Genomic DNA, 57,671 nt, shown 5'->3' with positions numbered 1-57,671 from the left:
AGCCAATTGCTTTGGTTACATCAACATTTATAAATGTACGTGCTGTTGAATAGCTTGGTAGCTCAAAATCGGTACCAAAAAAGCCGTTTCGAGAGTCTACATAAACTAAACCTGCGCCAAACTTAATTGCTTTGCCATATAACTCGGCTGATTTAACAAGCTGTAAACTAAGTTGATGCTTAGGAATATTTAATAAAGAACTACCCGCTTCAACGGTATAGCCAAAGTTAGCATCAAAAAATGAGTTTTCAATAGTTGCATCAACATACGCATACGATAGCCATAGGCTTACATCATCCGTTAGCTCACCGTTTATATCAATTTCTATGCCTTTGCTTTTTGCTTCGCCGATTGCGGCAAAAGTAAAGGCAGTAGGATCGTCAACCACCAGCATGTTGTCTTGTTCCACTTTAAACATCGCAATGGTGCCAAATAAAGCGCCATCGTTTAAAGTAAATTTAACCCCCAACTCTGTTGAAGTAGATTGATTTGGTTCAAACCCATCGCCATTTGTATCAGTGCCCGATAAAGGCCTAAAGTTTTCGCCATAAGCAGCATAAACAGATACAAACTCGCTCGCCTCATACACAACACCCAACTGGGGGCTAACACGTGACTCATTTTGTTTTGATTGCGTATCAGCTAAACGATTATTGAGTGTTTGTTCGTAATCATCAAAACGTACACCAACGCGAATATCAAGCTTATCGGTTAGGCTTATTTGGTCTTGTATAAATACACCTAACGACTCTTGAACTTCTAACTTATCGGTATTGGCCGTCGGCGTAGGTAACTCATACGCCCCATATACAGGATTAAAAACATTTATATACTGATCGCCACGAACACGAAGAACAAATTGATCATTTTCGAACTTATCAGAATCAACACCTACTATTAAGCGGTGTTCTAATCCTGCAACCTCTAAATTACCCGTCACTTCTGCTCTAAACACCTGATATTTTGCATCGTAATCACGGAAACGTCTAAAGCGATTTACCTCTGCATCAACTACACCCGCAAAACCGGTTTCGGTAGCAAACCCTTCAAGCGACGTATCACGGTAGTTAGCGCCCAGTAATACGCTCCAATTATCATTAAAGTCATGAATAAACTCCAATTGATGACCCAGTACGTCAGCCTCTATTGGACCATCACCTGGCTCACCTAAAAAGCGACTTTCAGGAATAAGCCCAAGCTCGCCATCTATTGCTAATACGCCTCTATCAAAAGGAACTTCTTGGTCGCTGTATTCAAGCTCATATATTAATTGGCTGTTGTCATTAATGTTCCATGTAATTGAAGGGCTAAAGCCCTTTTTTGTTGTTTCTATCGTATCTCGAAAACTTTTGGCATCTTCATAAAAACCAACCAGCCTAATTGCTACGTCGTCATTAAGGGGGGTTGTGTAATCTACATCAGCGCGGTAGGTATCAAAGCTTCCTACGCTTAGCTTTAGCTCGCCGCTCGTATCAAACGTTGGGCGTTTAGTTACTAAGTTTACCGTACCGCCAGGTTCACCACGGCCAAATAAAGCAGCACGTGGACCTTTTAACACCTCAACCGATTCAATACCCGACAAATCACGTGAGCCACCAAAGCCACGCCCGGCATTAAACCCATTAACAAGGTAGTTACTTGGTAAGTTTTCATCGCCGACAAAGCCACGTAGCGCAAAGCTATTCCAAAGTCCGCCAAAGTTATTTTGACGCGCTACCGACGCCGATAAATCAAGCGCTTGATTTAAATTTATCGCACCCGCGTTTTCAAGTGCTTCTAAATCTATTTTTAATTCTGACTGCGGCGTTTCTAAAGGGCTAAAATTTCCTTGATAAGCTTGGCGTGTTCCAGTAACAGCAAGCCTTTCAATAACACTCATATTTACACTATCAACTTGCTCACTTTTATCAGCTGCTATTACCTGACTGCTAAATAAACTCACTAAACATGTGCTTAAATAAGTAAGTTTCAGCCCTTTTTTATTAGTATTCATTATAAACCTTGTTAATTAGTTGACTCATAAATTTTATTTTAACTGAACGCCTATGACCTCAGGCTCATCCTTTTCATTCAGTATTGTTTTACTAAAACTAGGCATGTTGTTAAGCGCAGCTTTAGTGGGCTCACCTTTAATAAATAACCAAGGGTAGTAAAATTCCCTTAGGCATTTATGAAACCCTCGTATTTGATGCTCGTATCTAAATGCCGCTATTGCATCTGTTTTGGCTTTTCGCGTTAAGCTGCGTTGTAACAATAATGCAGGCGAAAACCACGATACCATTCCAGCTAACTGATACTTTTTGCGTGCTGCATCGCGGTACGCATGCGAAAGTTCAGCCGCTTTTTCATCCCCTACTTGTTGAAAGGCGTAATACCATTTCCACTCAAACTCGCTTTGCATATCAACATGATCTTTCCACTGTGGATTTGACGCTACAAAAGCATCCATTGTAATTTGTTTTGGTAAGTCCCATGCATCGTTAACCGCCTCTCGCTGGGTAAGTACAATTTCGCCACCTTTAGGTGAATGCACTATTTTGTTAATCGCTAAATCACCTAAAATAGGAATAATAAAAGCAACTAGCACCCATATACCTATTAAAGCGGAGGCAACACGCGGCGCACTACTTGCTTGCTTGCCCATCCAAATACAAAGTGCAGCCCAAAAAACTAGATAGGCAACACACATAGTTGTTATCAATAAAACATCATAAATTGAACTACCAGCTACATAAGCGCCACCATAGAATGGCAACATTAAACACACGAGTAATAAAATAAACCTCACCAATATGCGTGCGCCCCATAAAGCAAAGTAAGAGCTCGACGTTGTGACTAATAAATCGTAACGACCACTGGTACGTTCGTTGGCAAATAAATCATGGAACAGCAAAATCACTATCAGCGGTGCCAAAGCACTTAACACAAACGCAAAATCAATTTTACCTGCTTGGGCAAGCTCAGGGTTTTGCGCATCGCTTTCGTAAATTTGTCCCTCCAGAGCGAGTAAGTTTACGCGGTGTTTCCATGGGTAAATATCGCGTTCACCCAAAGCAGCAAACGCTAAATTTGAAGGCGCTGAATACGTTAAATGAAAAGTATAATAAGCCAACATACCTGCATCAGTTTGCTGCGTTTGCACATTTAATCGTTCGGTTAGATCAGCTGATTTTAAACGTTCAATAGTTTCGCGTTGCTGACTTACTTCACTCAACCCACTGATAACGGCAAAGGCAGACACAGCAAATGTACAAAGTAAAAGCACCACTAAATATTTTTGACGAAGTAAAAAGCCAAATTCTCGCTTGAGGTGTAAAAATAAATAGCTCATAACAAACGTTTCCCTACAAACTTAATACCGCCGGCCAACACTGCAATCCACAGTAATAGCTGTAAAAATGCAGATGTACTTCGCTGGGCTCGCACCAACGCACTATCGCTATGAAAGGTAAAGTTTTGCAGTATTTTCCAATTATCAGCGCTAACACGTGCTTTTTTAGTGGCTGCGGCATCAGCATTGCGGTTCATGTCGTCTTGGTAATCAAGTTCTTCAATATGAACTTTGTTAAGCCCTTGCACAAAATCAAAACGTAGCTGCTCGGTTTCGCGTAAAAAGCGATGATGCGTTTCTATACTTGTACCAACCACAATCATAGAGAGCGAGCGAATCGCTACCATTGGCGAAACCCAACCAAAATAACGCGATACCTGCGTTTGCTTAAGCTCAGCTTGCATACGTTGCTGGGCAAATTGATTAAGTACTTCAGTTTGCTTAGCCTCTGATTCGCTTGCCACTAACCCTCTAAAGTTTACCGGCAGCTCGTCAATGCTATTTACATTGTACTTTTTAAGAAGTGATTGTTTAAATTGCTCAAAGGCAGGGTCGTTAGTGTTATGGCCATCGCCTAGCTTTCTAAGCTCGGCTTTTACAGCAAAATCTGTTTCTATTTTACCGGCAGATGGCACAACTGTAGCTGCTGTCGTACTCGCTACGCGTGGCATAACAATACACAGTAAAATCCATACAAAGGCAAGTGCGGTAAAACTGCCACTGTTTTTACTAAACACACTAGAGGCCAGTAAAATAAGTAATACCCACACAGTTAAATATAAAGCGTAGCCAACAACAAAACTTACAACTGCCAGTAAGCTTTCACCTGTACCAAGTGTGAATAAAGCCGATACCGTAAGCGGAGTCAAAATTAAACCCACAACAGAAAGTAGCGCTAATCCTTTACCTGCAATTAGCGTTACACCCGATGTACCTTGCGATAACAAATACGAAAGCGTTTGCGATTCGCGCTCTCGGCTAATACCGCTGTAACCAATTAAAATCAGTAATAACGGCGCTAATGTTTGCACTATAAAGGCAGGCGTTAAACTGCCTAATTTAGTTAATGCAGTCCCTTGGCGACTATCTGCAAACATTGCGCTATTTTGTCTGTGCCCTTCTAAAAATATAGAGTTGCCTGTGTAAGCGTCAATACCGGGGTCGAGCGTACTAAGCGGCGCAGGCGTTCTAAACGCATAATGCCCGTAATGCACCATTCGGTGAGGATGTCGGTCGGGTTGATCAACAAAGCTTTTATCGCTTGTTGTTTGTAATTCATGGCGAGCATGGCTAAGTTCTAGCATGGTAATTGCGGTAACCACTACCGACGAAAGCGTTAGCAATAAACCAATAGCCAGCACAGTCATTGCTAGTTTTGAGCGTAGCCAATAGCGCCATTCATCTTTGGCAACTATAACCACTTTTGAAAAGTTATTTATGCTCATTACGCGCCTCTTTGCGCAAAGGCTGCGTGAACTTGTTCGGTATCAATGCGGCCGTTTTCGGGTGCATCGAATTCGCCCACCAGCTCACCTGCTCTTAGTAAACCAATTCGGTTTGCTACTTGGCATGCGCCATATACATCGTGTGTAACCATTAAAATAGTGGCACCCGTTAATGCAAGCTCACGTACTAGCTGGTTAAACTCATCAATAGCAACAGGATCAAGGCCCGATGTAGGCTCATCAAGTAAAAATATCGGTGCTTCACGCAGTATCGCAAGTGCAATCGCTGTTTTTTGCCTCATGCCTTTTGAATAAGTTTGCATGTTGCGATCCCATGCATCTTGTTGCAATGCAACACGATTAAAAGCCACGTTAATTTGCTCAAACGATTTTGTAATATCAGCGAGTGATAAAAAATATTCAACATTTTCACGAGCAGTTAAATGGGGATATAACGTAGCCGACTCTGGCAAATACGCGGTTTTACCTCGTACAAAATCAAGCGCTTTACTCACCTCTTTACCCACGACTTTTACAGAGCCTTTAGTAGGCTTATTAAAACCCAATAACGTTTTTAAGGTGCTAGATTTACCCGCACCATTTCCTCCTAGTAGCGCATAAACCTCACCTGCCGCCACGCTGAAACTTAAGTTTTTTAAAATGATGTTGTTTTTAATGCTAAAACTTAACGAGTCTACTTCAATAACTGCTTCGTTTTTAGTGGCTTGGGTCGTATTTGATGCTTCATTACGTGTTTGTTCCACACGCTGAGGTTCTATTGGTGATGTTTGATTAATTGCTGTTGATGTTGTCACATTCAAACTCTATTAAGGGGAAATTAGAATACCGTGAATGTTATACCATATCAAACAACAGTTGCAACACTATAACATATTAATAATTAACAATAGATACATCGTGCTGGGTTTAATTAACGAAAAGTTGTTCTATCCAAAATTACCATTTAGTGGAACAACTAAGCACGATAAAGAATAAAAATTGTAAAAAGCAGCAACTAATCAAAGTGATAAAACATATTTAAAGACCAATCTATAAAGAATAGTGAACAATAAACTTTTCAATTGTTAGAATGCCCACCTATTTTATTATCAAGAGATACAATGGCAAATTTCAATACTCATCTTAATACTGCCGTAATCATCACAGGCTTATGCTCTGCCACCTTATTATCTGCAGGCCATATTGATTTAAAGGGCGCACTCTGGTTATGGTTTTTAGGCTCAATTGGCGGCTTATTACCCGACATAGATTCAGATAACTCCACGTCACTCGATACTATTTTTAACTTATTTGCACTCAGCGCTGTATTACTGGTACTGCATTACATAACCACCAAGCTCATTATTGAAATTAGCTTTGTTGAGTTAATCGTAGTGCCCTTATTGGTTTACGGATTTATGAAATACATTATTAGACCTATTTTTGAATGGATCACAGTACACAGAGGTAGTTGCCACTCTTTACTATTTATACTGTTATGCGCGCTATTAACAACTCAAGTAACATGGAAACTGAATGATCAATCAACCACACAAGCAGCTGTCTTTGCCTGGTTAACGGGTGGGTTTATTTTACTTGGCGGGTTAATTCATTTATTACTGGATGAAATTTACAGTGTGGATTTAAGTAATGTCACCATTAAACGCTCTTTTGGAACCGCTTTAAAAATAGCTGACTTTGATAATAAACTAATTACGCTAGCTTCAGTTATTGCCATTGCAGGTTTAATCTATGTTGCCCCTCCCACAGAACAAACTATTACTGCGTTAAGTGACTGGTCTCATTTTAGGCTTTTATCTTAACGCCATAAGTAATAAGCCGTTTAACCATATACTCAAAATGTGTGCCCTCTTGGTAATTAAATGTTGATTTACTAAGAGGGTATGAGGCACTGCGCTTTTAGACCACACATTGCTTGAATTAAAACGATTTTGCCAATTAAATTTAGATTCAAAAAGTCATAGCTTTAGGCTATTTTTTATTAATTAATACTTTTATAGGTTTACGTGAAATAATTAACTCGTTTTACCTGTCTTTTACCCAAGTATGAGAGCTATTACAGCTTTTAAAAGCATTAAATATAAAATTATAAGAGGTCCAAATGGAATTTACGAATAAACGCACCATCCTAATTACAGCATCTTTATTGTTGGTGTTAGCGATATCACAGGCTATTTTTTCTGCCCTTTACAGTGCTCAAATTAGCTTTTCAAGACAGTTCGCTTGGGGGCTAGAAGCACTCGTTTTTACTTTACTTGTTGCCTTTGCGGGTTCTGCCATGGTGCAAGCAAAAAATTCTCAGCTGGGATGGTCAGCTATCGCGTTTAGCGCAGTACTTAACATAGTTCAGGTAAGCATTGGCCTAACTTTGTTTTCTACATTTGGAAAAGTTGCGGGTACCGTAGAAGGCGCACAACCTTTAATTGGTGGCGTGGTTTCTTTGTCTTTCATGATTTACTACGCAGCCAAAGTATTATTGGGATTAGCAGCACTTGTTTTTGGACTGTCTTTTATTGCTAAAGGTGGCAAAGCGATTGGAGGCCTTACAGCCTTAGCTGGCGGAGTTGCAATGTTAGCCAATGGTATTTTAATAACCTTTGGCCGTGATGGATTTCTCCCATCAGGTGTTGCTGGCGCTTCGGGCATGATTGCAACGTTACTTTTGGCAATCTGTTTAATAAGCCTTTACCGTAAACAAGACTAAGGCTAATACCTTATTAGTAAGGTAGTTACTTAAATAAGTTATAAACATCGGCGTGTATTAGAGTGCTAATTCGCCGATGTTTTACGTTTAATGTGACAGCCATCTTATTTTTTAAGACTAATTCACAAAGTGGGTATGAGGCGCTGCGCTTTTAGAGGGGATAATAGCTTGAATCAAAACCTTTAAACCAGTTTATGCTTTGATGTATAAAGTAAAGATTTGACAGCAATTACTTTTGTTAGCTTTTGTTTGATAATAAACTAACACCATTTGCAATATGAGTAAAAGCCGAATGAGACAATGTAAATATTTGTTCGGCATATTGCGGGGTGATAGTACATGCGATGCTAGCAGCAACACTATAAGCAGTTTGTTTCCAAGCTGTTTTAGTGCCCCCATCTAGTTTTTTATTCAATAGTTGAAACGCCGCCTTAATGTAATCCAACTCTTCTTTATGAAGACCGGCTAATTCTGTCAGCTGTTTTTCTACATAATCTAACTTTTGCTTTAGTTCAACTATTTCAACTTGTTCAAATTTTCCTTCTCCATCATCAACTCCTGAAACAGTAGAATCAAGCATATCAACATATGCAAAATGTGATATGGGAGTTCTATATACTTGGATTTGAGATCTCCTCAAGCTATCTTCAATTTTTAATAATTTCAATTCATAAGAATAATCAAAAATAACTACGCTTCTGTGACCTTTTTTTAGCACTACATCTAAGGAATCAAATCCATCATGACTTGCAATGATAATTGCGGTTCCTGATTCATAACTAAGCTCAAGATTGAGGGTTAACTCCCCATCAAAAAACTCTTTGTAATCACCAAAATTAATAAATTCTTTTTCTTTATTTTCCAACTTGGACTCCAATACAATAAATAAGAAAGTTAACGCTTTGCCAAGGGTAAAATGCGAACGTTGTTGGGCGAAGCCCAGAACTGGACTAAACTAGACAGCGGACTAAACTAGACCGGACTAAACTAGACAGCCACTTTAATTGAAAAAACAAAACTATGCCAAAGACCGGACTAAACTAGACAGCCACTTTAATTGAAAAAACAAAACTATGCCAAAAAATTCGCTCTTCAGGTTAAGAATTTATCTTTTATAACTGGGTCACTTTATTTCATCCGTTAAATAAGTCATTAGCCCTATTAAACCTAAATTACACGCATGAAAATAACTGCATAATGCAGTTGTGATTTATTACTGAATAGTTTTACTGAGTAGCTTAAGCTTTATGCAAGTAGCTTTTCGCAATTGCTAATATTTGATCGCCGTTTACGCTTTAAATTTTCACAGTAACTTGCTTGTGAGGCTGGCCTGCCTACTGCGCCATGAAATACGCGCGTAAATTGGGTTGTAAGCTTTAACCAGTTTTCTGGGGATATATTTAACCTTTCAAGCAAAGGAAGGTTCATATTATCAATATACCCGCGTTTATCCTCTCGTATTATTCGTCCTGTTAATTCAACAAGCTCAAGGTACGATTTAAGCTCAAACGGCAGCCCTTTTGGCATTGTTTGACGAGGCTTGCCTGCAAAGCGCAGTAGTGGTTTTGGTTGCTTACCTTCTTTTGCGTGTGTTATGCGTTGCTTGATGCTGGTATGGTTTGACTCTTCGGGCGTTTCTGCCATTTTTGCTCTAATTGGGTTTAAATCAACATAGGCCATACAGGCAGCAAGGGCTGCTTCATCTAATAATGCTTGAGACGTAAAGCGCCCCTCCCAAAAGCGGCCTGTGCAATTATCTTCTTTATTTGCTCTGCGGGCAATGTCTTCATTTAATAATCGCATAAACCAGCTGATACTGGATAGGCGCTCGCGGTAGTCATTTACTGTTTGATTGAAAAAGATGAGTTCGGCTTTACTTAGCTTTTCACCCTGTATGTATTTTTGCGTAAGTACAATACCTTTACAGAGCTTATGCCAGCGAATGATAATCGCTTTATCGTTTAATCGATTCGCTTTTTTATCATCAACATACAGTACTAAGTGGGTGTGATTACTCATAACAGCGTAAGCACATACATCAATACAAAATACCTTCGCTAATTCAAGCAGCTTATCTTCAACCCAGCCTCGTCGATGCTCGTAAGATTGACCAGTAAAACGGTCTTCTCCACATAAAAATGCACGACGAACACAGCGTGAAATACAGTGATAGTATTTTGTATCAACCAAACTTACTTGACGCTTTCTTGCAATTGCCATAAGACACCCTGCTCGTTTTTTGCACTAACTAAAACGTAGTCCTAAATTTTGAAAAGAGCAAAATTTAGGATGGGTGTCATTGTTAATCTTTGGTTTTACCCGAATTCATTTTGCAAGTGCACCACTGACCATAACCCACCAATAAATATGACATTCTGAAGTATTTGCTAATGTAGTAAGTGCGACCAAACTCATTATCGAGGGAATTCAGAATGTCTTATGAACATCTTAACAGTTTCGAACGAAAAGCTATCTACTATCGATTCAACAGTGGCGAAAGCTGCCGATCCATTGGTAAACTATTAAATCGACACCATACAACTATCATGCGTGAAGTTAAGCGAAATAAGCCACCCTACTATGATTATTTCGATGAGGCAGCGCACGAAAAAGCGATGGCAAGAAGGAAGGTCTCTAGGCATGCAAGAAAAAGAAACAATAAGGCACTGTACGAGCTTGTGCTGAGTAAGATAGCAATGGGATGGTCTCCAGATGCTATAGCAGGTCGGCTTAAGAAGGATAACCCGTCAGATGAATTAATGCATGTCAGTCATGAAACAATCTATCAATGGGTGATTAAGGATTTTAAAGCAGGTGGAGAGCTATACAAAGACTTAGCTAAGAGGCATAAAAAAAGACGTAAACAACGTAAATATGGCGATTTACGTGGGCAAATTAAGAATAGAGTAAGTATTAGCGAACGACCAAAAATAGTCGAAGACAGAAGCCGAATAGGTGACTGGGAAGGTGACTTAATTGAAGGCAAAAAGGGCTCTGGTTTTTTGTAACCCATGTTGACCGTAGCTCTCGATATTTAATTGCGCAAAAAATAGAGACTAAGCAAGCTGAGTCATTCAATACGGCTACAGTAGAGATGTTTAAAGAGATTCCAGAGCATAAACAGTTAACTCTGACCTTGGATAATGGAAAAGAATTTTCGAAATTTAAAGCTTTGGAAGAAGAACTAGATTTTATTATTTACTTTGCTGATCCTTATTGTTCGTGGCAACGAGGAACAAATGAACATACAAACGGTCTGATCAGGCGTTATTTCCCAAAGAAAACTGATTTTTCAACTATAACTAATGAACAACTCCAAGAGGTTGTAATGAAAATTAATACTCGCCCAAGGAAAATACTAAATTATCAGACAGCTGAAGAAGTCTTTATTAATTAGTGATTTAAGGTTTGGTGCACTTGGAACCTGAATTCGGGTTACCGTCGGGCTGCGTAGCAACTTCAAAGTAAATAGTGTCGCCAACTTTTGGCTTGCGGCTCATGTGTTTGAGCGCTGATATGTGTATAAAGGTGTCGTGTTCTAGGGTGTCTGATTTAATAAAACCAAAACCTTTGTCGGTTTTCCACGACTTTAACAATCCTTTGTTCATTTATCCACCTGTTCTGCTTAAGCTGCGATTTACGTAAATTCCATTTAGTTAACACTTGTTATTATATGTTCCAGAATTAAAACCATGCAACTAAATATTCATGTTACGTTAATTTAAGCACTCAAAAAAAGCAGCTTAATACTTAAGCTCGTATGTTAAATGTCTAACTATTTTGCTATGGAAAAAATTATATAATTTTATGCATTACTAGAATTTAAAAAGAGGCCAAGAGCTAGAGCTTTTGGCTTCTTTTCGGTTAAGACTGGATATAGATTAATTTTTGTTACATCTTGGGCAAGGAGGAATAACGGTACCGTCTCTTACAAAGGTATTACCTAGGTTTAGACTTGCTACGTAATTACCATCGTATACTGTAGCTTGAACAGAGTAGAGGCCAGCACCTGCATGAGGTAAAATAGATATCTGCTTTATTGAAGACAATTCGCTTACATTTATGGATTTGCTGGTAGTTGTGTTGAAGTTATCGCTAGTTATATTGACTTGAACTCTTACCAATTTGTTCTGATTTTTTGCTGCTTCTGAGTATTTATCCACTTTATAGTTTGTATTAACGACTATTTGGCCATTACTAGCATTATATGAGGTATCTCCTGAAATTATTTGAGGGGGCTTTTGAACCCACACACTTTCAGCTGAGCACATCCCGTTAGCTCTATTAACCCACACTAACCCAGCTCCGTATGATTTACTAAAGCTCATATTTCTGTATGCATTTGCTTCAATACTAGATTTGTCAGTTCCTACATATCCAAATTCTGAATTGTTGAACCTGATATTAGCGAATGTATCAAACAAATTAGCTTTAACTCTGAAACTTTGGTTTTGAAGTACAAACTTAGGGCTTTCAATTCTCACATAATCGTAAGAATCAATAATCTCTTTTAAGCTTTCAACTAATTGTTTCCAAGAATTTAATTCTGCTTGATCATAATTTCTATCGTTATCATTATAAATATCATAACCAGCTTCCACGCCATTACCAATATCATCAGATGTTAATTCGAAGCTTTCAGCTCTACCATAGGTACAATTGTCGGGTAAATCAAAGACCCCTGCATTAGAAGATACGCTATATAATGATGAAAGTATAAATATAGAGGGTAGTAATTTTTTCTTACTTAACATAAGTAATTCCGTTTATAATTAATACAAAGAGACTTATAAAATACACGAAACGGGAACGAACGAAACAAATAATTAACAAATACCTTGTAACAAAATATTTCTAAAAGTTTAAGCGATAATCTATTTAGATGTAACAATTATTAAGAACGTCCACTTTTGCACAAGCCTTTCCTCCTTATGAATTAACTTAAACATGCTATGCATCGAAATTTAAAATTGCGGCCAAATGTCCTTTAATTCATGTCAACCATTGCGCGTCCAACCATTAGCATAATAGCTTGTTTACACTCGGTTTTTTTATTAGTTATTTCTATCTGAATGAAGCTTTTCTAATGTGATTTTTCATTCGTTATTTGCTTAATTTATCTATACAATCCACTCCTTATTTTTACGTACAGATTTTAAGTTATTATCTCATGCTACTAACCTTTGTTTATATTATTGGTATTACCGCAGAAGCCATGACCGGTGCACTTAGCACTTAGCGCTGGGCGAATGAAAATGGATTGGTTTGGCGTAGTGCTAGTAGCCAGTGCGACCGCAATTGGTGGTAGCAGCGTACGAGATATATTACTAGGCAATTACCCGCTTACATGGGTACAACACCCTGAGTATCTATTAATTACATGTATTGCCGGTATTGTCACTACGTGGCTGGCTAAATGGGTGGTTAAATTTAAAGGCATATTTATGCGCCTAGACGCGCTGGGTTTAGCTGCCTTTAGTATTATTGGCTGCCAAGTGGGTCTAAATATGGGATTACATTACGGTATTTGTGTAGTGGCCGCCGTTGTTACTGGCGTATTTGGTGGGTTACTGCGCAATTTAATATGTCGCCAAACACCGTTAGTATTACACAATGAGCTATATGCAAGCGTATCTTTAATTGTAGCGTGCTTATACCTAGCATTGCACCATTACAATATTGACGACAACATAAGCATTATTGTGAGCTTGGTTGCAGGTTACTTAATACGTACGCTTTAAATGGCGCTTACCTACCTTTAGTTTATTAGAACCCGCTAAGTAACTTAAATAAATTAAATGAGACAGGCTTGACGTGGTCAACTAAATTCAGTCACCCTAGTTAAGAAACCATATCTAATGTTTCGATTCGTTCTTCAAAGTCATTTGGGCTTTGATAATTTAAGTACGAATGTAAGCGACGACTGTTGTACCACATACAGATGTAATTCATTACATCCTGTTGAGCCTCATAACGCGTTGGGTAGTTTTTCCAATGCACGCGCTCTTGCTTCAAACTACCGAAGAAGCTTTCTGCAACAGCATTATCCCAGCAACAGCCTTTCTTACTCATGCTACCAATGAAGTCATTTGACTTGAGCAATTTACGATATTGGTGGCTTGCATATTGAACCCCTTGATCTGAATGGATAATTAACCCTGTTTTGGGCTGGCGTTGCCACATCGCCATAGTCAGTGCGTCACAGACAAGCTGCGCTTTCATTCGTGAGCCCATGCTCCAACCAACGACTTTGCGCGAATATAAATCAATCACTACCGCCAGATACAACCAACCTTCTGCAGTCCAAACATAAGTGATATCTTGTACCCAGGCTTGATCAGCTGCTTCAACGTTGAAGTTTTGCTCAAGTACATTGGGATAAATAGGCTTATTATGCTCACTATTCGTTGTCACTTTGTATCTCTTTTTATAACGCACCCAGACATTTGCCTCTTTCATTAGCTGTGCTGTTTTGTAACGACTCACCGGAAAACCGAGTGCATTTAAGACTTTCTGAATACGCCTTTCACCGTAAGTATTATCACTGAAGTGCGCTATGTCCTTGACACAATCAATCATTTCTTGATGTGTTGGATCCTCTGATTTAGTTGAGAATCGCTTTTGATAACTATAGTAATTGTTACTTTTTACACCCAGTATTCGGCACATTGTCGCCACAGGCCAGGTCTTCTTGTATTGGGTTATGAACGAATATTTCACTTCGTTTCTTTGGCAAAGAAGACCGTCGCTTTTTTTAATATTTCACGCTCCATTTCTAGGCGTTTCACTTGCGCTTTTAGCTCTCTGATCTCTTCTTGCTCAGGGGTTAAATTACCGTTCCCTCTAAAAGCATGCCCATTATCATTTTCAGCTTCTTTTATCCAGCGACCAAGCATGTTGGGATTTACCCCTAAATTTCTAGAGGCTTCTGCTTGTGAGTAGTTTTGCTCAACAACTAATGCGATAGCATCAAGTTTAAATTCTTTGGAATACTTTTTACGTTTTGTCATTATCGATCTCCAGTTAAGTTGATTATCTCTTAACTGGGGTAGTCGAATCCATTAAACCACGTCAGCTTGAATCTGCTAGGCAATCACACCTGTCTCCCCTTTTATTACTCTTTAATGCTCTCTATCACTATTTAATACTCACTACATCGCTTAACGCGGTTTTAGAGCCACGGTTACTGTGAGCCATTACACTAAAACTGCCGTCTGTTTCGAGCACTACGGCGGCTACATCTTCAATGGCTAATATGCCTGCACCACGAATAGCAGCGCGAATTTCTGATTTAGTTACCCGCTGCGATTTAAGTGCAGCAGTGCAGTATTCACCATCACTCATTAAAAACGTGGGCTCTGCTTTTATAAGCGCTGCAAATTTTGACGAGCGCACACTAAGCCACGTAATAATATATTGCAGCCCTATTAACACAACAAACGCCAATATGCCCTCAGCTAACGGAACACTTTTTGAAATAATAACAGACGCCAATATAGAGCCCAGCGCAATGGTGACTATAAAGTCGAACACGTTCCACTTTGAAAGCGTACGTTTACCCGATATACGTAGCCAAAACACCAGTGCAATATAACCCAGTACACCTATTGTAAGTACACGTAATAACCCCTGAATATCATCGTAAAACATAGTGGCTCCTTGTATTTAAAATTACTTATAGCGTTTAGTTAAACCGTACACGCATACAAATTAAAGCTATATGAATAAAAGGGTAAGTAATGAGTTAAAGCAGTTTAAATTTAACTTATGGTTGATTATGATAGCTTAAGCATTATATCTCTATTTTCGCTTCTTAATTTATACAAAGGATTACCATGTCTAGCTATAACGAATCTCCAGAGCAAATTGAACAAGCCACTAAAGGCTATGTGATGCAGCAAACTATGTTGCGTATTAAAGATCCCAAACCGTCGCTCGAATTTTATCAAAATGTATTAGGTATGAAGCTGTTAGGTAAGTATGACTTTCCTGAAATGAAGTTTACATTGTACTTTTTAGGCTACGAGCCAGAGCAGCCAGAAGGTGATGATAAAACCAAAGCTAAATGGGTATTTGGTCGCCCTGCACTCATTGAGCTTACCCATAACTGGGGCACAGAAAACGACGACAGCTTTGAGGGATACCACAGCGGTAACCAAGAACCTAAAGGCTTTGGCCATATTGGTATTAGCGTACCGGATGTTTACGAAGCCTGTGAGCGCTTTGCAAAATACGATGTTGAGTTTGTAAAAAAACCAGATGATGGCTCAATGAAAGGCTTAGCATTTATTAAAGACCCTGACGGCTACTGGATTGAAATACTATCTGCCGAAGGTATTACTGAAATTATTCTTTCTCAGTAATTATTATTTCTCGATACAAAAATATTACACATAAAAAAGCCTGCTAATGCAGGCTTAGGGTTATGTAGTAAGTAACATTTAAACGTTACTTACGTAGTGCGTCTATTCGCGCATCAAGCGGTGGGTGCGATGAAAACAATTCAGCAACACCTTTGCCACTTGCAATACCAAAGGCCATCATTGAGCCTTCTAATTGCGAAGGATGGTTTTGCTTTAATCGCTCAAGGGCTGATCGCATTTTATCAGCACCAACTAGTTTTGCTGCGCCGCTGTCGGCTGCAAATTCACGTTTACGGCTGTAACTTGCAACCACTATGCTTGCTAGCACGCCAAATAATACTTGGAATAACATATCGAATAAGAAGTATGTCCAGCTACTGCCGCCCTCTTCTTCATCGCTATTAATAAAGTTATCTACAATGCCTGCCAGTACTTTTGCGGCAAATATTACAAAGGTATTTACCACGCCTTGTATTAGCGTAAGCGTTACCATGTCGCCGTTAGCCACGTGCGATACTTCGTGGGCAAGTACGGCTTCGGCCTGATCTTTGGTCATGTTGTGCATTAAGCCTGTGCTTACTGCCACTAACGAGTTGTTTTTACTTGGGCCCGTTGCAAATGCGTTCATTTCTGGGCTGTCGTAAATAGCCACTTCTGGCATTTTAATGCCTGCTTTTTTTGCTTGCGCAGATACCGTTTGTACAAGCCAATGTTCGGTTTCGTTTCGAGGCTGCGTAATCACATGCGCACCTGTTGATTTTTTAGCGATCCATTTCGACATAAATAACGAAATAAACGATCCACCAAAACCAAATACTGTGGCTATAAGTAAAATTCCGCCAAGGCTACGATGGCTTAAGCCCAGCGCACTCATTATTATTGAAAGCACTACACCTAATACCAACATAACCGCTAGGTTAGTTAATAAAAACAAAAATATACGTTTCATATTGTCCTCACAAAAATAGGTTTGATCACCGAACATAAAATTAAATTAGGTTAAAGCAATCACTGCGCCATGACACACTATGTCATAACGTTAGCGCTATTCTGTGACAAACTATGTCATAACACAAGTGTTATTTATGTGTTTATTGATAATTTTTTTAAGAAGGGTTTTACATCAAATTTAAGACTAAAGTTTCTTTATTGATCAGCTTATTACAAGCTGTTATTAAGCTCTGCCATATCAATCGGAAAACCACGCTCGTGTGCCAATATGCGTGCAACTTCGTCAATTTTTTCGCTGCTATTATGTTTAAGGTACGACCATTGGTGGGTACTGCGGTGATGATTTACAGCAGGATCGCTACTTATTATTCCCAATTTTATAAACTCACCCACTATTTGATCTGCCGCTATTAACGTTGACGATGCTTTAACATTTTCGGCCCGTGCGTAGCTAATATGCGAATATAAGCTTACATCGGCTACGCGCAAGGTGTCGTCATCACCCGGGATTTGTTGTCCGCCATACAGGGCATTATTTTGTGTGCTAGCAGTTTTAAACGCAGGGACAAACTCGGCTACATAATCAATTGCTGTTTGGGTACGTGTTTGCAATGCTGCTTCATCCCAGCCATCTTTAATATAGTGCAGGTACTTATTGGGAAGTTTAGGTTGTGGGCTCATTGGCGTTGCATCAGCTAACCCATCATTAAACAATGTAATGTTGTTAGTCATGCCATGTATTTGAAAATACCCGTTAGGGTAAGGCGTTAGCTGCGCCATACCTTCTGGCGTACCACGGTTACCATAAATAATTATTTCGGGTATTTGCCCACCAGCACCTTGCCAATGAGTAATGTAAGAGGCTTTAAATTCAACCATGCGTTTTACATCTACCCCAACCAGGTCGTCAATAATACCGGTTTGAAAACCACACGCATTAATTAGGTAATCTACCTCAATGGTTTGTGAATCGGCTTGTGTATCAGGTTGTTCATCAAGGCTTGGCTCTGATTGGTATTCAATGTGCCATTTAAGTGTTTGCTTATCATTATTGGTATTTATAACTGGCGATACGTTTTTAACACTGGTGCTTGTTAAAACATGAGCGTGTTTGTACTGTGCAAGGGCGAGTTGTGCACTGGCCGATAAACGAAATATATTCCAGCCATATTCTTGTGCAACAATAAGCGGAAACTTTAGCTTATCTAAATCTAAATGCTTAGCAACGGGTATCATCCACTCATCTAACGACGTGGGCTTGGCTACTTGTTTTTGCTTAGCAAGCTTTAGCATTTGCTCATAACTATATAACTGATAATAATGCTCTGGCTCGCCTAACACTTTGTTAGCGCTGTCTTGCTGTACAAGCTCGCTGTAGGCTTTTACTAATTTATTTAAACGCGGAAATAAATCTTCCGGTGAGTCGTCATCGCGCTTAGGCACTGCAAATACTGTGGGGCGAACATCTATGGTGTGAGGGTAAAGGCGAGCAATATCTATACATTGCTTGAGTAAATCTATGCAGTCTTCGTCGGGTATTTCACGATATAAGTTGCCACCTGCATGCAAATGGCACATTGGAGGGCCATCAATTAACGACTTTTTCTTTTCAAGCACATAAGTTTCTAACCCTAACGCAGCAAGTCTAATGGCTATTGTGGCGCCAGCTGTGCCTCCACCTATTATACCTACGCGTTTTTTAGGTAAGCCATAGTTTAGTGCTTTTGGCTCAGCGCTTACGTGCGCATCTGGGGCGTAGTTTTCAATAAATGGGTGCGTCATATAGTCGTTATGTCCTTAGTAACATTGTCTTTAAGCAAGCTATGTATTTATAAATGTTTATATGTGTACTAAGGCTGACTATTTCAAGATTTACCTAAAAAAGTAACTTTTTTAAAACCACTTAAGTGTTTATAGATAACGCACTAAGCAAGCTTTTGTATATTTGTAACTTAGGAGTTTGCTCGCTGTATGGGCTTATGGCAAGTATTGGAAACGGTAAACGTGCTTTAAGTGAATCAAAGTTTGCTTGGTATTCGTCCATATTTTTATCTACTTGGTTTGCAATCCAGCCAACGCAGTTTATACCCATACTTTGCATATGCGCAGCAGTTAGTAATGCATGATTTAAGCAACCTAGCTTCATGCCAACAACGAGTATTACTGGCATTTGCTCTGCTTTAACCCAGTCGTATAAATACTCCGTATTGTTAATAGGTAACGCCCAACCACCAGCACCTTCGGTAAGGATAATGTCAGCGCCCTGTTGTTTTACGTTTTTATAAGCATCACTTAGTTTATCTACAGTAATACTAATCCCAACTTGCTCAGCGGCTATGTGCGGTGCAATAGGGGGTGCAAACGCAAACGGATTTACTACGTCGTATTTAGCGCTCACTGTTGCGCTTTCCATTAGTATGAGAGCATCGGCATTTACCAGCTGATCGAACGCCATTTCGCAGCCAGCAGCAAGGGGTTTAAAGCCAATGGCTTGTTTTTTGTGTTGGGCAAGTAACTTTAATAGCAAACTGGTAACGTGGGTTTTTCCGGCATCGGTGTCGGTGCCTGTTATAAAAAATTCTTTCATGCGTTGCCTTTAATGTCTTTGGGCTTATTTAGTGTTTTTGTAATGATAACAGCACCACATGATAAGACACACATGCTTTGTTATTTATAAGCGGATACGCACTGCATACTTTTTGTAGCGCCGATTTGGTAAGTAATCCTTGGCGCGTATTGGTATGATTTTGTGTCGTTGCACCAATAGCCTTAATAGAGGCAATAGCTTTTAAAGGTGTTGTGTATTCATCGGTGTAAATACGCTTTTTAGCGCTGTTAATAGTAAAGCCTGCCTTTTGGACTGATTGGTTTATATGCTGTTCACTATTAAAAGTATTTATATGGCTGTTAGAATCAAGCGCTGCAAAGGCTGTTTTTATTTCGTTAAGTGAGCCCTCTACCACAGTGCTTATGTACGCCTGCCCGCCTGGTTTTAATATGCTGTAAAGTGATTGCATTAAAGCCGAAAAATTAGCAGACCACTGCACTGCAAAATTACTGTAAATTACATCAACACTGTTTGCTTGCAGCGGCAAGTTATCCATATCGGCGCATATTTTTGATGTAGTTAAATCACTACTTTGTAGCATGTTTAAGCTCAAATCCATTGCAATAACGCTTGCAAATACGCTTTGTAATGTGTGTGTATTAACAAGCGGGCCTGCGCCTAAATCAACACAAAGCTTATTTTTATTAATGCCTGGTTTTATGAGTGAAAATAGATCGCTCGCAGCATGTTTTTGTACATTTGCATGGGTGTTATAACGCGCTGCCGCCTTTGAAAATTTACTTTGGGTGGACTTTTTAAGCTCCTTGTTTAGCTCCTTGCTTAAATCCTTGTTTAACTCTATATCCAATTCGCTACTTACTAGGCACGGTTTTACAAGTTGTGTTTGCACTAGGTCTGTTTTTAATACTGGCTGAGCAGTCATGCTATTGCACCTACTAAATGCTTAACTAAGTGCGTTATATCTTGCTCCGTATGAGCGGCAGTAAGTGTAATGCGCAAACGTGAGGTGTTATGTGCCACCGTAGGCGGACGGATAGCGGTAAGCCAAATACCCTGTTGTTTAAGTTTATCTGCTGCTTGCAACGTTTGCTCAGCACAGCCTAATACAATGGGCTCTATGGCTGTGTTTGATTTCATTACTGCAATATTATGGGTTTTAGCGAGTTGCTTAAATAATGCAATATTGGCATTTAGCTTATCGCGTTTATCATCAGCTGTTTTTATGCTTTTAATACGCGCAAGTGTGTGGCTTGCCACAAGCGGCGACATAGCAGTTGAATACGTGTAATCGCGATTAAATTGCAGCATGTAATCAATAAACTGTTTACTGCCCAATACACACGCGCCACTACTAGCCACTGCTTTACCAAAGGTAATGACTAATATATCTGGCAGTGTTTGGGTAATAAACGCTTCGCAACTCCCCAAACCTGTTTTACCTAATGCACCAAAGCCGTGTGCGTCGTCAATCATTAGCCATGCGTTGTGCTGTTTTGCAAGTGCGAGTAATTCTTTAAGAGGCGCGGTATCGCCATCCATCGAAAACACACCTTCGCTTATAATTAGCTTGTTTTGCGCTTTTGATTTTTCGAGCCGTGAACGTAAGTGATTCATGTCGTTGTGATTAAAACGCACTAATGCCGCGTTTGAGTGCATAGCCCCGTCAATCAAACTTGCATGATTTAACTTATCTTGAAAAATAGCGCTGTTTTGTGCAGCCGCTTTATCTTGAAACAGCGCTTTAATTACGCTGCTATTAGCGCTAAACCCTGAGTTAAATAGCATTGCTGCGCCATAACCAAATTGCTCACATAAGTATTGTTCAAGCGCTTTTTGCTGAGCCTGATAACCCGTAACCAATGCTGAGCTGTGACTCCCTAATGCGTGGGAGTCATTAAGGTTAACAGCCACATCACCAAAACCTAAGTAATCGTTACTGGCAAAATTAAGATAGGTTTTATTATTAACCGTTATGGTGCGCGCTGTTGCATGTTGTACTACGTGGCGTTTACGAAGTAACGCATCTTGCTGGCGAGCCTGCAGATGCGTATTTATAAAATCAAAAGGCATTGATATAAGCCTACGCTTCGTAAAACAATTCAGAGGTTGCTTTGTCGGCTACTTGCGATGAAAGCGAGGCTTCTACTGCTTCGTCTGAATAGTCATGACGCGTTTCTGGGTTCATACCTAATTTTTTGATTAGGTTCATATCGGCATCAGCGTCTGGGTTTTCGGTGGTAAGAAGTTTGTCGCCATAAAATATTGAGTTAGCGCCTGCAAAAAAGCACATCGATTGCATTTGCTCGTTCATCGCGTTACGCCCTGCTGATAAACGTACATAACTGTGTGGCATCATAATACGTGCTGTTGCAATGGTACGTATAAATTCAAAGTGATCTAAATCGTCTGCGTTTTCAAGCGGTGTGCCTTTAACTTTAACTAACATATTAATAGGCACGCTTTCTGGCTGTTGTGGCAAATTAGCTAGCTGCATAAGTAACCCATAACGGTCGCTTGCTTGCTCGCCCATACCGACTATTCCGCCCGAGCATACTTTCATACCGGCATCGCGTACGTGGTCAATGGTATTTAATCTATCTTCAAATGTACGGGTTGATATAATTTGCTCGTAATACTCAGGCGATGTGTCGAGGTTATGGTTATAGTAATCAAGGCCTGCGTCTCGAAGCTCATGGGCTTTTTCGTTAGTGAGTTTACCCAGCGTCATACAGGTTTCTAACCCTAGCTCTTTTACTTCTTTAACCATTTGCGAAATGTATGGCATGTCTCTGTCTTTTGGATCTGACCATGCAGCGCCCATACAAAAACGCGTCGCGCCTTTTTGTTTTGCAAGGCGTGCTTGCTCTACTACTTTTTCTACTTCTATTAAGCGCTCGCGTTCTAAATCTGTTCGGTAATGGCCCGATTGCGGGCAGTACTTACAATCTTCTGGGCAAGCGCCTGTTTTAATTGATAACAACGTAGAAATTTGCACTTCATTTGGGTTGAAGTTAGCACGGTGAACCGATGCGGCTTTAAACAGTAAATCGTTAAATGGCATTTCAAATAATGCTTTAACTTCAGCGTGGGTCCAATCGTGACGAACAGGTGCAAGTTCCATAATACTCTCTTATTTTTTTCTCAGCGGTGATATTGGTTTAGTCTACGAGTTGAAGTACCATTGTCAACGATGTTCACCAAGTTAAAGTTTACATATGATTAAAAAGAATACGATTGACCTTGATTTTGATCGTGACCACATTTGGCATCCATATACGTCTATGACTAAGCCAATTCCGGTATACCCCGTTACACATGCAAATCACAACATTATTTACCTTGAAACTGGTGAGCAATTAATCGATGGCATGGCCTCGTGGTGGAGTGCAATACATGGCTATAACCACCCTGTTATAAATAACGCCATGATTGAGCAAATCAACTGTATGAGCCACATTATGTTTGGCGGTATTACGCATAACAGCGCGGTAGAGCTGTGCAAAAAAATAGTAAATATAACGCCGCCTAGTTTAACTAAAGTGTTTTTAGCCGACAGCGGATCGGTAAGTGTTGAAGTAGCAATAAAAATGGCGCTGCAATATTGGTTGAGCCAAGGTATTACTACAAAACAAAAATTAATGACGCCTTACAAGGGCTACCATGGCGACACCTTTGCAGCCATGAGCGTATGCGACCCCGTTAACTCAATGCATAGTTTATATTCAGGCTTTTTACCTGAGCATGTATTTGTGCCTGCACCGGTTAGTAAATTTGATAGCGAGTTTAACCAAGCTGAAGCCAAAGAGATTGAAGAATACTTTAAAGCAAACCACAGCCAAGTAGCCGCCTTTATAATTGAGCCAATAGTACAAAACGCGGGTGGGATGAACTTTTATCACCCTGATTATTTAGCCTGCATACGTAAATTGTGCACCCAATATAACGTACTGCTAATTTGCGACGAAATTGCCACAGGCTTTGGCCGTACAGGTAAATTATTTGCTGTAGAGCACGCCAATATAGAGCCCGATATAATGTGTATTGGTAAAGCATTAACTGGCGGTTCAATGACGCTCTCGGCCACTATCACTAGCGATAAAATAGCCATTGGCATCAGCGAAGGTGAAGCCGGTGTTTTAATGCACGGCCCTACTTTTATGGGCAACCCGCTTGCCTGTGCTGCAGCCTGTGCAAGTATTGATTTATTACTTGAGCAAAACTGGCAACAACGAATAAAGCAAATAAACACACAGCTACAACAACTTAATAAATGCAGTGAACTAGATGTGGTTGCCAATGTGCGTACCTTAGGTGCAATAGGCGTTGTTGAACTAAACGAGGCTACTGGCAATGTTGATGTTGCTAAAATTCAGGCTTATTTTGTAAAGCAAGGTGTATGGATACGTCCATTCGGTAAACTAATTTACCTTATGCCACCGTATATAAGTGACGACACCAGTATAAAAACACTGTGTGATGCCATTTATAATGCCATTAAAGGCAAGTATTACGCTTAATAGTCGGTCTCAATAACTAATCCTAATACAAGTTATAGCGCTATTTACTGTAACTTACCGCTACATTTAGTGTTTTTATCTATTAAGCGAGTTTGTGGTTATTGATCTCACTAACCATAAGCTATATGATAATGGCTATCATTTACAATTACTCTTTTTGGACTTTTCTGCTATGAATTTATTATTTAAACCAGCCAAAACTTTAGGTGCAAGCCTTTTACTCGCCTCGGCGTTTATGGCTCAACCAGTATTAGCTAACGGCCCTATTGGCGAGCATGTTAATCATCTTCAAGCTAACCTTAAAAGTTACGCAGAAGAAGTAGAATGGATGGTAGGCAAAGTTGATACCATGGTAAGCGACTACGATACTAAAGGCGCAAAATCTGTAAAAACTGATGATTTAATTGAATATTGGGAATCAGTTAAGTTTCACAGCGCAATAGAAACTAACTTTGTACCAGTATACGCTTCTATTTGGCAGGGTCTTTATGGCGTAAAAATGGCCATTGATAATAAGCAGCCTGCTGATGAAGTTCGTAAACAGCAAAAAGCGATGAACATAGCCTTGTGGCAAGGTCTTGGGGCTGTTAAGCTTGCTGCAAAATTCCAGCAAAAAGGCTTGTTAGACACTGTAAAAGCAACCGCTACAACTCAAATGACACAAAGTGCCACAATTGATGAAATTAAGCACAAATTAGACCGTGTAGTAGCTAAATTTGCTGAGCGTTTACGAGACGAAGCAACTGAAATTGTTCACGATACTTATCTGCACCTGTTTGAAGGCGTTGAAGGTACTCTTATTGAACAAGATGCAAAACTAGTTGAAGTGCTGGAAAAAGACTTTAACGTAACACTGCCACAAGCCATTAAAAACAGCAAAAGCGTAGACGAAGTACGCGATGTGATCAGTGACATGCAAACAAAATTAGACCGCGCTAAGGTTTTAATAGAAAAAGCCGAAAAAGCGCGTAAGGATGTATTTTAAGTGAAGCGTAGGACCTTTATTCAAGGCCTAGCTGCGTTAGGGGTGGTTGGCTCATTGCCACTGCCTTTTTCTCGTGCGCTAGCCGCTGATATAGCAAACCCTGTTTCTGTTGACGATTTACCAAAGCTTAAAGGCGAGTTAACGCTTTATTTAGGCCGAGGCGAAGGGGGTTTGTATGAAAACGTATTACAAGCAATCCAGAAAAAAAATCCAGACTTTAAACTCGGTATACGCCGTGGTCCTACTGCTGCTTTAGCAAATACCATTGTTGCAGAAGCTAAAGCCGGCGTTCGCCGCGCTGATTTATTTTGGGCGGTTGATTCAGGCGCGATTGGTTTAGTAACCGATGCTGGCCTTGCACAACCTATCCCTGGTGTTTTATCTGCTCAGTTACAACCACAGTTTAGATATAAAGAATGGGCACCAGTAACTGGCCGTATTCGTACATTGCCATATAACACGTCGCTTTTAACCAAAGATCAAATTCCAACAAGTATTATGGAAATTGCCGACAGCGATTTAAGTATTGGCTGGGCGCCCGCCTACGCTTCTTTTCAATCGTTTGTAACCGCAATGCGAATTTTAGAAGGCGACGACAAAACCGCTAAGTGGCTTAAAAAGATTCAAAAACGTGCTAAAACATACGCTGGTGAATTAGGTGTTGTGATGGGCGTTGAACGCGGTGAAGTTGATATTGGCTTTGCAAATCATTATTACACTTTGCGTTTAAAATCAGGCAAGCCTGATGCCAAGCTTGATTTAGCATTTACACAAAATGATGCGGGCTGTTTAGTTAATGCATCGGGTGTATTAGCGCTTAACGACGATCCGCTTGCTACTAACTTTATGCGTTACTTACTAAGTAAAGAAGTACAAGGTTACTTAGCCAGTGAAGCGTACGAAATTCCGTTAGTAAATGGTATTACCCAACCTGAGGGTTTACCGTCACTTGCTAATATTTCCCCACCTAAAGTAGATTTAACACAGCTTGCTGATTTACGCCCTACTATAGATTTGATGCGTAGCAGCGGCGTATTGTAATGAAAATACCTGCCTCTTATCCAATGGCGCTGCTTGCAGCGCTTGTTGCGCTAACCCCTGTTTATGTATTAATTGTGCTTGCAAGCGATGCAAGCTCAGTGTTTGACACCCACAATCTGCAAATTTTAGGTAACACGTTATCGTTAATGGGTTTAACGGTACTCGGATCTATTTTAATTGGTGTGCCACTGGCGTTTATTAGCGCGTATGTGCATTTACCATTTAAAAAGCTCTGGCTGGTTGTATTTGCAGCCCCACTGGCAATTCCCAGTTATATTGGCGCATTTACACTTTATGCTGCTTTTGGCCCCGGTGGCGAAATAAACACCTTAACAGGAATAGAAACACCATCAATGTATGGCCTAACAGGTGCCGCCATTGTAATGACTCTGTATACCTTTCCGTTTGTAATGATGACGACTCGCTCATCTTTACTGAGCCTTGATGCAAGCATGGTTAATGCCGCGCGTACGCTGGGCATGTCGATGACGCAAAGTATATTTAAAGTTATATTACCGCGCGTAGTTAACGGTATTGCAGCAGGCTCATTGTTAGTCGCGCTTTATACGTTATCTGACTTTGGTACACCTGCCATGATGCGCTTAGATACTTTTACCCGTGTCATTTATGTTGAATACAATGCCTTTGCTTTAGGGCGCGCTGCCATGCTCTCACTGCAACTAATGGTGATTGTTGGCTTTTTACTTTTAGTTGAATCACAAATAAAAACCGCGCCTGAACGCCAAGGCCGCCCGTTAATTTTATTTCCAAGTAAATTACAACTAAGTGCGCTGTTTGTTACGTTTGCCCCTATTTTACTACTCGCTATTGGCTTGCCTTTAGCTATATTTTCACTTTGGCTAGCACGAGATGGTTTTAGCTCGTTTGATTTTAGCATTGCGTGGAACTCAACGTATGCATCGCTCATTGCCGCAATTGTCGCTGTGATAGTGGCCATTCCAGTAGCGCATGCCGCGCTTAGCGGCAAAGCGGGTCGCATAATGGAACGTGTTACTTACTTTGGCTTTGGTATCCCGGGTATAGTAATGGGCACAGCCCTTGTTTACGGTGGTTTGCAATTGCCGTTTTTGTATCAAACACTGGGATTGCTTATTATTGCTTATATGCTGCGATTTTTACCGCTTGCAGTAGGCTCAATCAGAACAAGTACCGAGCACTTAGATCCAAGATTAGTAAAATCAGCTCGCGTACTTGGCGCAAGCCCACGCGAAGCGTTTACTCGCATAACACTGCCTTTAACTATGCGCGGTATTATTGCCGGTGCTGCACTGGTATTTTTAGAATCAATGCGTGAGTTAGAAGCTACCCTACTACTTGGTCCAACCGGCTTTGAAACCCTCTCAACTTATTTATGGCGTGTATACGAGGCGGGCTATTTTGGCCGTGCCGCTATTCCTGGATTATTGTTAGTAGTGATATCTGCCTGCGGCTTAGCTATTATGATGTCTGGCGAAAAACGCAACCAGTTTGAACATTAAGGATTTAAAAAACAATGCTATCTGTAAGTCAGTTGTCTATAGATTATGGCAGTAACCGCGTAGTAAGCGATTTAAACTTATCGCTGGGTGAAAACGAAATCCTTATGCTTGTAGGGCCAACAGGTTGTGGTAAAAGTACAATTTTACAAGCCCTTGCTGGCCTTATACCTATTAGCGAAGGCGAAATAAACACGGACAAATGGCGCGCGACACCCAAATTAACAATACCTCCTGAGAAACGCAGTGTTGGTATGGTATTTCAAGACTTTGCGTTATTTCCGCACTTATCTGTGCAGCAAAATATTTGCTTTAGGTTAAAAAATACAGCCCCTGCCGATCATTGGATAAACCTACTTGGGCTTGATGATTTTAGAAATAAAAAACCAGCAACGCTTTCTGGCGGACAAAAACAGCGCGTCGCACTTGCGCGCACCCTTGCCCACCAGCCTGACTTCGTATTACTTGACGAGCCGCTTTCTAACTTAGATGCAGCCCTTAAAGATATGCTTCGTTGGGATATCAGAAACGCACTTAAAGCCGCTAGCGTGCCTGCAATTTGGGTAACACACGACCAAGAAGAGGCGCTGTCGGTTGGCGATCGCGTAGGTATTTTAAAAGGCGGAAAGATTCAGCAAATAGATGCACCGGAGCGCTGTTTTAGTACACCAAACAATCGCTTTGTCGCACGCTTTTTAGGTGAAGCCAGCTTTATTAGCGGCCAATTTAACCAAGGACAAGCCACTACTTCAATTGGTAATGCGCCCGCTCATGGCGTTGACTGTGAAAGTGGCGACGTTGATGTACTACTTCGACCAGACGATGTGTTACTTGTACAAAGCAGTGTTGGCAATAACGGCGAAGTAATTTGGGTACGTTTTGAAGGTGGCAGCCGCTTGTGTGCTGTAAAACTTGCATGTTCTACGGTTGTAACTAGCAGAGTAAGCCATGAAGTTGTTGTAAATCCTGGCGACGAAGTGCATGTATCACTAAGTACCTCGCACCCACTAGCGGTTTATAAATCTATAGATTAATATCTATACCTAACTCAAAATTAAGAGGAAACCTCATGAACGGACCAAACCCCAATAATCCTTCACCAATGGAAGGTTTTCCTCAAGTAGGTTTTTTAAAAAACTATATTACTTCTACCAATATTGAAGTAGGCGATTATACATATTATGACGATCCTGATGGTCCTGAGAATTTTGAAAAAAATGTGCTTTACCATTTCGATTTTATAAACGACAAACTACTAATCGGTAAGTTTTGTGCGATAGCTAAAGACGTTACTTTTATAATGAATGGCGCTAACCATCAAACTTCTGGATTTTCTACTTATCCATTTTTTATATTTGGTAATGGCTGGGGAAAATTTGCACCAAAATCAAATGATTTACCCTTTAAAGGCAATACAGAAATTGGTCATGATGTTTGGATTGGTTATAACGCTACAATTATGCCCGGGGTAAAAATTGGCAGTGGCGCTATTATTGCCAGTAAATCAGTTGTTACCTGCGATGTACCTGCTTATAGCGTTGTAGGTGGAAATCCCGCTAAAGTGATAAAAACCAGATTTGACGATAAAACAATAAATACGCTGCTAGATATAGCTTGGTGGGATTGGAGCAATGAAAAAATCACTGCTCATTTAGATGCCATTACACAATGCGATATAAAAGCCTTATCTAATCTCTAAGTGATTACCACTCAAACATGTACGCCATTTTATTTATTGTTTTTAGTGGGATGTGATGGGAGTTGCGTTTAGCGTATAAATGCTGCATTGATTTGTCTTTCACTTCACCCACTATCACTTCTTTTACTTGATAACCTAAAGCAACGGCAGCTTGAGAGTAAGCTATAAATTCCCACTTTTTAATATTAGTGTTATCTACAATTACCAAAGGCGTGCCTTGGGAAAGTGCATTTATAAAACGCGCTAAATTTAAATTGTGAAATTGCGGCAACTTAAACTTGTCAAAATGATACTCGCCTTGCTCATTAATAAAGTAATCATCTGTTGAGCAAATTAGGTACTGGCTTTCGTCAGCGCCGCCTAATTCGTCGGCAAGGTTTTGCGCGTAATAAGACTTACCACTTCCAGGTAGCCCACGTAATATAAAAACTTGTTTCATAGCATCGATTTTTTAAGTGTGAATAAAAATAAATTTAATTAGTTTGTTAATAATGCCACAAAATCACTAAATTTGAGAGTAACAAATAACATTAGAAGTAATAAACCCTCTAAAACTGCTTAAAAATAAACCGCATGCATAAAAACTTTTAAAGAGTTGCCCACAATAGTTTTTTTATTTAACTTTACTAGGTAAGATACAGGGTTCAAGTGCAGCGCCGTTTATGTGCAATTAATGCCCGAGTGTTGCGCACAGTTAAAATAAAATAGTTAGGCAACTTATATCATTGGAGTGAAGATGAGCCATTTAGCGATTTCAGAGCTATTAAAAGGCAATGTTGCGGTAGACAGCCAAGTAACAATTAAGGGCTGGATCCGTACTCGCCGCGATTCAAAAGCAGGAATTTCATTTTTAGCCGTTCATGACGGTTCGTGTTTTGATCCTATTCAAGCGGTAGTTCCTAATTCACTGAATAATTATGATGAAGTTACTAGCTTAACAGCCGGTTGTTCTGTGTCGGTTACTGGTGTTTTAGTACAATCTGCTGGCCAAGGTCAATCTTACGAAATTCAAGCTAACTCAGTGACTGTGTTAGGTTGGGTAGAAAACCCAGATTCATACCCAATGTCGGCAAAACGCCACAGCATTGAGTACTTACGTGAGCACGCTCACCTTCGCCCTCGTACAAATATGATTGGCGCGGTAACTCGTGTACGTAACTGTTTAGCACAAGCTATTCACCGTTTTTACCACGAGCAAGGCTTTTACTGGATCAGCACGCCAATTATTACGGCAAGTGACTGTGAAGGCGCTGGCGAAATGTTCCGTGTATCAACGCTTGATATGCAAAACTTACCACTTACAGACAAAGGCGATGTTGATTACAGCGAAGATTTCTTCGGTAAAGAAGCATTCCTTACTGTATCTGGTCAGTTAAATGGCGAAACTTACGCGTCTGCAATGTCAAAAATTTATACATTTGGCCCTACATTCCGCGCAGAAAATTCAAATACATCTCGCCACCTTGCAGAATTTTGGATGGTAGAGCCTGAAGTAGCGTTTGCTGATTTAGAAGATATAGCAAAACTGGCTGAAAACATGCTTAAGTATGTATTTAAAGCGGTACTTGAAGAGCGCCGTGATGACATGGAATTTTTTGCACAACGTGTAGAAAAAACCGCAATTACGCGTTTAGAAGAATTTGTAGATAAAGACTTTGCACAAGTTGATTACACAGACGCTGTAGAAATCCTTAAAAACTGTGGCAAAAAGTTTGAGTACGCTGTTGAATGGGGTGTAGATTTACAGTCTGAGCACGAGCGTTACTTAGCTGAAGAGCACTTTAAAGCACCGGTAGTTATTAAAAACTACCCACGTGATATTAAAGCATTTTACATGCGCCAAAACGAAGACGGTAAAACCGTTGCCGCAATGGATGTTGTAGCACCTGGTATTGGTGAGATCATTGGCGGTTCACAACGTGAAGAACGTCTTGATGTACTTGATGCACGCTTAGAAGAAATGGGCTTAAACAAAGAAGATTACAGCTGGTACCGCGATTTACGTAAATACGGTAGCGTGCCACATTCGGGCTTTGGTTTAGGCTTTGAACGCTTAGTTGCTTATGTAACAGGTATGGGCAACGTACGTGACGTTATTGCCTTCCCTCGTACTAAAGGCAGCGCAACTTACTAATATTTAGTAAGATGTTTATAAATACTTAAAACCAGCCAATTGGCTGGTTTTTTTGTGTCTTGAATTAACCGTATAAAAAAGCCGCAGCACTCAAAGAGCACCACGGCTTTCAACCAGAATACGTTTGTTTATTTAAAGGCTATAAAGCACTCTCTAACTGTGGCAGTACTTCAAACAAATCAGCCACTAAACCGTAATCAGCGACTTGAAAAATAGGTGCGTCTGGGTCTTTATTTATCGCGACGATTACTTTTGAGTCTTTCATGCCCGCTAAATGCTGAATAGCACCGCTAATCCCCACGGCAATATATAAGTTAGGTGCTACAATTTTACCTGTTTGCCCTACTTGCATGTCGTTAGGTACAAAGCCTGCATCAACTGCAGCGCGCGACGCACCAATAGCTGCACCTAATTTATCGGCAATACCATTGAGTAATGCAAAGTTTTCGCCGTTTTGCATACCGCGACCACCCGATATGACCACACTAGCTGCTGTAAGCTCAGGGCGTTCTGATTCTGTTTGCTCAACACTTACAAAGCTGCTTAATTGTGAATCTGATACTGTATCAATACTTGTTATAGCAGCAGCTGATTGCTCACCTTGTAAATCGAAGCTACTAGCACGCACAGTAATTACTTTTTTACTGTCGAGTGATTTAACCGTGGCGATTGCATTACCAGCATAAATAGGTCGTTTAAATGTATCTGCATCCACTACTGCGATAATTTCAGAAATTTGCGCAACATCTAATAGCGCGGCAACACGTGGCATAAAGTTTTTGCCCGTTGTAGTAGCACTTGCAACAATGTGGCTGTAGGTGTCGCTAAGTGATAAAACTAAATCGCTCATGCTCTCAGCTAACTGATGTTCATAAACGCTATTATCAGCAACTAAAACATTAGCTACGCCATCAATGCTGGCAACTTGTGAGCTCATTGCGCTTAAGTGGTTACCTGCAATTAGTACATCAATAGGAAAACCCATTTTTACTGCGGCGTTAATAGTTTTTGAGGTTTCTGGTTTTAAGGCACCGTTGTCGTGCTCTGCAATTACGAGTGTTTTCATTTAAATCACCTTTGCCTCTGTTTTTAATTTTTCTACAAGCTGTGCAACGTCTTCAACAATAATTCCTGCGGTGCGTTTAGCTGGCTCTTCTACACTTATTAATTGAATACGCGGTGTTAAATCAACACCAAGCGAATCTGCTGCTATTACTTCAAGCGGCTTACGTTTGGCTTTCATAATATTTGGCAGTGATGCATAGCGAGGCTCATTCAAACGTAAATCAGTTGTAACAACCGCCGGTAAATTAAGTGCTACCGTTTGCAGCCCGCCATCAACTTCGCGTGTTACGTTTACTTTGCCATCTTTAATAACCACTTTTGATGCAAATGTACCCTGCCCACGATTAGTAAGCGCAGCAAGCATTTGACCTGTTTGATTATTATCTGAGTCGATTGACTGCTTACCTAAAATGACAAGTTCAGGCGTTTCTTGCTCTACAATTTTAGCGAGTAGCTTTGCAATATGAAGTGACTCGAGCTTTTCATCGGTTTCGATGTGAATGGCTTTGTCAGCACCCAATGCTAATGCTGTACGTAATTGTTCTTGCGATGCTTTAGGACCAATAGTTACGGCAACCACTTCACTGGCTGTGCCGGCTTCTTTGAGGCGAATTGCTTCTTCTATGGCAATCTCACAAAACGGGTTCATTGCCATTTTTACGTTGGTTAAATCAACGTCGCTGTTATCACTTTTAACGCGTGCTTTTACGTTGTAATCAATCACTCTTTTTATTGGTACGAGAACTTTCATAGGAACTCCATAATTATTTAAACCTACAAGGTAACGTGCACGTCAACCTATTTATTTTATGAAATTAGACTACTTCCTGTTGACGTAAACGTCAACCTAAAATAACCTTTAACTATTCACAGTCTGTAACGTTTAATTTGCAAGGTTAAAAATAGGCTGTACACCTTATTTAAATGCGTAGTAAACATTCAAATAAGTCCGTCATAGATAAAGAGGTTATTATGGTCGAACGTGAAACCATGGAATTTGATGTAGTAATTGTTGGTGCAGGCCCTGCTGGGCTTTCAAGTGCAATTAAACTCGCGCAATTAGCACAAGAAAAACAACAAGAGTGCATGATTTGCGTAGTCGAAAAGGGTTCTGAAGTAGGTGCACATGTACTCTCTGGGGCTATTTTTGAAACCAAAGCTTTGGATGAACTACTACCTAATTGGCAAGAGCTTAGCGCACCGGTTACAACCAAAGTAACTAACGATGAAATTTATTGGTTTAACAACGAGCAAAAAGCGACATCAATCCCCCACTTTGCTACACCAAAAACATTTCATAATGATGGTAACTACATTGTATCTATGGGTAACGTGTGTCGATGGCTTGCAGAGCAAGCTGAAAACTTAGGCGTCGAGATTTTTCCAGGATTTAGCGCACACTCTTTAATAATTGAAGATAAAGCAGTAAACGGGATTATTACTGGCGATATGGGCGTAGACAAAGACGGTAATGAAAAAGACGGTTACATGCCAGGCATGGAGCTTCGTGCAAAATACACTATTTTTGCAGAAGGTTGCCGTGGTCATTTAGGTAAACAATTAATTAATGAGTTTGCACTTGATGCAGGTTCATCGCCGCAGCATTACGGTTTAGGCTTTAAAGAAATTTGGCAAATTGATGAAAGTAAACATGAGCTTGGCAAAGTTGTTCATGGTACAGGTTGGCCACTTAGCGGCGATACTAATGGTGGTGCATTTATGTATCACAGTGAAAACAATCAAGTCGTTGTTGGTTTAATTGTTGATTTAAATTACGCAAACCCACATTTGAGTCCGTTTGATGAGTTTCAGCGAATGAAACACCATCCAGTTTTTAAAAACGTACTTGAAGGCGCTGAACGTATTGCTTACGGTGCGCGTGCTATTGCTAAAGGTGGCTTGCATTCATTACCAAAAATGCATTTTGCTGGTGGTTTACTTGTAGGGTGCGATGCAGGCACACTTAATTTTGCAAAAATTAAAGGTAATCACACAGCAATGAAATCGGGAATGATTGCCGCTGAGGTTATTTTCGAAGCGCTGCAAAATGAGTTAGCAAATACCGATTTAACTAAATACCAGACAGCGTTTGAGCAATCGTGGGCATATAAAGAGCTATATCAATCTCGTAACTTTGGCCCTGCAATGCACAAACTTGGTAAGTTTATAGGTGGTGCGTATAACACGCTTGATCAAAATATTTTTAATGGCGGTTTACCGTTTACATTTAAAGATAATACGCCCGATCACTCTACCCTTGTTGATGCAAAAGCTGCTGACAAAATTGCGTATCCAAAACCAGATGGACAACTTAGCTTTGATAAACTCTCAAGTGTGTTTTTATCAAATACTAACCACGAAGAATCACAGCCGTGTCATTTAAAGCTTAAAGATGCGTCAATTCCTATTAACGTAAACCTAGTTAAATTTGATGAACCCGCACAACGTTATTGTCCTGCTGGCGTTTACGAAGTACAAGAAATAGCAGGCAATAAAGAGTTTGTTATTAATGCCCAAAACTGTGTGCACTGTAAAACTTGCGATATTAAAGACCCCAGCCAAAACATTACGTGGGTAACACCTGAAGGCGCTGGTGGACCAAATTACCCTAATATGTAACTAAATTATGCGTCGTATAGTTATATAACTACGTTTTTTACATATAAATTATAAACATATCCTAAATTGCAGGGGCTTCGGCCCCTTTTTTGCGCTATGCTCATATGCAGTATTAATAAATGAGTAATATCTATGCCGTCGTCAAAAGTTGTTTTTCGTTTTTTAGCAGAGCCTACCGATGTAAATTTTGGTGGTAAAGTTCATGGTGGAGTCGTCATGAAGTGGATTGACCAAGCTGGTTATGCATGTGCAGCTGGCTGGAGTGGTCATTATTGTGTGACTGTGTCAGTTGCTGGGGTTAAATTTAGACGTCCAATATTAGTAGGGCAAATTGTCGAAGTAGAAGCTAAAATAGCGCATACCGGTAAAACAAGTATGCAGATATTTATTCAAGTACGTTGTGGCGATCCAAAAACACAAAATATGGTTGAAACAAATCACTGTGTTATAAGTTTTGTCGCAATGGATGAAACGGGTTATCCAGTAGAAGTGCCTGAATTTAAAGCTGTGACAGACGAAGATTTAAAATTAGAAAACTACGCTATTAAAATGAAAGAAATAGCAATTGAAACTGAAAACCTGTTACACAATGTATAACTTTTAGCTGTTCTGTAAATTCAAAATGTAGCTGTGTAAAAAACTCATGTTGTTTTGTAAAACGTACAAAACTGTTTAGAAAACAAATCACTACAAAAGCTCGCATTGCTTAAAAACCAAACAACCCCTTGCGATAACCAGTACTAAAGTAGGTATTATGAGGGGTTTTTACTTGTTTTTAAAATTGGCATGTTCACTGCACTTATTAAATTGAAGTTTGATTGACTTAATCGAACATTAATTTTTAATTTGTAAAGGAGCTATTCACAATGATTAAAACACTTTCTCTTTCTGCACTTGCATTAGCAACACTGGGTTTTAACACAGCAGCACACGCTGATATTTCTGATTTTGATTCTCCACGTATTTATACTGGTATCGGTTACGGTCAATATTCTTTTGAGTTTGAAGACAGTGACAACGACACTGACTTTGACGACGATGCACAAATGCTCAAAGGGTATGTTGGTACTCAATTTAACGAGTACTTAAGCTTAGAGCTTGCTTACCAAAACTTTGATGAAGTTAGTGACATAGACAGTAAAGCTGAGATTGATGGCGTATCACTTGCCGCACGCCTAGGGCTTCCTCTATCTGAAAGCTTCACTGTATACGCAAAAGTTGGTTGGCTTGAATGGGACGCAGACTACACACAAGACCTACCAGTAGGAAGTATATCAACCTCTACAGATGGTGGAGATGCGTTTTACGGTGCAGGTATTGAATATGCGCTTACAACAAATGTTCAATTTCGTTTAGAGTATGAACGTTACAAACTTGACGATGATATTGATCCAGACATGGATGTAGCGTCTGTATCAGTTCAATACATGTTTTAATGAGTCTTTAACATGTATTAATAGGGTAAGCTTAAGAGCTTACCCTTTTTTGTTTTAAGGCCTGCTAATTTTCATCATATAGACCAAGCAGTCTATAAATAATAAACTTATTCACATTAATGCCATAGTCGCTAAATAAAGGTAGAATAGCGCTCTATTTTATTTGTATCCGAGTACTATGAGCGATTATACCATTTCGGCTATTGGCCACATTGAATCTCCTTATAAACAAAAGTTTGCTATACCTAGGCAACCTCGTTTAGTGCCACAAGCCAAGGCAAAACTTATTTTTGCACCTGATTTTAATCGCGAAGAGTTTGTACGTGGTTTAGATGAATTTACTCATATTTGGTTGTTATTTCGTTTTCATGAAACGGCCGATAAAGGTTATTCTGCCATGGTTCGTCCACCTCGTTTAGGTGGCAATGAACGAAAAGGTGTATTTGCTACACGCGCTACATTTAGACCAAACGCGATTGGTATGAGCGCAGTAAAGCTCGAAGGTATTGAGTATAAAAACGGACAACTTAGTTTATTACTCGCTGGCATTGATTTACTTGATGGCACACCAATTATCGATATTAAACCGTACTTACCTTATTCAGATGCTATGTTTGACGCCAGTGCTGGCTTTGCTGATACACGCCCAGAAACACAAATGACGGTTGAATTTAGCCCTCAGGCAATTGAGTTTGTTGATGCGCAAACACAGTACCCAGATTTACATGATTTTATAGCTAATGTTTTAAAACAAGATCCCCGCCCTGCCTATAAAAAACAAAAAGATGGCGAGCAAAGCTACGGTATGACTTTGTACAATTATAATATTCGCTGGCAAGTCAATGGCGAGCATAACCTAGTAACAAGCATAGAAAAAAACTAAATAACTCACTTAGCGCTTTAGTGTAAAAGCATCCGCTGTTAAACTTAAGCTCTATTAAAAGAACATAATTACTCTATTTCGGAAAAAACATGCGTACAAGCCAATATATACTCGCAACACTTAAAGAAACGCCATCAGATGCTGAAATCGTATCGCATCAGTTAATGCTTAGAGCCGGTATGATCCGTCGCGTCGCTTCGGGTTTATACACTTGGTTACCCTCTGGTTTACGTGTACTACGTAAAGTAGAAAACATTGTACGTGAAGAGATGGACAAAGCTGGCGCCATTGAAATGCTAATGCCAGTTATTCAACCGGCTGATTTGTGGGAAGAGTCTGGTCGTTGGAATGAGTTTGGTCCTGAGCTAATGCGCTTTACTGATCGTCATAATCGTACATTTGCACTTGGACCAACGCACGAGGAAGTGATTACTGATTTCGTTCGTAAAGAAATTAATAGCTATAAACAGTTACCAGTTACTTTATACCAAGTACAAACTAAAGTACGCGACGAACGCCGTCCTCGCTTTGGTGTGATGCGTGCTCGTGAATTTACAATGAAAGATGCCTACTCTTTTCACCTAAGTGAAGAATGTTTAGATGCAACATATCAAGCGATGCACAAGGCATATTGTAATATTTTTGAGCGCTTAGGTCTTGATTACCGTCCTGTTATCGCAGATACAGGCTCTATCGGCGGAAGCGTATCGCACGAGTTTCATGTACTTGCTGAATCAGGTGAAGATGCCATTGCATTTAGTGATGGCAGCGACTACGCCGCTAATATTGAAAAAGCAGAGGCGCTTGCACCAAACGATCCACGCCCTGAAGCATCAAAAGAGCTTAAAGCGTTTCCAACTCCTGACGCTAAAACTATTAACGAGCTTAAAAAACACTACGGTGTTAAGCCACATCGCGGTGTTAAAACGTTAATTGTTTATGGCACGCCTGATGAAAACGAAGTACGTGGTCTTGTAGCCTTAGTACTGCGTGGCGATCACGAATTAAATGAACTAAAAGCTGAAAAGCACCCGTTAGTAGACTCTCCGCTAGAAATGGCAACAGAGGCTGATATTGTTGCTGCTATTGGTGCAAGACCTGGTTCACTTGGCCCGGTTGGCCTGTCGATGCCAATTATTGTTGATAGAACGGCTAACGTACTTGCTGATTTTGTTGCCGGTGCTAATAAAGATGACGAGCATTACAGCGGCATTAACTGGGATCGTGATGTAACTAATTATGAAGTTGCTGATATCCGTAATATTGTTGAAGGCGATATGAGCCCATGTGGCCAAGGCGTTTTACAAATTAAACGTGGTATTGAAGTTGGGCATATTTTCCAGCTTGGCACTAAATACTCACAAGCAATGAAAGCGGGCGTATTAAACGAAGACGGTAAAAACCAAACAATGACCATGGGTTGTTACGGTATTGGTGTTTCACGTATTGTTGCTGCTGCTATAGAGCAAAACAACGATCAATACGGGATCATTTGGCCAAAATCAATCGCGCCATTCGATTTAGCAATTGTGCCAATGAACATGCACAAATCGCATCGTATTCCTGATATTGCAAATGACCTTTACCAAGGTTTAAAAGATGCAGGTCTTGATGTGTTATTTGATGACCGTAAAGAGCGCCCTGGTGTTATGTTTAACGATATGGAACTCATTGGTGTGCCATTTACGCTAGTAATTGGTGAGCGCAACCTTGACGAAAACAAAGTTGAGCTTAAAAACCGCCGCACCGGTGAAAAGCTAATGATTGATATCGACACAGCAATTGATGCAATTAAAGCGGCTGTTAAAGGTTAATAACACGCACGCTTAAAATAGACTAAAAGGCCGCATTTAAAATGCGGCCTTTTTGATGAGCGATAATAGCAATGCATAATAATAGCTGCTCAATGACTCACCTTTTCTAGCTTTGTAGAAATCTTTTAATTACGTGCCTTGGTGTAAATTGTCATGGAGGCTTCGCTAAAGTGTCTCATAAGTGTCATTAGATTTATCTACAGTGTTTAATTATTACACTATGGATGACGGGCATGACAAACAATCAACTGCGTAAAAAACAACATTATCCAGCCATTTGGATATCTGATGTTCATTTAGGTTACAAAGATTGTAAAGCTGATTACTTACTTGATTTTTTAAACTCGGTAGAATCCGATACACTTTATTTAGTCGGTGATATTATCGATTTATGGTCAATGAAACGTCAGTTTTATTGGCACTCTTCACATTATCAAGTATTAAATTCTATACAACAAAAAGCAGCTAATGGGACACGCGTCATTTATATTCCCGGTAATCACGATGAGACGTTTCGTAACTACGTTGATCAAACTTTATTCGGTGTTGAGGTCCATCAACAGTTTATTCACACCACTAAAGCTAATAAGCGATTCTTGCTTGTTCATGGTGATGAATTTGATATCGCAACTCGCTATAACAAACTCATTAGCATAGCTGGTGATGCCGGATACGACTTTTTATTATTTTTAAATCGTTGGATAAATCGTATACGTAAAGTATTTGGTGGGAATTACTACTCACTTGCCGCGTGGATCAAAGCGCGAGTACACAAAGCCCGTGAAGCTATTGAAGCCTTTGAGGATGCCGCTATCCGCGAAGCTAAAAAACAAAAAGTAGATGGTATTATTTGTGGACATATTCATCACCCTAAAATAAAAGTGGATGATGGGATTATGTATTGCAACGATGGGGATTGGATTGAGAGCTGCACGGCACTTGTAGAGCAAAAAGATGGAAAAATTGAGTTATTACATTGGTCAGATACGCAAACCGTGCTCGACAGTGCTGATATTACAAAACTAGCTGCACCGAAAGTCAGCTCAGTAGAAGCTAAACCAAAAAAATCAGCTGCATAGCAGCTGAACACTTACACAATGGATGTGATTCAGTTTAACCAAGTCAATAGCTTACTCTTTAGCGTTTGTGGCTTTATTGGCTTAGTAATATAATCGTTCATCCCTGCAGCTAAACAGCGATCTCTGTCACCTTCCATCGCACTTGCTGTCATAGCAATAATTGGCACGTACGAATATTCACTTCCCGCTTTACCACTTCTTATTGCGCTAGTAGTATCGTAACCGTTGAGATTTGGCATTTGACAATCCATTAAAATAATATCGAAGGTTTGACCCTCATGTAGTTTTAATACCTCTAATGCTTCTAAGCCATCTGATGCGGTGGTTATTTTTACTTTCGTATGTTTTAAAATAGCTTTAGCAACTTCAACGTTGATCATATTATCATCAACTAATAATACATTATAATTCGATAAGTCTGGCTCTATAGGTTCTTCAATTAAATGGTTAGCTGCTGCAACCACAAGTTCATTATTTGCGCCGAATAAACTCGCTAACTTGTAGCTAAACTGATCTTGGGTAAGTGGTTTATTTAAAATATGGCTATATTCGGCCACTATCGTAGACTGCTTGTTTACTACCATATCACGTAAAATCAGCACATATTTCTTATCATATTGATTACAAAAACTAATGAGGGCATCAATTTGTGGATGCTCATCATCTATAATTAATAAGTCGGCATCAAATGCACTATGTCCACTAAAATAATCTAAGCGGACAATTTTATCCTTATCTATTTTACACGCGTGTACTAGTAAATTTGTGACGTTGTTAAATACGTTATCACGCGCAATTAATGTTGCCACGTTAATTGATGTCGCTAATTCAATGCTCGTATTTAACTTTTTCTGCTGTGCAACATGCAACTCTACCGTAGCAATAAAAACACTGCCAATCCCTTTTTTACTAGTAACCGTAATATTACCTCCCATCAACTGGGCTAACTTTTTGCAAATAGATAAACCTAAACCTGTTCCACCAAAGTGACGAGTCGTACTTGAATCCTCTTGTGTAAACACCTCGAATAATCTATCTAAATTTTCAGGAGCAATACCAATCCCGGTATCTTTGACCGTAAAACTCATTAACAGTTTAGAATTGGTGATGTACTTAGAGCCAATTGTTAAGCTAACCTCACCTTTGTGGGTAAACTTAAAGGCATTATTAACTAAGTTTATCAAAATTTGTTTTAAGCGGTGACTGTCACCAATCACCATCCGGTCGATAACGTCTTTTGTATCTAAAAAAACTTCAAGTCCTTTTCGTTGTCCTTGCAATGCTAAAGAAGTAATCATATCACTGCATACGGTGACAACATCAAAAGTATGATTATCAATATCGAGTTTTCCGGCTTCAATTTTAGAGAAGTCTAAGATGTCATTAATTAAGTTCATTAATGAATGTGCACTGCTGTTAGCTAATTTTAAATAATGATGCTGTTGCTCAGATAGCCCCTCCTCTTTTAACATTTCTAGCATGCCTAATACGCCGTTCATTGGGGTACGAATTTCATGAGAAATGTTAGCAACAAAGTCACTTTTTGCTTGGCTCGCTGCTAGGGCTTGATCTATAGCGCGTTCTAGTTCTATGGTTCTTTGGGATACTTTAAGCTCTAAAGTACTATTTAAACCTTCAAGTTCTGATTGTATGTTTTTCAGTGAAGTAATATTTCTTAAAATCGCAGCAACTTGATAGCGGTTGTTATACACATCAAAAATACTACTGAGTGTTATCGAATAAAATTGCTTGTTACCAAATGCATCAGTATAAATAGCTTCGAAGGGCATTTTTGCCCCATCAATTATAGTTTCTTCAATACAATTAATATCCGCTTTATTTAAGTTGAATAGTGAAATGAAATCGTTTTCTTTGTCCTCTAGAGCACTGCCAAATACATTTTTAGCCGTGTTATTAAAATGAACAATTTGTCCCGTTTCTTCAATTGTAAAAATAGCGTCCAAAGAATTTTCTATTACTTTGTTATTTTGCTCTTTCAATGAATGTATAAGTAATTTACGGTTTATGAATCTTTGATATATAGAGGTTATTATTAAAAAGATGCTAAAAAACACTACGAGTAAAATAATGAAATTTTGTCGCCTTTCACTCACTTTCAATAATAAATCATGAGTATTTAAGCTAACAGCTAATTCAAGAGGGAGCATCGCGATATCTCCTTCAAAATAAATCCGTTTTTTTAAGTAGTATTGTTGAGGGTAACTATTTATTGGCAGTGTATTGCCTACAGACATTTCTTCGGCTTCATTAAATTCATCATCCCAAGTCCTACTTTGGTTAAACTCAAAGCCAAATCGTAAGTCAGTATCTGGATGGTATAAAAATTCACCTTCATTATTCATTAAGTAAATAGCAATGCCCCTTGGAGACTCTACAATTAAGCTTTTAAATAATTCGTCTGCAAAATAATTAGTGACTAGTACTGCAAACACTTGCTTATGTTCGTCGAAAACAGGTTTAGCAACTCGAAAAGTACTAATGTAAGGCTGCTGTATTTCGCCATTTTCTCGATTGTAATTTATAGGGGAAATGTAAACTGAATTTGCATCTAATATACTGGCTTTAATTACGTAGTCACGTTGTCCTTTTTGTTGTAATTGTTCTCCATCGAGCCTAACTAGGCTGCCGAGCTCAGTGCGATCGACCCTAACAACTTCTCGGCCACCGTCTGCTAGTGTAATATAACGTGCCTGTAATATGCTTTCGTCTGTGCGCATAAAACCCGAAAATATACTTGCTAAGCGCTCTTGCCAGACCGCAATTGGCGTACCCAATAGTGGATCTATCAATTTATGTTCTGAGGCGCGAGAAATACCTTGGATTGGTGGTGTAGCATCTAGAAATCGGATAGCAGTAACGCTGTCTTTAAAGTGCTTTTTTAAAGACAGCGTTTTTGTTTCTAATTCTCTTTTTAATTCAATTTGAGCCGTATTATAAACGTCACTTCTTACTTTTTTCTCAAATAAATAAAGCGAGGGTAATGAAATAACTATAAATGTTATTACTACCAAAAGTATCAGCTTGTTATTTTTTGTGCTTCTTAAAAAAATATTCTTTTTTAACATTTACTTTCGCCACTAAATTGAACTACTAAACAGTATAGAGTATTAAACAATTAAATATCCTAAAAACCAGAGCTTACAGGTCTATAAGGGGTAATTTTCAATATTTAGCTTTTAGTTACTTAAAGATTGATAATCTGAGATGGCATCGTAAATCCATTTATGTATTAACCGTGCAATTATTTTATTAGTAACGGGTAACTATTTACGTATAGTTTTTCAGCATTACGCCCTGTTTATCATTCAAGATTGAAATTTGTTCCGTCAAGGGCCTATATCGCGGCACATGGTTTATAACCTTTGGGCTAGCTAGCTGCTCCTGCGTTACCTTACTGACTTACATTAAGAATAAGTAAAATGTCTGCAGATTACTAACGCGCTTTACCTATCTCAATATAAGCGGCAAAGAGTCAATAGTCATAAGTCATAAGTCATAAGTCATAAGGGAGAATGCAATTGGCAGCGTATGTTTGGCATTTATGCTGCGCTATCGCCTATTTATAAATAATCCCTTATAAGTAACACCACATTATTTAGGCTGTATTTTGACTAAAAAACAGGTCTATTTTTGAGATTTCACCCACAAAAGTTCAACACGCCTAACTTAAATTAATAAACACCGAGGTAATTATAAGCATAGAGTACGTTAATACGTTCTGAACAGATCTGAACATTGGGAACTAATGACCATGAGAGCAACATTCGTAAACAGCTGTTTAAAAGGTTTTTTATACCAATCCGCAATAATACTTAATCAATTTCAGGGATTAAATCTGACTTTAACTGCGTTAAAATTCCTGTTATACGACTGCGTGGATGCAGGAGGTAGAGCAATTAGTGATAACAATTAAATAAAGAAGTTTTTGCTTTGTTATCAACATAATTTTCTTACTTCAAAATAGGTCACGTAATTAAGGGTATTGGTATTATTGATGATTTCCATAATTAAAATCAACATATAAAAATAGCAGCTAAACGCTGCTATAAAACTTAAATATACGATTACTGGCTTTGGTAATAAATTACCAAAGCCAGGATAACTTTATATCATCTAAAAAGTACATCTTCGCGATTAAACCACTTAACGCAAAAGGCCAGTAGCCCTGCAGCAATGATTGCAGTGGCTAAAAATATTAAGCCTATGAATGTGTAATCAACAGTCCCTTTTACTATTTCTTTAATCGCTAAAGCCACGTTTGTAACTGGAATAAATGCTGTTTTAGCAGTGAGTTCCATATTTGGCATTATTGAAATAATAATCGGGAAAAATACGCCCATACTAAGTGGTGCCATATAGTTTTGCGCTTCTTTAAACGTGCGAGCATAGATAGATATAGCCAGAGCTAAGGCCGAAAATATAGCTGCAACCGGTAATAATAGTAAAAATATCATCAGTAAGTCGGTAACTGCTAATGTACTAAATGCCGCTTTAATAAAATCAAGATCGGCAAATGCGAGCGCCAGTGCTATCCAGCAGCCCATACTTAAGACCGTTATGGTTGTGGAGGCAATGGATGTAGTTAACAAGGTTATAAATTTACCAAGCACCAGCTCTGTACGCGTAATAGGTGTAAGTAGGAGTGTTTCTAGCGTGCCACGTTCTTTTTCGCCAGCGCCTAAATCAATAGCGGGATAAGTTGCCCCCATCAATACTAATGGAATAAGTAAATAAGGTAAAAACCCGCCAATTTTTTCGCCAAGGTTTTCACGTTTATCGGCTGTATCCACTTTTATGACTTCAATCGGATTAAGAATAGATTTTTGAACAGACTCTTCAATACCAAAACTGATTAGCTTTTGAGTTTGCAGCACGTCACTGTATTCTTTTGCGAGTTCTTTAACGCGTTCGAATAAAAAGTTGATAGATTTTGAATCGTTAAAAACAACCTGCCACTGGCTTTGTTTTCCATCGTCCAATGTTTGCACAGCATGACTTGGTAAATAAATACCCATATCAATATCGCCAGCGATTACGCCTGCTTTAAGCTCATCAATATTGTTAAAGGTTTTATCCCCTTTATAAAGCTCAAAACTTTTGTGATAAAACACTTTGTCAGTAAATTCTTGTGCGTATTCACCGTTGATAATCGCGTAAGTATTTACTTTTTGCTCAGCGTCCATTGCAGCTTGCGAGCTTATAAATGCCATTACGGCAAACAATAACGGAAATATAGCAACAGGGAGCGCGACTACAAATAATAGCGTTTTTTTATCGCGTAATAACTCTCTTAATTCCTTTTTAAATACCTCAAACATCATGTTTCTCCGTTAATATATTCATAAACGCTTGGTTAAGCTCATCACTATTGCCTGCTTGTTTAAACTCTTCTACTGTCCCGTCAAAACAGCTAATACCTTCGTTAATTACGGCGACACGGTCACATAAAAGTGCAACTTCATCTAGATGATGGGTTGAGAAAATAACAGGTGTCCCCTGCGCCTTTAAACCTTTGATAAATTTAATAACTGTTTGTGTTGTCATTATATCAAGGCCCGTTGTTGGCTCATCAAGCACAACAACTGCTGGGCGATGAACAACCGCACGCGCAATATTTGCTTTTTGCTTCATACCTGTTGAAAGGTTTTCTGCCCGTTTATCTACAAATTTGTGCATATCAAGCAATGTAAATAGCTCATCACAACGCGTTGTTATATCGCTTTTGTTCATGCCATGAAGCTTTGCAAAATACTCTATATTTTCTTTTACAGTTAAGCGGCCATACAACCCTGTAGAGCCTGATAAAAAACCAATAGACTTACGTCCCAATAGCGGTTTTTTTACAATATCGTTTCCGGCAATCGTTATTGAGCCTTCATCGGGCTTTAACGCGGTTGAAATCATTCTAAGTGTCGTCGTTTTACCCGCACCATTTGGGCCGAGCAATCCAAGTACCTCACCTTTAGCGCAACTAAAATTAACGTCTCGTACTGAGTGAAAGTAGTCTTTATCTTCACGAGGATCGATGTCGTCTATTTTATTTTTTTTGTGATCTTTAGTTAGCTTAAATTTCTTTTTAAGCCCAGCAACTTCTATCATGTTCGCATCCTTCGTTTCGCTCTAAAATAATCTGTATTGTTGTAAAAAGAGTCGTCTTTGTTTTCGTCATGCCAGCCAGGCACACCTAATAAAGGCAGTGGTGAAAGCTTTTTGTTATCGGCTAAGCAGTTATCTGTATTAATCATCTCATAAAGGGCTTGGTCAAGGTACTGGTATTGAGTTACTAAATCTTTACAAAATATTTCATTAGGTACACAAACAAATAACGCTTTACCCGTTAAACCTATATAAGGCTTTGTTAGCATTTCATAATTAGCATGACCAAACATAAAAGGTTTTATTGTTTTACCCCACTCATGTCTGTGTTCAACGAATGCAGTTTTCCATTGGTGATCGCAAAGCCACTGCTGCCATTTACTCTCACTTATAGCTAATACAACGCCACATTCATCAAAAAGCGTTAGTGCATTACGATGCTTGGTACGCTGTTGCAGTCCATGCTCAGCTATATCTTGTACATGTCTATGGTTTATTAACGCTTTGGTTTTAGGAAATAAACACCATATAAACCCACCGAACAAGTCATGCCAATTTTCACTGCGTGTAGGCACAACACCCATCTCAAAAATTACTTGCTCGTAATACCGATCGCCAAAGTCTACCTTTGTATCTTCTTCAAAAGTAATAGGGATATTATTCTCATTTATAGCGGTTAAAAATGGAGAAAACCACTGCGGCGCCGGCCAATCTGTCAGTTCGTTAACTTTAAATAGCTCACGTAAATGCGCAAATGCACCTGTTTCTAAACTACTGATTTGCCACTGCTCGGGGGGAGTAAAACGCTTCATTTAAACCTTTAACAATTTATGCCTATAATTTACGATAAGTTTACCGCAAAAACTGGTTCTGCTTAATAGAAGTTAATATACTAATCACAACTTAAAACAAAAAAAGAGCTGACATGAAACATTATTTCTCTCTCACACTCCTCGCTACTGCTGTTTTAGCAGGTTGCGCAACAACAAGTATCACTCCTACTGATGTAACAAATGGTTATAACAGTATTCAAGCTAATGAACTGGCTAAACATGTAAAAGTACTCGCATCGGATGAGTTTGGTGGCCGTGCTCCTTCATCACCTGGCGAAAAGCTAACGCTTGATTATTTAACTGCGCAGTTTAAAGCTTTAGGCTTAGAGCCTGGTAATGGCGACAGTTATTTACAAGAAGTGCCATTGGTTTCTTTAGAAGCTGATTCGAACATGGTGCTTAGTATTGGTGGTAAAGACTATCAATATAAAAAAGACATGGTTATGGGTAGCAGCCGCATTAGCGCACAAGAAGGCATAGAAAATTCTGAACTCGTATTTGTGGGCTACGGCGTTAATGCACCTGAGTACAATTGGAATGACTACGAAGGGTTAGACGTTAAGGGCAAAACGGTTGTAATGCTGGTTAACGATCCGGGCTTTGCAACAAAAGACCCTGCTTTATTTACTGGCGATGCAATGACTTATTACGGTCGTTGGACATACAAATATGAAGAAGCAAGTCGACAAGGTGCAGCTGGCGCAATTATTATTCATGAAACAGCACCTGCATCTTACCCGTGGTCTGTTGTTGAAAACTCGTGGAGCGGTGAGCAGTTTGGTTTTCAAAAAGAAAACAACAATATGGATCGTGTAGCTGTTGAAGGCTGGGTTACAACTGACGTAGCAAAAGAGCTTTTCACTAAAGCAGGTTTAGATTTTGATACCGTTAAAACAAATGCTGCTAAAGGTGCTTACCATGTTGATATGGGCGATTTAACTGCTTCTGTTAATGTTAAAAATACGATTAAAAAATCAGTGTCGTATAACTTTATTGCCACGTTACCAGGAAGCGAGCAAGTAGATGAGCATGTTATTTACTCAGCTCACTGGGATCACTTAGGTACGGATAAAACACGTAAAGGCGATCAAATTTATAACGGTGCTCATGACAACGCAACGGGTACAGCTGGGCTAATTGAAGTAGCTGAAGCCTTTACTAAGTTACCTAAGCACCCTAGCCGTTCAATGACATTTTTAGCGGTAACTGCTGAAGAGCAAGGCTTACTTGGCTCTAAATACTATGCAGCAAACCCAGTAATTGCAGCGAATAAAACAGTCGCTAACATAAACATGGATAGCTTAAATTTATTAGGCAAAGTAAAAGACATGAATGTGGTTGGTATTGGTAAATCACAAATGGATGAGTTTTTAGCAACTGCAGCTAAAGAGCAAGGCAGAACAATATCAGGCGATCCTAAACCGTCATCTGGTGGCTATTACCGCTCTGATCACTTTGCATTTGCTAACATGGGTATTCCAGCCATGTACGCCGGTGGCGGCACAGTAGCTGCTGATGAAGAAACGGCTAATTACCGTAAACGTATGAGCTTAGTACTTCGCGGTTGTTACCATCAACCATGTGATCGTTATAGAGATGAATGGGATTTATCGGGTGCTGTTCAAGACTTACAATTGTTTTATAAAGTAGGTTTTGATATTTCTGAGCAAGAGCAATGGCCAACGTGGAATACAAATTCAGAATTTCAACGTAAATAATATAAGTCGTGTTTACCATCAAAGGTTAAATTTACAGCGATGTGTTTTTTATTTTTAGGTTAGGTAGCCTATTGTGGTTATAACCCACAAGTAGGTGATATTGACACATAAATGGATACGCACATTGTTTTATTTTAATCGGAAATTCAAACAAGCATTCGACTTAATTAATGTAAATGATATTGATTATCGTTTAATTAAAATATACAGTGTGACTTAGATAATTTATTAGGTCGCATTGTATGATTCTACTCTCTCACTTTGGTTTAATAACTCCCGCGTCAAGACAGTTTATAGGCCAAAACAAACGTTTATTGCTACCTTTATTTATATTGGTTTGCTTAGCATTACCTACCTTACGTGAAATTACTGTGATTGCGTTAAGCGATGCTTTTTTTCAAGTGAGTGTGTTTGTTGCTGCTACCCTTTTGATTTATTACTACGCTATAGAGCATTTACCTCAACTAGAGCTGAGTTATTTAAGTGCTAAGTCGCCTATTTTAGAAATTAGTTTTGCTGCTGTTTTAGGTGCATTACCTGGCTGTGGTGGCGCTATTATAGTTGTTACGCAGTTTACTAAAGGTCAAGCGAGCTTTGGCTCTATTGTTGCGGTGCTAACAGCAACGATGGGCGATGCTGCTTTTTTGCTACTTGCCACACGCCCTACTGAAGGTTTAATTATTATGGGGATAGGATTAACTGTCGGTATAGTAAGTGGATTACTTGTTAATGCAATGCACAGTAAAGATTTTTTACGCCCAACAGCGCAAGAACAAAAACATCAAATTAAAATTTTACCCACTAATATTATTAAAATTAGTAAACCTGTGTGGATGATAACAATTGTACCTAGCTTAATCATTGCTTTCTTAATTGCATTTAATGTCGACTTCACAAAATTTGGCACAAATATAGATACTATGATCAATTTTTTTGGTGCCGCAATGGCACTCTTTGTTGTCAGTATTTGGGCATTTTCGTCAAAGGGTGAAAGTTATAAAGAAGTGACCTCAGAAGATGATACGTGCAATCCTCCTTCTAAAATAATTAAAGTATTACAAGACACACACTTTGTAACTGCATGGGTAGTAGCCTCTTTTATGTTATTTGAAATTTTAGTCAATATTGCAGGACTGAACTTAAAAACGTGGTTTGTACATTATGCCTATTTAGCACCGCTTATTGCAGTTGTTATTGGGTTTTTACCTGGCTGTGGCCCGCAAATAATTGTCACTACATTGTATATTCAAGGCATTATTCCCTTTAGTGCTTTAGCAGGAAACGCGATTTCTAACGATGGTGATGCGTTATTTCCAGCAATAGCAATGGCTCCTAGAGCTGCAGTGATAGCTACGCTTTATACATCTATTCCTGCTTTGGCCGTGGGCTATGGCATTTATTTTTTAAGTTAAAATTGCCATATACAAAAAAGCTCAGCAATTGCTGAGCTTGGTTTTAATTAATTTTCTTTATCAGCTATTTTTTGTAAATTACTATTTATTTTAATAACACAATCACAAACTCACACCAAACTCTTGCACCAATTGCTCCGAAAACAATAATGCCAATACCAGTAATAAAGCCACCACCATAACTTGTGAACATAGCAGTAATCCCTGAAACTAATGAAGCAAATAAAATTAGCCAGTAGATAAAAGTGATTATTTTAGGGGTTATCATTGAATCGAAAAAGAAAAGATCTTTCATTGTAATCCTTATTATTTTTTATAAGTGGATTTGATATTCGTACCTACATTAAAACAAAATTGCAGAGTTCAAATTAAGATAGTATGAGGGGGTTTATAAATTGACTAAGTAAAAGTCAATATTATTTCAAACATCCCTATATCAAACCACAATCCATTGAGTGTTGATTAAACTTGTTCAACAAATAAATCTTAATATAAAGCAATTTATTTTAAAACAAAAAACCAGCAAATTGCTGGTTTTTTATCAGTTTTAAACAATTATATTATTAACTCATAGCCATCATCATTACCGATGGATTTTCTAAGTACGATTTCCATAGGTTATTAAAACGAGCAATAGTCCCGCCATCAATAACGCGATGATCGCCAGACCAACTCACTTGCATAATAGCTTTACTCACAACTTGCCCACTTTCGTCAAAACGCGGTAAGTGCTGCAGTTTACCAAGCGCAACAATAGCCACTTCTGGTTTATTAATGATAGGGGTTGCGATAGTGCCGCCAATTGCACCAATATTAGAGATGCTAATCGTCCCACCTTTTAAATCATCCGGTGCAACACGCCCTTCTCGCGCTGAATGAGTTAAGCGAGTTAAATCATTGGCTACATCTACAATGCTTTTACTCTGGCACGATTTAATATTAGGCACTAACAAGCCAATTTTTGAATCAACCGCTATACCAATATTATGATCGCTATAATAGGTAAGCTCTGAGCAATCATCATTCACTTTTGAATTCAGTACAGGGTACTCTTTCATTGCTAGCGAGAGTGCTTTTACAAAAAATGGCATCATGGTGAGCTTTACGCCTTGTGCTTTGTACTGCTCTTTTAAGGAGCTGCGCAAAGCTATAAGCTGTGTTAAGTCTATTTCATCACTAAACGTAAAGTGCGGAATAGTTGAAACCGATGCCACCATTTGCTTGGCCATGGCCGCTTTAATGCCTTTAATTTGCTCTACTCGTACACCACCGCTTTGATTCTGTGTTTGGTTTTGTACTGCACTTTGAGAAGCATCGCTATTAAGCGGTGAAGTATCAATAGTATTTGGCACTTCGCCTTTTACAAACTCTTCAATATCTTGCTTGTAAATACGGCCATTTTTTCCACTACCTGGAACGCACGTTAAATCAACATCTAGCTCACGTGCTTTACGACGAACCGCGGGGGATGCAACCGCTTTTTGATTGATAACTTTAGCAGCTTGCTGCGTTTTAACAGAGGCAACTTTTTCAGCGACGGCATTAGTTTGAGCCCTTACGACCGCTTGGTTTATATCAACATTTGGTTTTGCTGCACTGCCTGCAATTGTCATTTGAAACAACGGGCTATGTACTTTTGCTATTTCACCTTTTTGGTAATATAGTTTTTTTACTGTGCCTGTATATTTTGCCGGAATTTGTACTAATGCTTTGTCGGTCATTACGTCACAAACCGCTTGGTCTTCTTCTATTTCATCGCCTTCTGCGACTAACCAATCAACAATCTCACATTCGACAATACCTTCACCAATATCTGGGAGTATAAAGTCCTCAACTACATCAGATACATTGTTATTAGTTTGATTTTCAGCTTGAACTGGCTCCTCTACTACTTCATTACTCGTACTATCACCAGTTACATCCATAGCAAATAAAGGTGCATGTACTTTAGCAATTTCACCTTTTTGATAATATAGCTTTGAAATAATGCCATCATGCACTGCCGGAATTTGTACTAATGCTTTGTCTGTCATCACATCACAAATTGGCTGATCCTCAGATACGGTATCGCCTTCTTGAACTAGCCACTCAACAACTTCGCATTCAACAATGCCTTCACCAATATCGGGTAATATAAAATCTTTAGCCATGGTACCCCCTAAAAATCCATTGATTGTTTAATTGCAGCCAACACTTTTAGTGCGTCCGGTACGTATTCTTTTTCAAGTGCCAACGGGTATGGTGTATCTAGGCCACATACACGTAAAATTGGCGACTCTAAATGCAAGAAACACGCTTGTTGTATTGTTGCTGCTATCTCGGCACCAAAGCCATTAGTTATGGGCGCTTCATGACTCACGATTAAACGGCCGGTTTTAATAACCGATTTAGCAATCGTTTCAACATCCCATGGTAAAATACTACGAAGATCTATTACTTCACAGCTTATACCTTGCTCGCTTGCTTGCTGTGCTACCGCTTCAATAATTTCCATTTGAGCACCCCACGCTAAAAGCGTAATATCGGTACCCTCTTGTACTACTTCAGCAGAGCCTAATTCAATACTGTAATCTTCTTCTGGCACTTCGCCTGTTGATGCACGATATAAACGCTTAGGCTCAAAAAATATGACCGGGTTATCATCTTTAATTGCAGCACGTAATAAACCTTTAGCCTGATAAGGGTTACGCGGTACAACCACTTTTAAGCCCGGTGTATGTGCAAAATAAGCTTCGGGTGATTGCGAGTGATATAAGCCACCTGCAATACCACCGCCATAAGGCGTACGAATAGTTAAGTTACCAACATTAAATTCATTACCACTGCGATAACGAAATTTAGCAGCTTCATTTACTATTTGATCGAACGCTGGAAAAATATAATCAGCGAATTGAATTTCTGCCAATGCAGGTGCACCAAATGCCGCTAAACCATTAGCAAAGCCTAAAATACCTTGCTCGGTTAAAGGCGTATTAAAAACACGATGTTTACCGTACTTTTCTTGTAAGCCTGATGTTGCTCTAAATACACCACCGAAGTAACCAACATCTTCACCAAAAATACAGGCTTGAGGGTGTTCATTCATCGTAATATCGAGGGCAGAGTTAATTGCGTGGAGCATGTTCATTTTAGCCATTACTTAATTCTCCCTGCGGTTACTGGGTAAGCATCTGGATGCTGTTTTATATGTTTTTTTAATTGCTCGTACTGGCGTTGCAATAATGGAATTGGTGTATCGTAAACGTCAGATACCAGTTCTTCTAAAGCGGGCTTTGCAACAACTTCAGCACGTTTAAGCGCTGCTAAAATTTCTTCACGAATCGACTCTTTTGCTTTTATATCGTCTTCTTCGTTTAACCAGTCTTGTTTGACCAGCCATTTTCTAAATTTATCAATAGGACAGGTTTGATTATTTGCTTCTTCATCTTTAGATCGATAACCACTTGGATCGTCTGACGTAGAATGCGCGCCTAATCGATAAGCAATTGATTCAATAAGTACAGGTTCACCTTGTGTTGAGGCTATTTCCCGTGCTTTTTTAGTCGCTGCATACACAGCAAGTGCATCTGTGCCATCAACACGAATTGTTTTAATACCATAACCAACACCACGCGAGGCGATACCATCGCCTTTAAATTGCTCATCAGCAGGGGTAGATATGGCATAGCCGTTATTACGTGCAAAAAATATAACCGGCGCTCTGTGAACAGCGGCCATATTTAAACCGGCATGAAAGTCACCTTCTGATGCAGCACCTTCGCCAAAGTAACAAATAGTCACATTATCAATTGTGCTGGCAAGCTCGCCTGTTTTAGCGTCGATGTGCTTTATTTTTTGGCCATATGCATAACCCGTTGCTTGTGGTATTTGCGTACCCAATGGCGATGAAATCGTCATGTAGTTTAGCGCTTTAGAGCCATAATGGATTGGCATTTGGCGACCTTTGCCTAAATCCAATTCATTTGAAAACATTTGGTTCATAAATTGATCAAGTGTAAAACCACGGTAATGCAATGCAGCTTGTTCACGATATTGCGCCATGATCATATCGTCTTGATCAAGTGCAGCAGCAGAGGCTGTAACTGCGGCTTCTTCGCCTAGGCATTGCATATAAAAACTAACACGGCCTTGGCGCTGCGCGCCTTGCATACGTTCATCTAACAAACGTATAAAACGCATTGTTTCATATAACTTAATAGCGGTATGTTTTGAAATGTCAGGTGCGGTTGCACTAGGATGGATGTCGCCGTCCTCAGTTAAAATACTAAGGGTTGGAATATTAAGTGCTTGACCATCAATAAATTCAAGCGCGTGGTTAATATTCAGCGATACGTTATTTGGATTACTCATAACCTACCTTCTTTTGTTGTCGGTAAAACAGTGCCCCTTTAAATTATTATTGTGGGTGATTGTTGCTGGTTAAACTTTGCAACATCTGCACTATCTTTAATTAAAGCTGCCAACACTTTACGTTAACGTAAAGTGTTATTCAACAAATCTGGGACGAAACAAAAGCAAATACTGGCTAAATAAGTGGCAAGTTAACGATACGGTTACTTTAATTAATAGTAATCATATAGTTAACTTTAAGTTACTAGTGGTCTGATGAGTCAAATTAGATGAAATTACTATCAATATCCATTGGAATAACAGTAAGGAGTGCTCTTTGCCCTGATGCTACGCTCGCATTTGGAAAAATAATAGCCTCTCCTTCAACGTCAGCGTAAATCGCTGTATCACCGTCGGTTGCAAGTAGTTCACCTTTCGCAAAGCCAGTAAAGTTCTCAGCATCGTCAGAAAAAGGAAAACTAAAATCGTGCTGCGTTCTATTAATTGTGCGGTGCACTGCAAATAATTCAAAATCGTTTGCATTAAATTCAGGATATTTAACTTCATTTTGACTAATTAATGCAGTTAAGGTTTGCTTTGTTTTTTCAAAGCGGGCCATATCATTTTGGCCAAATGGTTTAACCTGACCCAGCTCTACCGTAAAAGAGTCAGCACCGTGTCTAAATGACGAATAATAGCTAAATGTTGTTGCAGGAGATTTCATCATAAGCACGGTATTTACACCACAGCTCAATAAAAATTGTAACTGCGACTTTTTCCATGGCTTACCATGTAAAAATGGATACACAGCAAATTTTTCGTTTTTAGAGCCTCTAATTGCGGTGTGTAAGTCGTAATGACTTCGGCTGCGGCCTTGCTCACCACGGGCATAAAAATCGCTTACGTACTGCTCAAGCTTTGCAGCGCGGTTTCGCTCATTATTCATTGGTACACCTTCAACTGTATGGTGACCATTAAATAATCTATTTAAGTTTTCTTCTACAAAACGCAGGCCAATATTAATTGATTGTGGATTACCGTAAATAAACAAAACACGCTGCTTAAGTATCAGCTCGCCTTTTATAATTTGTTTAATGAGCGTATCACAAATTTCAATTGGCGCAGTTTCGTTACCGTGTACAGCGCTTGAATAAATTACATCTTTGCTTGTTTTAACAGCAGGTTGAAACTCAATTACACCGGTATCGTGTATATTTACACGAGTCCCATTATCTAAAACAAACTCAGCTGCATCTAAATGCCATTCGTTGTCACGACTAAGCGTTAAAAAATCGCCCGTTTGTTTTAATTCATTTAAGTAAGATGGATTGGCTGACATATAATAAGCCCTTTAAAAATAATGTGGGAGTATACTTTTATGCATATATTTTTATAAATACACAAGGTATAGAAACGAAAACGGCTGAATAAATCAGCCGTTTTAAAATTATTAGATTAAGTTAGCTTATAACTGAATCTACAAGCTTTTTAGCTTCTTTTTCAAGTAACGCTAAATGCGCTTCACCTTTAAATGATTCAAGGTATATTTTATAAATATCTTCAGTACCCGAAGGACGCGCTGCAAACCAGCCATTTTCAGTGACCACTTTTAAACCACCAATGGCGGCATCGTTACCTGGTGCATGAGTCAATTTTTGCAAAATAGGCTCGCCAGCAAGTGTATCTGCTTTAACATCAGAAGCACTCAATGCTTTTAAACGTGATTTTTGACCGCTTGTGGCTGGTGCATCTAGGCGTTTATAAATTGGAGAACCAAACTCTTGTTCTAATTCTTTATAAAGCGCTGATGGCGTTTTACCTGTCACAGCAAGTATTTCTGCAGCGAGTAGCCCCATTATGAAGCCGTCTTTATCTGTACACCATACAGAGCCATCAAAACGTAAGAATGCCGCACCGGCGCTTTCTTCGCCACCAAACGCAAGTTTGCCTTTACTTAAGCCTTCAACAAACCATTTAAAGCCTACGGGTACTTCTTTAACTTTACGGCTGTTACGAGCAGCTACTTTGTCAATCATAGAGCTAGAAACCAATGTTTTACCAATTTCTACGGTTTCATTCCAATCACGGTGTTTAAGTAAGTAATCGATTGCCACTGCTAAAAAGTGGTTTGGATTCATTAAACCATCTGGCGTTACAATACCGTGGCGATCGTAGTCAGGGTCGTTACCAATAGACACATCAAAATCATCTTTTAATGCAATAAGATTCGCCATTGAATAAGGTGATGAACAATCCATACGAATTTTGCCATCTTTATCAAGTGGCATAAAAGCAAAACGTGGGTCAACAACATCATTAACAACGGTTAAATCTAAATTATATTTTTTAGCAATAACAGGCCAAAAATTAATACCCGAACCACCAAGTGGATCGATACCAATTTTGATACCTGCATCGCTAATTGCTTTTAAATTAACGATATTTGCTAAATCATCAATATAAGGAGTCATTAAATCTTCGTAGCGGATAAAACCTGAACGCGATGCTTTAGCGAATGGGAATAACTCAACTTCAACTAAATCTTCTAATAAAAGTTGATTAGCTCTGTCTTCAATCCATTTAGTGACGTCGGTATCAGCAGGTCCGCCATTAGGTGGGTTGTACTTAAAGCCACCATCTTCAGGAGGGTTATGCGACGGGGTAACTACAATCCCGTCTGCAAGCTCATTTGGGTGTAGCTTGTTATGACTTACGATGGCATGACTGATTACAGGTGTTGGTGTAAAGTCACCGTTTTCTTGCGTTATCACTTGCACTTCGTTAGCAACTAAAACTTCAATAGCTGAATTAAATGCAGCCTCACTCAATGCGTGCGTATCTTTACCTAAAAATAACGGACCAAAAATATCATTTTGTTTTCTGTAATCACAAATAGCTTGAGTAATCGCCAAAATGTGTGATTCGTTAAATTTAACATCGTAAGAACACCCACGGTGGCCTGATGTACCAAAAGCAACGCAATGCTCAGGGTTCTGCTCAAGATCTGGTTCATTTAAATAATAGGCAGATACTAATTTTGGAACATTAACCAGTGCCGATTGTGGAGCAGTTTTACCTGCGCCTGAGTGAATAGCCATTATATTTCCTTA

At 39.3% G+C, this 57,671-nt stretch carries 46 protein-coding genes and 4 pseudogenes (2 of these 50 running past the window's edge); 20 read left to right on the top strand and 30 right to left on the bottom strand.

Annotated features, from left to right (window positions below; genetic code table 11):
* The 4 genes in view from D172_RS08655 to D172_RS08640 are tightly spaced (at most 33 nt apart) and all read right to left on the bottom strand, a layout consistent with a single transcriptional unit that may run on beyond the window.
* On the bottom strand, positions 1 to 1,993 hold the 5' portion of the coding sequence (locus D172_RS08655; protein ID WP_007377179.1) for a TonB-dependent siderophore receptor. Its footprint begins 119 nt before the window's first position; the window shows 1,993 of its 2,112 coding nt (coding positions 1–1,993); it begins with the start codon at positions 1,991 to 1,993; its stop codon lies beyond the left edge, outside the window.
* A 33-nt stretch (positions 1,994 to 2,026) separates the two neighbouring features.
* Positions 2,027 to 3,331, bottom strand: a complete 1,305-nt coding sequence (locus D172_RS08650; RefSeq protein ID WP_007377180.1) for a DUF3526 domain-containing protein — start codon at positions 3,329 to 3,331, stop codon at positions 2,027 to 2,029.
* Positions 3,328 to 4,776: an ABC transporter permease gene (locus D172_RS08645; protein ID WP_007377181.1), complete on the bottom strand. Its 1,449-nt coding sequence runs from the start codon at positions 4,774 to 4,776 to the stop codon at positions 3,328 to 3,330. The genes D172_RS08650 and D172_RS08645 overlap by 4 nt, the downstream gene beginning before the upstream one ends.
* Positions 4,776 to 5,591, bottom strand: a complete 816-nt coding sequence (locus D172_RS08640) for an ABC transporter ATP-binding protein (RefSeq protein ID WP_007377182.1) — start codon at positions 5,589 to 5,591, stop codon at positions 4,776 to 4,778. Before D172_RS08640 ends, D172_RS08645 begins: the two co-directional genes overlap by 1 nt.
* Positions 5,592 to 5,897: 306 nt before the next feature.
* On the opposite strand from D172_RS08640, the gene D172_RS08635 reads away from it, so the two are divergent.
* Together D172_RS08635 and D172_RS08630 are read left to right on the top strand one after the other, a co-directional pair.
* Entirely contained in the window at positions 5,898 to 6,599 is a 702-nt protein-coding gene (locus D172_RS08635; RefSeq protein WP_007377183.1) for a metal-dependent hydrolase, read from the top strand.
* A 299-nt stretch (positions 6,600 to 6,898) separates the two neighbouring features.
* Positions 6,899 to 7,501, top strand: coding sequence for a hypothetical protein (locus tag D172_RS08630; RefSeq protein WP_007377184.1), 603 nt, complete (start codon positions 6,899 to 6,901; stop codon positions 7,499 to 7,501).
* 238 nt (positions 7,502 to 7,739) lie between these two features.
* On the opposite strand, the gene D172_RS08625 is transcribed toward D172_RS08630, so the two are convergent.
* Together D172_RS08625 and D172_RS08620 are read right to left on the bottom strand one after the other, a co-directional pair.
* A complete protein-coding gene (locus D172_RS08625) occupies positions 7,740 to 8,366 on the bottom strand; it encodes a hypothetical protein (RefSeq protein ID WP_007377185.1) in 627 nt (208 codons plus the stop codon).
* Positions 8,367 to 8,746: 380 nt separating this feature from the next.
* Positions 8,747 to 9,721 (bottom strand): transposase, encoded by a 975-nt coding sequence (locus D172_RS08620; RefSeq protein ID WP_007377186.1) that lies wholly within the window; start codon positions 9,719 to 9,721, stop codon positions 8,747 to 8,749.
* A 212-nt stretch (positions 9,722 to 9,933) separates the two neighbouring features.
* Between D172_RS08620 and D172_RS21910 the strand changes: the two are divergent.
* Positions 9,934 to 10,898, top strand: a pseudogene (locus D172_RS21910) (IS30 family transposase).
* A gap of 40 nt (positions 10,899 to 10,938) precedes the next feature.
* Here the strand turns inward: D172_RS21910 and D172_RS08610 are convergent.
* Positions 10,939 to 11,109 (bottom strand): annotated as a pseudogene (locus D172_RS08610) (cold shock domain-containing protein); the annotation flags it as partial.
* Between the two features lie 273 nt (positions 11,110 to 11,382).
* A complete protein-coding gene (locus tag D172_RS08605) occupies positions 11,383 to 12,255 on the bottom strand; it encodes a hypothetical protein (RefSeq protein WP_007379101.1) in 873 nt (290 codons plus the stop codon).
* Positions 12,256 to 12,671: 416 nt separating this feature from the next.
* On the opposite strand from D172_RS08605, the pseudogene D172_RS08600 reads away from it, so the two are divergent.
* Positions 12,672 to 13,285 (top strand): annotated as a pseudogene (locus D172_RS08600) (trimeric intracellular cation channel family protein).
* Between the two features lie 57 nt (positions 13,286 to 13,342).
* Here D172_RS08600 and D172_RS08595 read toward each other — a convergent pair.
* Positions 13,343 to 14,511 (bottom strand): IS3 family transposase gene (locus D172_RS08595; RefSeq protein ID WP_420713785.1). Its coding sequence is split into 2 segments (ribosomal slippage): positions 13,343 to 14,265 and positions 14,265 to 14,511, totalling 1,170 coding nucleotides; the frame shifts between segments, so codons are not numbered across the junction.
* 127 nt (positions 14,512 to 14,638) lie between these two features.
* Positions 14,639 to 15,151: a DUF421 domain-containing protein gene (locus D172_RS08585; protein ID WP_007375795.1), complete on the bottom strand. Its 513-nt coding sequence runs from the start codon at positions 15,149 to 15,151 to the stop codon at positions 14,639 to 14,641.
* 185 nt (positions 15,152 to 15,336) lie between these two features.
* On the opposite strand from D172_RS08585, the gene gloA reads away from it, so the two are divergent.
* The gene (gloA, locus tag D172_RS08580) at positions 15,337 to 15,864 is read left to right on the top strand and encodes a lactoylglutathione lyase (RefSeq protein WP_007375794.1); all 528 of its coding nucleotides are present in this window, start codon (positions 15,337 to 15,339) and stop codon (positions 15,862 to 15,864) included.
* An 85-nt stretch (positions 15,865 to 15,949) separates the two neighbouring features.
* Here gloA and htpX read toward each other — a convergent pair whose 3' ends face one another.
* The 6 genes from htpX to bioB form a co-directional block, all read right to left on the bottom strand.
* Positions 15,950 to 16,813, bottom strand: coding sequence for a protease HtpX (gene htpX, locus D172_RS08575; RefSeq protein WP_007375793.1), 864 nt, complete (start codon positions 16,811 to 16,813; stop codon positions 15,950 to 15,952).
* A 212-nt stretch (positions 16,814 to 17,025) separates the two neighbouring features.
* Positions 17,026 to 18,597 carry an FAD-dependent oxidoreductase gene (locus tag D172_RS08570; RefSeq protein WP_007375792.1) on the bottom strand — a complete coding sequence of 524 codons (1,572 nt, stop codon included), beginning with the start codon at positions 18,595 to 18,597 and terminating at the stop codon, positions 17,026 to 17,028.
* A 121-nt stretch (positions 18,598 to 18,718) separates the two neighbouring features.
* Positions 18,719 to 19,402 carry a dethiobiotin synthase gene (bioD, locus tag D172_RS08565; protein WP_007375791.1) on the bottom strand — a complete coding sequence of 228 codons (684 nt, stop codon included), beginning with the start codon at positions 19,400 to 19,402 and terminating at the stop codon, positions 18,719 to 18,721.
* Between the two features lie 28 nt (positions 19,403 to 19,430).
* Complete coding sequence (locus D172_RS08560; protein ID WP_007375790.1) at positions 19,431 to 20,306, bottom strand: methyltransferase domain-containing protein; 876 nt, start codon at positions 20,304 to 20,306, stop codon at positions 19,431 to 19,433.
* The gene (locus D172_RS08555; RefSeq protein WP_007375789.1) at positions 20,303 to 21,454 is read right to left on the bottom strand and encodes an aminotransferase class I/II-fold pyridoxal phosphate-dependent enzyme; all 1,152 of its coding nucleotides are present in this window, start codon (positions 21,452 to 21,454) and stop codon (positions 20,303 to 20,305) included. The genes D172_RS08560 and D172_RS08555 overlap by 4 nt, the downstream gene beginning before the upstream one ends.
* A gap of 10 nt (positions 21,455 to 21,464) precedes the next feature.
* The gene (gene bioB / locus D172_RS08550) at positions 21,465 to 22,505 is read right to left on the bottom strand and encodes a biotin synthase BioB (protein ID WP_007375788.1); all 1,041 of its coding nucleotides are present in this window, start codon (positions 22,503 to 22,505) and stop codon (positions 21,465 to 21,467) included.
* Positions 22,506 to 22,599: 94 nt separating this feature from the next.
* On the opposite strand from bioB, the gene bioA reads away from it, so the two are divergent.
* From bioA to D172_RS08520, 6 genes are all read left to right on the top strand, one after another.
* The gene (gene bioA / locus D172_RS08545) at positions 22,600 to 23,901 is read left to right on the top strand and encodes an adenosylmethionine--8-amino-7-oxononanoate transaminase (protein ID WP_033023161.1); all 1,302 of its coding nucleotides are present in this window, start codon (positions 22,600 to 22,602) and stop codon (positions 23,899 to 23,901) included.
* A 172-nt stretch (positions 23,902 to 24,073) separates the two neighbouring features.
* A complete protein-coding gene (locus D172_RS08540; protein WP_007375786.1) occupies positions 24,074 to 24,886 on the top strand; it encodes a hypothetical protein in 813 nt (270 codons plus the stop codon).
* Complete coding sequence (locus tag D172_RS08535) at positions 24,887 to 25,927, top strand: extracellular solute-binding protein (RefSeq protein ID WP_007375785.1); 1,041 nt, start codon at positions 24,887 to 24,889, stop codon at positions 25,925 to 25,927.
* Positions 25,927 to 27,426, top strand: coding sequence for an ABC transporter permease (locus tag D172_RS08530; protein WP_007375784.1), 1,500 nt, complete (start codon positions 25,927 to 25,929; stop codon positions 27,424 to 27,426). The genes D172_RS08535 and D172_RS08530 overlap by 1 nt, the downstream gene beginning before the upstream one ends.
* 14 nt (positions 27,427 to 27,440) lie before the next feature.
* On the top strand, positions 27,441 to 28,457 hold the full coding sequence (locus D172_RS08525; RefSeq protein ID WP_007375783.1) for an ABC transporter ATP-binding protein: 1,017 nt from the start codon (positions 27,441 to 27,443) through the stop codon (positions 28,455 to 28,457).
* A 35-nt stretch (positions 28,458 to 28,492) separates the two neighbouring features.
* A complete protein-coding gene (locus tag D172_RS08520) occupies positions 28,493 to 29,122 on the top strand; it encodes a Vat family streptogramin A O-acetyltransferase (protein WP_007375782.1) in 630 nt (209 codons plus the stop codon).
* A 4-nt stretch (positions 29,123 to 29,126) separates the two neighbouring features.
* On the opposite strand, the gene D172_RS08515 is transcribed toward D172_RS08520, so the two are convergent.
* Entirely contained in the window at positions 29,127 to 29,561 is a 435-nt protein-coding gene (locus D172_RS08515; RefSeq protein WP_007375781.1) for an ATP-binding protein, read from the bottom strand.
* Between the two features lie 297 nt (positions 29,562 to 29,858).
* Here D172_RS08515 and asnS point away from each other — a divergent pair, with 297 nt between their 5' ends.
* Entirely contained in the window at positions 29,859 to 31,256 is a 1,398-nt protein-coding gene (asnS, locus tag D172_RS08510; protein WP_002961230.1) for an asparagine--tRNA ligase, read from the top strand.
* A 139-nt stretch (positions 31,257 to 31,395) separates the two neighbouring features.
* Here asnS and D172_RS08505 read toward each other — a convergent pair whose 3' ends face one another.
* The gene (locus tag D172_RS08505) at positions 31,396 to 32,322 is read right to left on the bottom strand and encodes an electron transfer flavoprotein subunit alpha/FixB family protein (RefSeq protein WP_007375780.1); all 927 of its coding nucleotides are present in this window, start codon (positions 32,320 to 32,322) and stop codon (positions 31,396 to 31,398) included.
* A complete protein-coding gene (locus D172_RS08500) occupies positions 32,323 to 33,072 on the bottom strand; it encodes an electron transfer flavoprotein subunit beta/FixA family protein (RefSeq protein ID WP_007375779.1) in 750 nt (249 codons plus the stop codon). It abuts the gene before it with no gap.
* A gap of 221 nt (positions 33,073 to 33,293) precedes the next feature.
* Here D172_RS08500 and D172_RS08495 point away from each other — a divergent pair, with 221 nt between their 5' ends.
* From D172_RS08495 to D172_RS08470, 6 genes are all read left to right on the top strand, one after another.
* Positions 33,294 to 34,940: an electron transfer flavoprotein-ubiquinone oxidoreductase gene (locus tag D172_RS08495; RefSeq protein ID WP_007375778.1), complete on the top strand. Its 1,647-nt coding sequence runs from the start codon at positions 33,294 to 33,296 to the stop codon at positions 34,938 to 34,940.
* 132 nt (positions 34,941 to 35,072) lie between these two features.
* Entirely contained in the window at positions 35,073 to 35,537 is a 465-nt protein-coding gene (locus tag D172_RS08490) for an acyl-CoA thioesterase (protein WP_007375777.1), read from the top strand.
* 269 nt (positions 35,538 to 35,806) lie between these two features.
* Positions 35,807 to 36,376 carry an outer membrane beta-barrel protein gene (locus D172_RS08485; protein WP_007375776.1) on the top strand — a complete coding sequence of 190 codons (570 nt, stop codon included), beginning with the start codon at positions 35,807 to 35,809 and terminating at the stop codon, positions 36,374 to 36,376.
* 178 nt (positions 36,377 to 36,554) lie between these two features.
* Positions 36,555 to 37,259, top strand: coding sequence for a tRNA (N6-threonylcarbamoyladenosine(37)-N6)-methyltransferase TrmO (gene tsaA, locus D172_RS08480; protein ID WP_007375775.1), 705 nt, complete (start codon positions 36,555 to 36,557; stop codon positions 37,257 to 37,259).
* Between the two features lie 89 nt (positions 37,260 to 37,348).
* Positions 37,349 to 39,073, top strand: a complete 1,725-nt coding sequence (locus D172_RS08475) for a proline--tRNA ligase (protein ID WP_007375774.1) — start codon at positions 37,349 to 37,351, stop codon at positions 39,071 to 39,073.
* A gap of 233 nt (positions 39,074 to 39,306) precedes the next feature.
* A complete protein-coding gene (locus D172_RS08470) occupies positions 39,307 to 40,152 on the top strand; it encodes a UDP-2,3-diacylglucosamine diphosphatase (RefSeq protein ID WP_007375773.1) in 846 nt (281 codons plus the stop codon).
* A 29-nt stretch (positions 40,153 to 40,181) separates the two neighbouring features.
* Here the strand turns inward: D172_RS08470 and D172_RS08465 are convergent, their stop codons facing one another.
* From D172_RS08465 to D172_RS08450, 4 genes are all read right to left on the bottom strand, one after another.
* The gene (locus tag D172_RS08465; RefSeq protein WP_007375772.1) at positions 40,182 to 43,184 is read right to left on the bottom strand and encodes an ATP-binding protein; all 3,003 of its coding nucleotides are present in this window, start codon (positions 43,182 to 43,184) and stop codon (positions 40,182 to 40,184) included.
* 1,098 nt (positions 43,185 to 44,282) lie between these two features.
* Positions 44,283 to 45,491, bottom strand: a complete 1,209-nt coding sequence (locus tag D172_RS08460; protein WP_007375771.1) for an ABC transporter permease — start codon at positions 45,489 to 45,491, stop codon at positions 44,283 to 44,285.
* The gene (locus D172_RS08455; RefSeq protein WP_007375770.1) at positions 45,484 to 46,272 is read right to left on the bottom strand and encodes an ATP-binding cassette domain-containing protein; all 789 of its coding nucleotides are present in this window, start codon (positions 46,270 to 46,272) and stop codon (positions 45,484 to 45,486) included. Before D172_RS08455 ends, D172_RS08460 begins: the two co-directional genes overlap by 8 nt.
* Complete coding sequence (locus D172_RS08450) at positions 46,269 to 47,081, bottom strand: DUF3025 domain-containing protein (RefSeq protein ID WP_007375769.1); 813 nt, start codon at positions 47,079 to 47,081, stop codon at positions 46,269 to 46,271. The genes D172_RS08455 and D172_RS08450 overlap by 4 nt, the downstream gene beginning before the upstream one ends.
* Before the next feature lie 113 nt (positions 47,082 to 47,194).
* Between D172_RS08450 and D172_RS08445 the strand changes: the two genes are divergently transcribed.
* Both D172_RS08445 and D172_RS08440 read left to right on the top strand, forming a co-directional pair.
* Entirely contained in the window at positions 47,195 to 48,820 is a 1,626-nt protein-coding gene (locus D172_RS08445; RefSeq protein ID WP_007375768.1) for a M28 family metallopeptidase, read from the top strand.
* 242 nt (positions 48,821 to 49,062) lie between these two features.
* On the top strand, positions 49,063 to 50,232 hold the full coding sequence (locus tag D172_RS08440) for a putative manganese transporter (RefSeq protein WP_007375766.1): 1,170 nt from the start codon (positions 49,063 to 49,065) through the stop codon (positions 50,230 to 50,232).
* A 47-nt stretch (positions 50,233 to 50,279) separates the two neighbouring features.
* Here D172_RS08440 and D172_RS08435 read toward each other — a convergent pair.
* From D172_RS08435 to seqA, 7 genes and pseudogenes are all read right to left on the bottom strand, one after another.
* Positions 50,280 to 50,527 (bottom strand): annotated as a pseudogene (locus tag D172_RS08435) (DUF4282 domain-containing protein).
* A gap of 268 nt (positions 50,528 to 50,795) precedes the next feature.
* Entirely contained in the window at positions 50,796 to 52,382 is a 1,587-nt protein-coding gene (locus tag D172_RS08430; protein ID WP_007375764.1) for a dihydrolipoyllysine-residue acetyltransferase, read from the bottom strand.
* Positions 52,383 to 52,390: 8 nt separating this feature from the next.
* Positions 52,391 to 53,368 carry an alpha-ketoacid dehydrogenase subunit beta gene (locus D172_RS08425; protein WP_007375763.1) on the bottom strand — a complete coding sequence of 326 codons (978 nt, stop codon included), beginning with the start codon at positions 53,366 to 53,368 and terminating at the stop codon, positions 52,391 to 52,393.
* Positions 53,368 to 54,582: a thiamine pyrophosphate-dependent dehydrogenase E1 component subunit alpha gene (locus D172_RS08420; RefSeq protein ID WP_007375762.1), complete on the bottom strand. Its 1,215-nt coding sequence runs from the start codon at positions 54,580 to 54,582 to the stop codon at positions 53,368 to 53,370. The genes D172_RS08425 and D172_RS08420 overlap by 1 nt, the downstream gene beginning before the upstream one ends.
* Before the next feature lie 265 nt (positions 54,583 to 54,847).
* Positions 54,848 to 55,900 carry a succinylglutamate desuccinylase gene (gene astE / locus D172_RS08415; protein WP_007375761.1) on the bottom strand — a complete coding sequence of 351 codons (1,053 nt, stop codon included), beginning with the start codon at positions 55,898 to 55,900 and terminating at the stop codon, positions 54,848 to 54,850.
* A 121-nt stretch (positions 55,901 to 56,021) separates the two neighbouring features.
* Positions 56,022 to 57,659 carry a phosphoglucomutase (alpha-D-glucose-1,6-bisphosphate-dependent) gene (gene pgm / locus D172_RS08410; RefSeq protein WP_007375760.1) on the bottom strand — a complete coding sequence of 546 codons (1,638 nt, stop codon included), beginning with the start codon at positions 57,657 to 57,659 and terminating at the stop codon, positions 56,022 to 56,024.
* A gap of 9 nt (positions 57,660 to 57,668) precedes the next feature.
* Positions 57,669 to 57,671 carry the 3' end of a replication initiation negative regulator SeqA gene (seqA, locus tag D172_RS08405; RefSeq protein WP_007375759.1) on the bottom strand. It continues 594 nt past the right edge of the window, so 3 of the gene's 597 nt are visible here — the last part of the coding sequence; the start codon falls outside the window, past its right edge — the gene reads right to left on this strand; the stop codon is at positions 57,669 to 57,671.

Origin of the sequence: Pseudoalteromonas sp. Bsw20308 (genome assembly GCF_000310105.2) — a bacterium.
Classification (GTDB): Bacteria; Pseudomonadota; Gammaproteobacteria; order Enterobacterales; family Alteromonadaceae; genus Pseudoalteromonas; species Pseudoalteromonas fuliginea.
This window is presented reverse-complemented; position numbering and strand designations above follow the sequence as displayed.

Excerpts from the sequence above, each read along its gene's own strand:
- D172_RS08650 (WP_007377180.1), bottom strand. The coding sequence starts at position 3,331 with ATGAGCTATTTATTTTTACACCTCAAGCGAGAATTTGGCTTTTTACTT.
- D172_RS08645 (WP_007377181.1), bottom strand. The coding sequence starts at position 4,776 with ATGAGCATAAATAACTTTTCAAAAGTGGTTATAGTTGCCAAAGATGAA.
- D172_RS08635 (WP_007377183.1), top strand. The coding sequence starts at position 5,898 with ATGGCAAATTTCAATACTCATCTTAATACTGCCGTAATCATCACAGGC.
- D172_RS08630 (WP_007377184.1), top strand. The coding sequence starts at position 6,899 with ATGGAATTTACGAATAAACGCACCATCCTAATTACAGCATCTTTATTG.
- D172_RS08620 (WP_007377186.1), bottom strand. The coding sequence starts at position 9,721 with ATGGCAATTGCAAGAAAGCGTCAAGTAAGTTTGGTTGATACAAAATAC.
- D172_RS08605 (WP_007379101.1), bottom strand. The coding sequence starts at position 12,255 with ATGTTAAGTAAGAAAAAATTACTACCCTCTATATTTATACTTTCATCA.
- D172_RS08585 (WP_007375795.1), bottom strand. The coding sequence starts at position 15,151 with ATGTTTTACGATGATATTCAGGGGTTATTACGTGTACTTACAATAGGT.
- gloA (WP_007375794.1), top strand. The coding sequence starts at position 15,337 with ATGTCTAGCTATAACGAATCTCCAGAGCAAATTGAACAAGCCACTAAA.
- htpX (WP_007375793.1), bottom strand. The coding sequence starts at position 16,813 with ATGAAACGTATATTTTTGTTTTTATTAACTAACCTAGCGGTTATGTTG.
- D172_RS08570 (WP_007375792.1), bottom strand. The coding sequence starts at position 18,597 with ATGACGCACCCATTTATTGAAAACTACGCCCCAGATGCGCACGTAAGC.
- bioD (WP_007375791.1), bottom strand. The coding sequence starts at position 19,402 with ATGAAAGAATTTTTTATAACAGGCACCGACACCGATGCCGGAAAAACC.
- D172_RS08560 (WP_007375790.1), bottom strand. The coding sequence starts at position 20,306 with ATGACTGCTCAGCCAGTATTAAAAACAGACCTAGTGCAAACACAACTT.
- D172_RS08555 (WP_007375789.1), bottom strand. The coding sequence starts at position 21,454 with ATGCCTTTTGATTTTATAAATACGCATCTGCAGGCTCGCCAGCAAGAT.
- bioB (WP_007375788.1), bottom strand. The coding sequence starts at position 22,505 with ATGGAACTTGCACCTGTTCGTCACGATTGGACCCACGCTGAAGTTAAA.
- bioA (WP_033023161.1), top strand. The coding sequence starts at position 22,600 with ATGATTAAAAAGAATACGATTGACCTTGATTTTGATCGTGACCACATT.
- D172_RS08540 (WP_007375786.1), top strand. The coding sequence starts at position 24,074 with ATGAATTTATTATTTAAACCAGCCAAAACTTTAGGTGCAAGCCTTTTA.
- D172_RS08530 (WP_007375784.1), top strand. The coding sequence starts at position 25,927 with ATGAAAATACCTGCCTCTTATCCAATGGCGCTGCTTGCAGCGCTTGTT.
- D172_RS08525 (WP_007375783.1), top strand. The coding sequence starts at position 27,441 with ATGCTATCTGTAAGTCAGTTGTCTATAGATTATGGCAGTAACCGCGTA.
- D172_RS08520 (WP_007375782.1), top strand. The coding sequence starts at position 28,493 with ATGAACGGACCAAACCCCAATAATCCTTCACCAATGGAAGGTTTTCCT.
- D172_RS08515 (WP_007375781.1), bottom strand. The coding sequence starts at position 29,561 with ATGAAACAAGTTTTTATATTACGTGGGCTACCTGGAAGTGGTAAGTCT.
- asnS (WP_002961230.1), top strand. The coding sequence starts at position 29,859 with ATGAGCCATTTAGCGATTTCAGAGCTATTAAAAGGCAATGTTGCGGTA.
- D172_RS08505 (WP_007375780.1), bottom strand. The coding sequence starts at position 32,322 with ATGAAAACACTCGTAATTGCAGAGCACGACAACGGTGCCTTAAAACCA.
- D172_RS08500 (WP_007375779.1), bottom strand. The coding sequence starts at position 33,072 with ATGAAAGTTCTCGTACCAATAAAAAGAGTGATTGATTACAACGTAAAA.
- D172_RS08495 (WP_007375778.1), top strand. The coding sequence starts at position 33,294 with ATGGTCGAACGTGAAACCATGGAATTTGATGTAGTAATTGTTGGTGCA.
- D172_RS08490 (WP_007375777.1), top strand. The coding sequence starts at position 35,073 with ATGCCGTCGTCAAAAGTTGTTTTTCGTTTTTTAGCAGAGCCTACCGAT.
- D172_RS08485 (WP_007375776.1), top strand. The coding sequence starts at position 35,807 with ATGATTAAAACACTTTCTCTTTCTGCACTTGCATTAGCAACACTGGGT.
- tsaA (WP_007375775.1), top strand. The coding sequence starts at position 36,555 with ATGAGCGATTATACCATTTCGGCTATTGGCCACATTGAATCTCCTTAT.
- D172_RS08475 (WP_007375774.1), top strand. The coding sequence starts at position 37,349 with ATGCGTACAAGCCAATATATACTCGCAACACTTAAAGAAACGCCATCA.
- D172_RS08470 (WP_007375773.1), top strand. The coding sequence starts at position 39,307 with ATGACAAACAATCAACTGCGTAAAAAACAACATTATCCAGCCATTTGG.
- D172_RS08460 (WP_007375771.1), bottom strand. The coding sequence starts at position 45,491 with ATGTTTGAGGTATTTAAAAAGGAATTAAGAGAGTTATTACGCGATAAA.
- D172_RS08455 (WP_007375770.1), bottom strand. The coding sequence starts at position 46,272 with ATGATAGAAGTTGCTGGGCTTAAAAAGAAATTTAAGCTAACTAAAGAT.
- D172_RS08450 (WP_007375769.1), bottom strand. The coding sequence starts at position 47,081 with ATGAAGCGTTTTACTCCCCCCGAGCAGTGGCAAATCAGTAGTTTAGAA.
- D172_RS08445 (WP_007375768.1), top strand. The coding sequence starts at position 47,195 with ATGAAACATTATTTCTCTCTCACACTCCTCGCTACTGCTGTTTTAGCA.
- D172_RS08440 (WP_007375766.1), top strand. The coding sequence starts at position 49,063 with ATGATTCTACTCTCTCACTTTGGTTTAATAACTCCCGCGTCAAGACAG.
- D172_RS08430 (WP_007375764.1), bottom strand. The coding sequence starts at position 52,382 with ATGGCTAAAGATTTTATATTACCCGATATTGGTGAAGGCATTGTTGAA.
- D172_RS08425 (WP_007375763.1), bottom strand. The coding sequence starts at position 53,368 with ATGGCTAAAATGAACATGCTCCACGCAATTAACTCTGCCCTCGATATT.
- D172_RS08420 (WP_007375762.1), bottom strand. The coding sequence starts at position 54,582 with ATGAGTAATCCAAATAACGTATCGCTGAATATTAACCACGCGCTTGAA.
- astE (WP_007375761.1), bottom strand. The coding sequence starts at position 55,900 with ATGTCAGCCAATCCATCTTACTTAAATGAATTAAAACAAACGGGCGAT.
- pgm (WP_007375760.1), bottom strand. The coding sequence starts at position 57,659 with ATGGCTATTCACTCAGGCGCAGGTAAAACTGCTCCACAATCGGCACTG.